This window comes from Paenalcaligenes hominis, from assembly GCF_041359055.1.
Classification (GTDB): Bacteria; Pseudomonadota; Gammaproteobacteria; order Burkholderiales; family Burkholderiaceae_B; genus Paenalcaligenes; species Paenalcaligenes hominis_A.
Genome location: NZ_JBGJKZ010000006.1, coordinates 57,672 through 115,342 on the forward strand (window position 1 = coordinate 57,672; position 57,671 = coordinate 115,342).

Genomic DNA, 57,671 nt, shown 5'->3' on the forward strand with positions numbered 1-57,671 from the left:
TATTTGGCGCATCGGCTTTTATTTAGAACAAGCACAGCAACCTCAAGGGCGTTAACTCTACGCATAAACAGCAATAGCCATTCCCCCTAAAGCTTTAGATAATAAATATATACTTTACAAGCATGTATTTTTTCTAAGGCTTTTATGATTACTGAAGCATATTGCACAAAGCTAGATCAAAGTGATGAGCTGGCTCCCTTGCGTAACCTATTCGCATTACCTCCTAATACGATTTATCTTGATGGCAACTCGCTTGGCGCGCAGCCTCGTGCCGCGCTGGAACAAGCCCAGCATATTATTCGTCACGAATGGGGCCATGATCTTATCCAAAGCTGGAATAAAGCCGGTTGGTTTAACCGCCCTTTAAGCATTGGAAACGAGCTGGCCCCGTTAATTGGTGCCAAGCCCAACGAAGTGGCGGTTACAGACTCCACCTCGGTAAATTTATTTAAAGCCGCTGCCGCAGCTTTACATCACCAACGCTCACAAGATGTCAGCGCACAGCGTCGTGTTATTGTCACCGAACGCAGTAACTTCCCAACAGATATTTACATACTCGAAGGCTTAAAGCATTTCCTGAATGATGGTTACGAGCTACGTTTGGTAGATCATCCCGATCAACTCAACACTGCTATTGACCAAAACGTAGCTTTGGTTTTGTTAACGCACGTTAACTACCGAACCGGTTATATGCTTGATATGGCTAGCATCACTGCTCACGCACATCAACAGGGTGCCCTTATTATCTGGGACCTCTGTCATTCTGTTGGGGCGGTGCCGGTTGACTTACATGCTGCTAATGCAGATTTTGCTGTGGGTTGTACGTATAAATATTTGAACGGTGGCCCAGGGGCTCCCGCTTTTATTTGGGTGCCTGAAAAACACCAAGCCCATTTTACCCAGCCCTTAACAGGTTGGTGGGCACATCAGTCACCCTTTGAAATGCAAACCCGTTTTCAGGGGGCTGGCGATATTCGTGCGGCCTTATGCGGTACTCAACCCATTATTTCCTTATCCTTAGTCTCTGCAGGCCTAGCGATATTTAAGCAAACCACTATGGAAAAAATCCGTGCTAAATCGCTTGCTCTTACCGATCTCTTTATTCAGCTTATCGAAGAGCAATGCCCTGCACACCCACTGCAGTTGGAAACCCCACGCGCTCATGCCCAGCGAGGCAGCCAAGTCAGTATTGCACACCCTCATGGTTATGCCGTCATCCAAGCACTAATAGAACGGGGGGTGATTGGCGATTACCGCGAACCGCATATTATGCGTTTTGGGTTTACTCCTCTTTATACGTCGTTTTCTGATGTATGGCGTGCGGTGGCGACTCTAAAAGACATACTGGATCATCAACGTTACGACACATCCTTAGAAAAAAATGCAGTGACCTAAATCCAGGAGTCTAATTATGAGCCAAACGCTTTGGGATATTTCCCCCCCTATTAGTCACCACAGCCCTGTTTTCCCCGGTGACACCCCTTATAGCCAGCAATGGACATGGACTTTAAACGAGCAATGCCCAGTCAATGTCAGCAGCCTTAGTATGTCACCCCATGTAGGTGCTCATGCCGATGCGCCTCTGCACTATGCAGCCAACCAAGCCAGCGCAGGGGAAATGGGGCTTGAACCTTTTCTAGGGCCGTGCCGAGTCATTCATGTATTGGGTTGTACAGACTTAATTCGCCCCCAAGACATCGAACATGCCCTCTTTGATATACCCCCGCGGGTTCTTGTCCGTACTTATGCAACCGCTCCGCCCATGCATTGGCAAGACCAGTTCGCTGCTTATGCCCCCGAGACCATTGATCTGTTGCATGCCTCGGGTGTGCAGTTAATTGGCATTGATACGCCTAGCATTGACCCCGCAACCAGCAAACAACTTGAAAGCCATCAGCGTATTTTGCATTACGATATGCGCGTACTTGAAAACCTGGTCTTAACCGAGGTTGATGCTGGTGACTACGAGCTAATTGCTCTTCCATTGAAGCTAATTGAAGCCGACGCCAGCCCTGTACGTGCCATTTTGCGTAGTCTTTAATCTTTTACCGAGTTGTATTTATGAGTTCCACACCTAAAAAACCAGAAGATATCGTCCATGCTGAAGGCGCTCAGCTCGATTTTTCCAAGGACATGACTTACGGCAGTTATTTGCATCTGGATGAAATCCTCACTGCACAACATCCTTTGTCCCCTAACCATAATGAGATGCTGTTTATTATTCAGCATCAGACCAGTGAGCTCTGGATGAAGCTCATGCTGCATGAAATGCAAGCTGCGGTAGAGCACTTACGCCAAGACGAGCTGCCCACGGTATTCAAAATGCTAGCCCGTGTTAGTCGTATTATGGAACAGTTGGTGCATGCGTGGACGGTATTAGCAACAATGACTCCCCCCGAGTACAGCGCGCTACGTCCCTATCTCGCCCGCTCTAGTGGCTTTCAAAGCTATCAGTACCGACAAATTGAATTTATGTTGGGAAATAAAAACGCAGCCATGCTTAAACCACATGCCCACCGCGCCGATCTTTATGAAACGGTAAAGCACGTTTATGAAAGCCCGTCTTTATATGACGAAACGTTGCGTTATATGCAGCGCCAAGGTCTAACTATTCCCGCTGACTACTTAGAACGTGATTGGACACAACCCTATCAGGCTAATGCCGCAGTCCAAGCCGCCTGGTTAGTGGCTTATAAAGACCCTCAAAAATACTGGGATATCTACCAAATGGGTGAAAAGCTCACCGATATTGAAGACGCGTTTCGTCAATGGCGTTTCCGTCACCTGACTACGGTAGAACGTATTATTGGTTTTAAACGTGGCACTGGCGGCACCTCTGGTGTGGACTACCTAAGCAAAATGCTGGATGTGGTCTTATTCCCCGAGCTTTGGAGCCTGCGTACCGAGCTCTAATTTTTTAGGCAGAGACAAACTATGACGCATAAAATTACGCCCATTAACCCCCCACAGCTTTACAACTCAATCTCGTTCGGCTTTTCACATGCTGTAGTGCAAAACGGGGGCCAGACCCTACACTTAGCAGGCCAAGTGGCATGGGATGCTCACTACGAGCTACAAGGGGGCGACTCTATCTTGGGGCAGGCACCGTATGTTTTGGCAAATCTTAAAGCCGTACTTGCTGAAGTAGGAGCTACGCCAGCCCATATCGTGCGCTTGCGTACCTATTTGGTGAACCATACCACCGAAGATGTCATAAAACTAAGCGCATTGCTTAACGATTTCTACGAGGGCCACACCCCTGCAGCCAATACCTTGCTAGGGGTTAGTCAATTAGCGTTGCCTGACTTTCGTATTGAAATAGAAGCAACAGCAGTACTGCCCGAGCGTTAAGATTTTTGCTCTAAGGTCGTCCATAAGGTGGGGGCCTTATTGCTTGCGCTTAAAGCATCTAAATAGCGCTGGTGTTCCTGTATATCGTGCTCGTCAGCATAAATGACGGGCAGCGCGCTAGCATCGAAGCTTAGGTGTTCGGTATCGCTGGTCTGATTTTCATTGCTACTGCCAAAGCTCATAAGTAGGCTTTCTTGGCCGCGAGTCATGGCTAACCAGACATCGGCCAGCAGCTCCGAGTCAAGTAAGGCTCCGTGCAGTACGCGGTGCTCGTTAGAAATGCCGTATCGATCACATAACGCATCTAAGTTATTACGCTTTCCCGGGTGTATCTCTCGAGCATGCACCAATGAATCCGTAATCTTACCGCAGTAATCGGTAAACGGTTTGTAGCCAAATCGGACGAACTCCGCATTCAGAAACTTGGTATCAAAGGGCGCATTATGAATAATCACCTCGGCCCCAGATACGTATTCAATAATTTGATCGATAACCTCTTCCACAGGGGGGTAATCGGCTAAGAACTGAGTCGTTAAACCATGCACTGCTAACGCCTCGGGGTCAGAGTCGCGGCCTGGGTTCACATATAAATGCAAATGACTACCAGTTAACTGGCGATTAGCGATTTCTACCCCTGCAATTTCCACCAAACGATGACCATCATCAGGATCTAAACCGGTGGTTTCTGTATCTAAAACAATTTGTCGCATAATTAATCTGTGGATGCTTGAGAAGGTAAATGACGCGGTTTAGCTTTTGCGGCGATAAGGGTGTAGGCGGCGGGCACCACGAACAAGGTTAAAAGCGTACCAAAACTTAACCCACCAACCAATACCCAACCAATTTGCTGCCTACTTTCCGAGCCTGCTCCAGTTGAAAGAGCCAGTGGAACTACGCCCAACACCATGGCACCAGTAGTCATTAAAATAGGACGCAATCGCATTTCGCACGCTCGAACCACAGCATGGTAAAGACTCATGCCCTGATCACGTAACTGAGTCGAAAACTCAACAATTAAAATGCCGTGTTTGGTAATTAAGCCAACCAAGGTGACTAAGCCAATTTGACTGTAAATGGACAAGGTACCGCCACTAAGCCACAAAGCAAATAATGCTCCTGTCATAGACAAAGGCACGGACAACATAATAATAAAGGGATTGCGCCAACTCTCAAACTGAGCCGCTAAAACCAAATAAATAAAAACCAACGCCATCACGAAAATAAAGTACATGCTGCCTGACGAGTCACGAAACTCGCGGGACTGACCATCTAAGTCTGTTTGAACCGTTGGCGGTAGAGTCTCTGCAGCCACCTGCTGCATATGATCCAAGACCTCACCCAGGGCATAACCCGGCGCAACTGCGGCTTGAACAATAACAGCGCGTAAACGATTAAAGTGGTTCAAAGATTGTGGTGAAACGCTTTCATGTACGCTTAAAAATGCCCCTAGTGGCACCATTTCCCCAGAGTCACTACGTACATAAATGTCTAAAATATCGTCAGGGCGTGAACGGAACGGTTTATCGACCTGCACAATAACATCGTATTGCTCTCCTTCGTCCTCATAACGAGTGACTTGACGGCCCCCTAATAATGACTCCAGTGTGCGCCCAACCGTACTGACATCTAAACCTAAATCGGCCATTTTGTCACGATCCATTTCCACACGCAGTTCGGGCGTATTTAAACGCAAATCCGTATCAATATTTTGTAAACCAGGATAGTTACGTAATTGTTGTGTAAACGTATCTACCACCTGAGCTAATTCCGCATAGGGCATTTGGCTCATAATGACAAACTCAACGGGTTTAGAGGTAGCCCGTTGCCCAAAGGACGGCGGGTTAGTTGGAAAGGCACGTACCCCTGGTAAAGCAGAAAACTGAGGCTGTAAAGCACGGGCAATGTCTTGCTGACTGCGCTCACGCTCCTCCCAGGGCTTTAAACGCAAAATAGCAAATGAATCCGTTACGGTAGGAAAACCAATTACAGCTTGGTAACCTTCGACCTCGGGAAGCTCAGCATACATGTGCTCAATTTGCTTGACGCTTTGCAAGGTGTAATCCAAAGTGGCACCCTCGGGAGCATTCACAATCCCAAAAATCACGCCTCGGTCTTCGACGGGGGCAAGCTCGCTTTTGATAATACTAAAGAAAAAACCGCTGCCTACCGCTACCCCTAAACCAAGTATCAGCACTAGACTGCGATAACGCAACGCCCCCAACAGCGCACGTCTATAGGCTAAGGTTAATCCATTTAGCCACCCTTCAATGAGCAAATACATACGTCCAGGCCGGTGTTGGGGTCGTAGTAGTACCGCACACATCATGGGGGTTAAGGTCAACGCTATAAAACCAGATACAAAAACCGCACCAGCTAGCGTTAAGGCAAACTCGATAAATAAACGCCCTGTACGTCCGGTGGCAAAAGCTAAAGGTGCAAACACGGCGACCAAGGTTAAGGTCATAGCAATAACCGCACCACCGATTTCTTGAATACCTAAGAAAGAGGCTTGGACACGACCCATGCCATTTTCTATGTGCCTAAAGACGTTTTCTAGCACCACAATGGCATCGTCCACGACCAAACCAATAGCCAACACCATCGCCAATAAGGTCAGTGTATTAATAGAGAAACCAAACGCATACATAATGCCCAAGCCACCAATTAAGGACACAGGTATGGTGACAATAGGGATCAAGCTGGCACGCATATTGCGTAAAAAAAACAAAATAACCAAGGTCACTAATAAGGTGGCCTCGATAATGGTTTTGTACACCGCATCAATGGATTTTTGGATAAAGATTGAGCTGTCATACGAAATGCTTAACGTCATGCCGCCCGGTAAGTTTTGGTTGATTTGCTCTACCTCGGCCCGTACTGCTTTGGATAAATTTAAGGGATTAGCTGTCGACTGTTTGGTAACCCCAATCGTTAAGCTATCGCCCCCGTTAAAACGGGCCAATACACGTTCCTCGGCTGCAGCAATCCCGATGGATGCCATATCCCCCAGTCGTACAGGAAAGCCATTACGGTGCGTCACAATCACATTTTGAAATTGCTCTACCGTTTGTAGATCGGTAGAGGACACCACTGAAAACTCGCGCAGATGCGACTCAATACGCCCCGCAGGAATTAAAACGTTTTGTTTACGTAATGCCTCTTCGATGTCTTGGACGGTTAAACCTAAACCAGCAAGCCGAGCCCGATCTATATTGATACGCATTGCAGGCAGTCGTTCACCAAAAACGCGTATCTCGGCTGCACCAGGTAAAACGGACAATCGCGTTTTAATGTAGCGGTTAATGTAATCCGAGGCATCAATGGGTGATAACTGCCCCATGTTGACGCCCACATAGATGATAGGAGTGGAATCGGCCTCTACTTTGTTAATAACAGGTTCGTCCACCTCGTCAGGCAAAAAGCGTCGAGCACGTGATACTTTATCGCGCACATCTGCAGCAGCCGCGTCAGGATTACGACTTAAATTAAATTTAATATTAATTAAACTACGTTCGGATCGACTGCGTGATGTCATCACATCGACCCCTTCAATGCCAGACAGCTGGTCTTCAAGGGGTTTGGTGACTTGGGACTCGATCACCTCGGGTGAAGCGCCCTTGTAGCTAGTAATAACAGAAACCACGGGCTCATCAATCGCGGGGTACTCACGCACGCTTAGGCGTTCATAGGAGATCAAGCCCACCAACACAATTAACAGCGAAAGTACGGTGGCAAATACCGGCCGACGTATACAAAAATTGGAAATACGCATAGTCGTCCTTTAGGGCTGAGCAGTCATGGTGTCATACTGCACCAATGTACCCGTCTGTACTTTTTGTAACCCGGAGGTCAACACCACATCCGTAGGTACTAAGCCTTGAACTTGAACCCAGCCATCTTTACGTGTGCCCACCGTTACCTCTACACGTTGTACCGCATCACCCTCTTGTAACCGATACACATATTGCGCCTGCCCCGAAGGAGACAAAGCAGTTTCTGGCACCATTAACGCTTCCTCTTCGGCTAGGTCAATGGTTAGCCGAGCAAACTGACCAGGACGCATTTTTAACTCGGGGTTTGGCACATGTGCTCGTAATACCACGGCACGGCCTTGCTCATCTATCATGGGACTAATGGCGTTGACTTGCCCCAAGAACTCGGTATCGGGCTGTGCGTCCAAGCGTAAATGGATAGGTGTGCCAACTTGAATTTGAGAAAGATACAGCTCGGGAACTCGAAAATCCACCTGCAGTTCCTCGATAGAGGCCAGAGCCACAATTTCTGTTCCCATATTGACGTAATCACCCACCGATACATGGCGTAAACCCAACACTCCGTCAAAAGGGGCTACGATTTGGCTTTTTTCAATTTTAGTTTTAATGATGTTGGCCTGCGCTAAAGCCACACTGCGTTCGCTGGTGGACTCATCCAAGGCCTGAGCGCTGATAAAGCCTTCGCGACTTAATTGCTGAGCGCGACGCGCGCGACTTTGAGCCAACTGTAAATTGGCTTGGGCCTGCTGGAGCTCGGCCTGTAGTAAGTCCGTATCTAGCTGTACCAGCAGGGTTCCCTTTTGAGCAGGACTGCCTTCTTCGAACCGAATTTGTGCTATGCGGCCAGAGGTTTCAGCACGTAATACCACGGCATTTTTTGCTAACAACGAACCCACTGCAGTCACCTGTTGGGCTAAGCGCTGTGCACGTACGGGAGCGACCTCGACTTGAACGCGCTCGGGTTGGTCAGAAGCGGCTGCCTGTGCCGCTGGTGCAGCAGGCTGTACTAAGTCTGCGGCCAAATAACGGGCCCCCCAATAAATAAGCCCCAGCCCTACCCCCAAGACAATAAGCACCCACCACAGCCACTTCTTTTTCATACATTCCCCATTATTCTATTATTTGCTCTACGCCTAAGTTTGCAAGCTGATCTGCACGTTCATTCCCTGCATCGCCCGCATGACCTTTAACCCAATGCCATTGTAATTGGTGTTGCTGACTCAGTTGATCTAATTGCTGCCAGAGATCTGCATTTTTTACTGGCTGCTTAGAAGCTGTACGCCATTGACGCTGCTTCCACCCATGAATCCATTCTTTCATGCCTTTTTGCACATAGACTGAATCGGTATATACATGAACCACGCAAGGCTGCTTTAACAAAGCTAAGGCTTCGATAACAGCAGTTAGTTCCATTCTATTATTGGTAGTATTTGGCTCGCCACCATAAATTTCCTTGCGGTGTTTTCCGTAGACTAGCAATGCCCCCCAGCCACCTACGCCCGGGTTGCCCTTGCACGCCCCGTCAGTCCAAATTGAAACTTCTTTCATGTGGTTTTACTTGTGTTGATTTTGATTGATTCATTTGAGGCTTAGTGGCTGCCACGTTAGGACGCATCATACCGCGGCGAGTTTTAGACCAATCCAAACCCACCATGGTTATTTGACTGACACGCTTTTTTGCTTTGAAAACATATAAGCCACCTAGCACCGGCCACATTCTAGCACCCCATTTTTCCATAAAGTACCAACGCCGTATCCATTTGCGTTGCTGACACAAAGGACCGTAGCCGCCGAATACTTGATCGGTAATCTCAAAAGACAGTAGCTCAAGCCAGTCTGCAATACGCCACGGCGACAAATGCAGTGAGGGCTGAATAGGTAAACGCTGCTCTAGACCGGGCAAGCGGTCCGCCAAGCTCCAGATGCTCCAGGGGTTAAAACCACTAATAACCACCGTTCCCTCGGGCACTAAAACCCGTTCAACTTCGCGTAATACCTGATGAGGATCACTTGATGTTTCTAGCGTATGAGGTAAAACTAGGAGGTCTAGACTTTCGTTAGCAAATGGCAGGTGTTCTGCGGCGCACATCACCATGGCATAAGTCGTAGGTTTTTGGGGTTCATGTTGAGTACTGGACCACTTGTGTAGAATGCGATTATGACGCATGAAATCCCATTCTGGTAGACCTATTTGCACGGCATGGTATCCAAACACCTGACGCAGCAGGCGGCTCATATAACGCTGCTCCCAGGAACGCACGTACCGGCCTGACTCAGTCCATAACCATTGGTTTAAGCTAGCCAGTTCTTCGTGTTCAATCACCTTTTTTACTCCTTGCCATGACCAATCGATTTTCCCAAGCCTCTGCTTTGCAGCTTAAAGCCATCCCCGCGTTTAATGATAACTATATTTGGTTACTCCACAACAACCAATACGCTGTAGTAGTCGACCCCGGCGATGCCCAACCTGTGCTTGCTTATCTGCAACAACACTCACTACATTTAACAGCATTACTGATTACCCACCATCATCATGATCATGTGGGTGGTATTACAGAGCTTGTACAGCATTATCCCCAAATTCATGTGTTTGGGCCTGCCAATGAAAATATTCCTCAGCGCACCCAGGCTGTACACGACCAAGAGCGCATTATGCTGCCAGAGCTAAACACAGAACTCCAGATACTTGAAGTTCCAGGGCACACCAAAGGTCATGTGGCTTATTTTGGGTATAGCGATGCTCACGAACCGTTTTTATTTTGCGGTGACACCCTTTTTTCAGGCGGCTGTGGTCGACTTTTCGAAGGCACAGCTGCGCAGATGATGGACTCGTTAAACAAAATTACAGCATTACCCCCCCAGACCTTGGTATGCTGTGCTCACGAATATACTCTATCCAACTTAGACTGGGCCCTACAGGTAGAACCAGATAATCCAGATCTACAGGCGTATTACTCGCAGGCCGCAACACAACGTGCCAACAATCAACCCACTTTACCCAGCTCTATTGGCTTAGAATTACGTATTAATCCCTTTTTACGCACTCACATTCCAGCGGTACAATTAAGCGCATCTCAATACAGTTCTCGTCGTGCATCAAACGATACGGAGGTATTTGCGCAACTACGAGAATGGAAAAATAACGCTTAAAACCATGAATTTACTACGAATTTTACTAGTAAGCTTGTTGGCGGTATTAGCTGGCTGTGCCACTAACAACCAACAGGCCGGGTCCACAGCAGGCCCTCAAATTGCTGCCGAGACATCCCGCACTATAGATTTAACCCATCCCCCTAAAGACATGTGGGATCGTATCCGTCGTGGCTATGCCATTCCTAACTTGCGCACGGACCTGGTCGATTACTGGACGAACTATTACGCTAACAATGCTCGTTCCGTTACTGTCATGAGCGAGCGCGCTAGCAAATACCTCTATCATATCGTGGACGAACTAGAGCGCCGCGGCATGCCCACCGAGCTCGCCCTGCTGCCTTTTGTGGAAAGTGCTTACAACCCAGAGGCTTATTCTAAAGCCCATGCATCGGGATTATGGCAATTTGTACCTGGTACAGCCAAAGACTTTAACCTAGAACAAAACTGGTGGTTAGATCAACGTCGCGACCCAGTAGCATCCACCAATGCAGCCCTTGACTACTTAGAGTATTTATACGAATTACAAGGCGACTGGTACTTGGCATTGGCTTCATATAACTGGGGCCAAGGCTCAGTCTTGCGTGCCATCGATAAAAATGAAAAAAAGGGGCTAGGCACCGACTATTTGGCTCTACATATGCCAGATGAAACACGCAACTATGTACCTAAACTACAAGCAATTAAAAATATTATCACCAATCCACAACACTACAACATTGCTTTACCCTTAGTACAAAATGAGCCGTACTTCACTGCTATTGCGCATTCACAACAAATCGACCTAGAAGTTGCGGCCGAGCTCGCTGAGATGTCTTTGGACGATTTCCGTTTTCTTAATCCCGCTTACAAGCGTAGCACCACGCCCACTACCAACGTCACGCTGTTGTTACCTGCCAATAAAGCCGATATTTTTCAAGAAAACATCAAACGTTATCAGGGTCGACTCAGCAAATGGGATGTTTATAACCCTAAACCGGGTGAAACCTACGCCAACATCGCTAAACGGTACGGCATGACACTAAGCCAATTGCGTTCCATTAACGGCATTAGCGCTAAACAATCCAAAGCTAAGGCCACTCAAATCTTGTTAGTGGCGGCCCAAGACGCTATTCAAGCCGATCCGCTAGGCACCCAGATTGCAGCACTAAATGAAACAGCCGCTCTACCTGCTATCACCCCCCCAGCTGCTGAACGCTCACGTGCCAAAACCCAAGCTAATACAGCCGCTACCCGAAGCCACACGGTGAAAAAAGGCGAAACTCTCTATGGAATTGCACGCCGTTACAACACAACGGTTTCTACACTACAACAGCTAAATAATCTAAAATCGAGCCGTCTTGCCCCTGGGGCGCGCCTGCGCTTGCCTGGCCCTACGCGTGGCTAATTAACGATTTACGAGTATAAAAAGGAATTCTTAATATGGCTTTTCTAAGCGGTAAACGCATATTGATTACCGGCGTTATTTCAAATCGATCCATTGCCTACGGTATCGCCCAAGCCTGTAAAGCGCAAGGCGCAGAAATAGCGCTTACCTATGTAGGCGAGCGTTTTAAAGAGCGTGTCACTGGCTTAGCAGCTGAACTAGGCTCAGATATTGTCATTCCCCTAGATGTAGCAGAGGATCAGCAAATCAACGAGGCCATCACTACGTTGCAAACGCACTGGGATAGCCTAGACGGTTTGGTCCATGCAATTGGTTTTGCACCACGCGAAGCCATTGCTGGCGATTTTCTTGATGGTTTATCACGCGAAGCTTTTGCTATTGCTCATGATATTTCTGCCTATAGCTTCCCTGCTTTGGCTAAGGCTGCGCTACCTATGCTAAAGGGCCGCTCTAGCTCTGTACTTACTTTGACTTATCTAGGTGCAGAAAAAGCCGTTCCCAACTACAACACCATGGGTGTTGCCAAAGCCGCTCTAGAGGCTTCAGTACGCTACCTGGCCGTATCATTGGGTGCCCACGGCATTCGTGCCAATGGCATTTCCGCTGGCCCTATCAAAACCTTGGCAGCAAGCGGCATCAAAGACTTTGGTCACATTTTAAAATTTGTAGAGCAAAACGCACCTTTGCGTCGTAACGTCACCATCGAAGACGTAGGTAATACCGCTGCTTTCTTATTATCTGATTTAGCCTCTGGTATTACAGGTGAAATTACGCACGTTGATGCTGGGTTTAATTGCATTACACCAGGCATGTACGAGTAACTTTGTACGTACACCATTCCATTTTAAAACAGAGCTCATGATGAGCTCTGTTTTTTAATTCTGACAAGGTGGAAAAAGAGTTGGCTGGTCGTGCTCTTGCCAAGGCGGATACTTATGCATAATTTGTGCAAAACGCTTGGAACTCAGAAACCGTTGTAACCACTGCCAAAGATGAGGCCAGTCTTGAGCCTTGAACCAATCCAGATCGGTATGTGCAAACTGACGCACAAAAGGTGCCAAAGCTAAATCTGCCATGCTCAAAGTAGAACCTAGCAAAAAATCGTGTTGAGCTAAACGATGCTCTAAGTCCATTAAGTGCTGTGCGCCCTTTTGTCTATGCAATGCTGCAAAAGCATCAGCACTTAACCCATTGTGCTCTTCGGTATAACGTGGTGGGTATTTGTAGCGATCTAAATGGGTTTTGAAAGAGCCGTCATTGGCCTCGATAAGCCCAACTAACTCTACACGATTACTAGGTAAAAGCTGCTCGGGATCGGATTGCTCTAGAGCCCAGTACATAATATCTATGCTTTGCTCAATCACAGTGTGCTCTGACACCATCAAAACCGGTACCGTACCTTTGGGAGAAATCTCTAGCAAATGAGCCGGTTTGTTACGCAACACAACTTCGCGCAACTGCACCTGTAGGCCTGCTTCAGCAATAGCCAACCGTGCCCGCATTGCATAAGGACACCGTCTAAACGAATAGAGAATAGGTAAGGATTCAATAGTCATACCTATTAGTGTAACGCATCTGTTTAGACTTATTTGACATCCTCTCGCTTAAAGCCGGAGGACTCCTACGGCGCTCTCAAATTATCTTTAGGACGCCGGACTGGGTCATTAAAAAAGCCAGTCTCGTTGGAGCTGGCTTTTAAAGTGGAAACACAAACAACTAACACGCCATTGGTTGGTCTTTGGTTTCTTTTTGTTTTTGAGCTTGCCGAGACTGCTCGGCTAATTCGGCTTTACGCTGACGCTTTTGTTTTTTCATGGCTTCCATAGGCGCGCCCACGTGTCGCTCATCGCGCGCTTGGGCTAATTGCATTTGCTTTTGGCGTTCGCGTAAGCTTTGCAATTTTTCAGGGCCCCAGGAACCATGACAATACGGACAGCTAACACCCTCTTCGTACTGTGGTGTAGCACGCTCTTCGGCGTTAAGAGGCATACGACAAGCACGACAAAACTGGTAATCGCCACGCTCTAGACCATGACCCACAGAAACGCGCTCATCAAACACAAAGCACTCGCCTATCCAGGTGCTTTGCTCGGCCGGGATTTCCTCTAGGTAACGCAAAATGCCGCCCTGAAGATGGTAGACCTGATCAAAACCTTGCGAACGCATATATGCCGTGGATTTCTCGCAACGAATACCGCCTGTGCAAAACATAGCCACACGCGGATTGCCATGCAATACACCACCTGGCTTACGTTGCTCGGCCACCCACTCAGGAAGCTGAGAAAAGCTATCTGTTTTGGGATTAATGGCGTTTTTAAACGTTCCGATCCCAACCTCGTAGTCGTTACGGGTATCAATGAGCACCACATCAGGCTGAGTGATTAAATCATTCCAGTTTTCAGGTGCTACGTACTCGCCCACCATTTCAGCTGTTTTTAAATCGGGCACACCTAAGGTTACGATTTCTTTTTTAAGCTTAATTTTTAATCGATAAAAAGCAAGAACATCCGTCCAAGCCTCTTTGTGGACGAGGTTGGCCAAACGAACGTCTGAACGCAAATAATCTAAAAGCTCACGTACGCCTTTTTCTGGCCCTGCTATGGTGCCGTTGATACCTTCACGTGCTAAAAGCAGCGTGCCGATAATGTCGCGCTGTTCACAAAAGTCGATTAAAGGTTGCTGTAAAGATTCGTAATCGTCCAACTCTACAAAATGGTAGAGGGCGGCAACAAGATATTTAGCCATGCTTCACTTTTTTTAAAAACAAATTGCTTAGTAAGCAAATGGGGATAAACCCATTATCTTACTCCTTAGAGCTTTAGAATACTCCTTTTCTGCATTAAATCCTTTGCGCTCACGCAAAATAACTCATCGTCCTTCCTTGACTGCTACTATTTATGTTGTGTTTTCACCTCTGCACGCTACCATAAGACATGGACTCATTAACTCAAGCCGTTTTAGGAGCCAGTATTAGTGGTGCTATGCTCGGTCGCTTTCATGGTAGAAAAGCGGTTATAGCTGGCGCTGTATTGGCTACATTGCCCGACCTCGATGTGTTTATTCGCTACGCTGACCCCATCAGCTCTATGACCTACCATCGAGGCTTCTCTCATTCTCTTATTGTGTTGACTGCGTTTAGCTTGCTATTAGCAGCGCTTTGGCGTGGCGTTAAGCCAGATAAAAGATATGGGTTTTTATGGTTATGGAGCGCGCTCTGGTTGACTCTTGTCACGCACCCACTGCTTGATGCTTTTACTTCTTTCGGTACACAGCTGTGGTGGCCCTTGACCCCAACGCCTGCCTCGTGGTCAAGCATTTTTATTATTGATCCCCTCTATACCCTACCCCTGACTTTAGGTGCATTTGCAGCCTTGCTGTTTGGCGTGGGCGCACGAACCCAACGCTGGTTAAACTGGGGCCTTATTCTTAGTTCGCTGTATTTAGCCTGGACAGTAGGGGCTAAGCACTGGGCTGAATATCGCGCTTTAGCACAACTACAAACACAGGGCGCACCCACGGCGGAACATTGGAGTGCGGCTATGCCATTTAATAGTCTGTTATGGCGAGTATTAACGCGAGACGAGCACCAACATTGTGAAATGGTAATTAGTCTTTTAGATCGTGCTCCAAGCGAGTTTGTGTGCGTAGAACATAATCATTATCTAACCCAAGCCCTGCCTAAGTCTGATCACATTGAACGTTTACGTTGGTTTACTGGCGATTGGGTACGTTTTGACCCTGTGGATGATTTATTGGTGGTTACAGATATTCGTTTGGGCGCAGCCATGGGGCTCAGCAGCTTTCGTTTTGTGGTTGCAGAACAAAACCTAAATGATGAGTGGACATTGGTTAGCCCTTACCGTTGGCCTGGCAACTCGGGTTGGCATTTGCTGCAGCCTGTGATGAAACGTATTTACCAATCAAATCCGCCTTTAGCCCTACAAGACTGGTTAAATCAGGCTCAAATGGGAGCAGCTCGTTAAATAGGTGATCGTGCCCTTATTACAAAATAGAGCGTTTGGTTTTACTTATGCTCATCATTAAAAAATACAATGAGAAAATATATTCCAATAGCTAAAATTTAATTATATAGTTAATGCTATACCTCATCAGCGACTTCAAAGGAGAGCAATTATGTCTAAATGTCCATTCAGTCATTTAACCACCGCCGGCGGTGCCCCCGTTCCCAACAACCAAGATAGTCTTACCGCTGGGCCACGTGGGCCACTATTGGCACAAGATTTATGGTTGAATGAAAAACTAGCAAATTTTGTTCGCGAAGTCATTCCTGAGCGCCGTATGCACGCCAAAGGATCTGGAGCCTTTGGTACATTTACAGTAACCCATGACATCACCGCCTACACTCGCGCGTCTATTTTTAGCAAAGTTGGGAAAAAAACCCCTATGTTTGCTCGGTTTTCTACCGTAGCCGGCGAACGTGGTGCTGCCGATGCTGAGCGTGATATTCGTGGTTTTGCGCTAAAGTTTTATACCGACGAGGGTAACTGGGATATGGTGGGCAACAACACCCCCGTTTTTTTTATGCGTGACCCGCTTAAATTTCCAGACCTAAATAAAGCCGTAAAACGTGATCCGCGCACTAATATGCGTTCCGCCACCAATAACTGGGACTTCTGGACGCTGCTACCTGAGTCTATGCATCAACTTACCATTTTAATGAGCGATCGCGGTATTCCTGCCTCGTATCGCCACATGCATGGATTTGGCTCCCACACCTATAGCTTTATTAACGCCAATCAGGAGCGTTTCTGGGTCAAGTTTCACTTCCGCACCCAACAAGGCATTAAAAACCAAACCGATACCGAGGCCGCAGCGACTGTAGCCACAGATAGAGAAAGCTTCCAACGTGATCTGTATGACAGCATCGAGCAAGGCAACTGTCCTAAATGGACCTTGTATGTACAAATCATGCCTGAACATGAAGCCAAGACAGTACCTTATCATCCGTTTGATCTGACCAAAGTCTGGCCTAAAGGCGACTACCCATTAATTGAAGTCGGCGAGTTCGAGTTAAACCGTAATCCAGATAATTATTTTGCTCAGGTCGAGCAAGCTGCGTTTGCTCCAAGCAACCTTGTCCCAGGCATTAGTTTCTCGCCTGACCGTATGCTACAAGCGCGTTTATTTAACTACGCTGATGCACAGCGTTATCGTTTAGGGGTTAATCACTCTCTGATTCCCGTAAACCAAGCCCAATGCCCTGTATTTAGTAATCACCGTGATGGTCAAATGCGTGTAGACGATAATTTCGGCAGTCGACCTCATTACGAGCCCAATAGTTTTGGTCAATGGCAGCAGCAGCCCCATTTTGCTGAACCAGCCCAAAATCTAGAGGGGGCCGCCGACCATTGGGACTTCCGTCAAGACGATGATGATTACTTCAGCCAGCCTCGTGCTCTTTTTCACCTGATGACGCCCGAACAACAACAGGTCCTTTTTACTAATACGGCGAACGCAATGGGAGACGCATTAGATTTTATTAAATACCGTCATATCCGTAACTGTTATTTGTGTGATCCCGCTTATGGTGAAGGCGTAGCAGCCGCACTAGGCATGACGGTTGCGGAGGCTCAACAAGCCCGCGCAAATGACCCCGCCTTAGGTCAGCCCGGTTTGTTATAAAAGCTAATGGTGCGGCCTACGCCGCACCGTTGCTCAACCCCCACTATTTAACTGAGCGACGACGTTTTGTCGCTTTTTTCTTTGCTGGCTGCCAAGCGCTACATAAACCCAATGCGCAAGCAATAGTAGCAAAGCGCGTCTGTATCGCCTCAGAAGCATTGTTTAAATCGTGTAACTCTGCAATTTCAGCTACCGCATTCCAAATAAGCTGACGTTGTTGCGCAGAGGGAACCAGCTTAGGAATGGCTTCTATGGCCTCCTCTGGATATTGCTGCATCACACTCCACTGTTCACGCAAAGTGGCTTTTAACTTATCCAAACTAGGCAACTGGCACCCCTGTACCTGCTCCTGACTTAAACGTTTTAATAAGTTAAAAGCGCGTTCATCCACAAAACTGCTTTTATCTGCCATATAAATCAAGATGCGTGCCAAGGCGGCAGCGCTACCCCCTTGATTAATCTGCAAATAACTGACTTGTTTGCGTAAAGCTTTCAACTCGTTTTGTAGTGCCACATCACGATCAAGCAAATACTGTGATGGCATGTGGCTATTGTCCAAGCCGAGCAAGGCGCGTAGCCATGGTGCGCCGTAAATCTGTTGAAAAGCCACCTCAATACTTTGGTCGCGTATATCTCTGTATGTATCCCAGCCACGAACCATGCTCTCACTAAACCAATGCTCAATATCACTAAAGAGATTAGGGGCGAGTATAGGTTGGCGCTGTGCTTTGGCTTGGGCAGCGAGTGGCATAACCGCTAAAGCCACTGGGTTTAAGCTAGACCAAAAATAACGGCTTGCACGTTTGGGGTGCAAAAGTCGCAACGCTTGAGCAGACCACGCTGTAGAAACCTGCCTAACCAAAGGCGAAACAGCCAAATCATAGACATGCTGATTCACTTGCGATACTCGCTCTACCACCTCAAAGGCTTCCTCATCCTCGCGACCGTCATCAAAAGCACGTAAATCATCAAAACTACGAGGCTCAAATCGAATGGTATGACGCCCTTCCACAAGCTCAACAAAAGGCATGTCTGGCTGTAAATCCTCGATACATGCTTCATACAGGCCTGGCGGTAACAACTCAATTAAGTCCAGCACATTAAATAAAGTGCTGTGCTCTCGGTTTGCAACATTAGCCGACACAAAAATGCCCAAATGGCCTGTGCTTTGATGGATGTTATAAACAATCACCTGCTCATGCAGACGTAAGTCTTCTTCGTCTTTGTATAAGTCCAGAACCCAATTGAGCGCTTGAGCCGGAGGGGTAATGTTATCGCCCGCTGACGCAAAGACCACAATAGGACTGCGTATGTTTCTTGGATTAATTAATCCTTCTGTAGTGGGGTCTGGTAACTCAGCTCTGGAAAGACGATTGCCCACAAAAAGGTTTTGTACAATCCAATCCATTTCTTGGCGAGTCATATAAAAAGGCGCAGACCACCATCGATCAAAGTCTAAATAACGCTCGGCCTCGGTATCGATTTGCGAAAAAAGACGGTAGGGCTTAGCCCAAAATGTATTAGCTGGGTTTAGGTTTTCAAAATTATCAATTAAATAAGCCCCATCAAATACACCCTGCCCCAAATCACTAGCTAAAGAGCTAAGCCAAGAGCCTCCTAGCATACCGCCGGTGTAACGCATCGGATTTTGTCCACCAGTACGTCCTGCCCAATAAGACAAAGGCGAGCCCGCCAACATAATAGGACCAACCAACTCGGGCGCAGCACTGGCTAACATAAATAATGCCCAGCCCCCCTGACAATTACCCACCACAAAAGGTTTACCGCACGTGGCGGGAGGGTGACGTTGTGCTACCACCTCTAAAAAATACTTTTCTGCTTTAAGCACATCAGCAATAGATTGCTTGGGCTCGGGATACGGGGCAAAGGTCACAAAATAACACGCATGCCCTTTCTCTAAAGCTAGCCCCACCTCGGAATGGACTTTAGAACCTGCTACACCAGGGCCATGACCTGCACGCGGGTCAATAACAACAAAAGGTCGCTTAGTGGGGTCAGTAGGACTGTGTTCGGGCGCGCAAATACGCAATAAACCATAATTAACAGGTTGAGGTAACTCAAGCCCATCCGCAATCAGCTCATGCTCAAACACCAACACGGGGGGACTGCCTTCGCTTGTGTGCTGAATATACTGATCGCTCGCTTGGCGCATTACATCTAAATACAGCCATGAACGTTGCTGCACATCCAGCATGTAATCTAAAGCCTGACGGCCTAATTCGGTCCACATGTGCTACTCCTTGAAAAGAAGATGACGCAAAAAAAAGACGGAATAGGCGATGAGCTTCTAGCTAGGCAACGATTAAATTTGAGCTAAAGCTCTGCCTGTACGCGTTGATATTGCACTGCAACATATACTATAGCAGCAGTTGCTTAATTGTGCGTAAAAGCACAACCCAGTGATTGATTTACTGTATCATTAGCTGCATTTGAGCCACGGCTCTCTTCCGTATCATATATGTGTATTTTCTATGAACGCCTCTCTTAATTCCCGAGACTTACTTGGCTTGGGTTTCATGACCTTTGCGCTTTTTCTAGGCGCAGGCAATATCATCTTTCCTCCCCTAGTCGGGCAACTAGCTGGTAACACTATTTGGTTTGCGGCCTTGGGCTTTTTGCTAACAGGGGTAGGACTGCCTTTATTGGCCGTAATCGCCTTGGCGCGTATAGGCGGTGGTCTAAATGCCGTCACCCAGCCTATTGGCAAGGTGGCAGGTACTATTTTTGGCACATTGATTTATCTAACTATCGGTCCACTCTTTGCTACCCCTCGCACCGCGACGGTGTCTTATTCAATTGGCTTTGTGCCTTTTGTTGGAGAAAGTGAACTGGCTTTAGCCATTTACAGCGCCGTGTTTTTTCTTATTGTGATGCTGATTGCCTTGTATCCAGGGCGTCTGTTAGATACGGTAGGCAAGCTTATCACCCCATTTTTAATTGTGGGACTTAGCGCATTAGCGCTTGCAGCCATTTTTTGGCCTAGTGGCAGTATTGGTTTGCCTTCCGGCCCCTATATAGAACATGCGTTTGCAGAAGGCTTTACTCAAGGCTACCAAACAATGGACGCCTTAGCAGCGTTGGTGTTTGGCATTGTTATTATTCAAGCAATCAATGACAAAGGCATTACCGAAACACGACTAGTAACGCGCTACACCATTATTGCCGGGCTAATTGCATCCATAGGCTTAGCGTTGGTGTATGTATCATTAATATGGCTTGGAGCCAGCAGCGGCAATTTAGCTCCGGACGCCCCCACTGGCGCGCCCATTCTTAATGCCTTTGTGACCCATAGCTTTGGGGCAATGGGCAATATACTGTTGGCATTAATCATTGTATTAGCCTGCTTAACCACCGCCATTGGGTTAATTTCAGCCTGCGGCCTGTACTTTAGCCAATTACTGAATATTTCCTATACTAAAACCGTGGTGGGGTTAAGTGTAGTTAGCATGCTGATCGCTAATCAAGGACTCAGCCAATTGATTGCTATTGCGGTACCCGTTTTGTTAACCCTGTACCCCATTGCTATTGCTTTGGTGCTGTTGTGCCTGGCTATGTCATGCTGGCGTCATCCGCCTAGCGTCTTTATTCCTACACTAACCGTAGCGGCCATGTTTGGCTTGATGGACGGATTACGGGCTGCAGGTATAGGTGACTTTTTACCCCTCTGGCTTCAGGCCTTGCCAGGAGCGCAATTAGGTTTGGGGTGGGTGCTGCCTGTATTAATCACCTTATGTTTAAGTGCCGGTGCTAATCGACTTTGCTCATCTAAAACCTAATCCCTATTTTTCACTCCCTAAGTAAACAGCTACCTACCTACTTAGGGGGTGAATTAGTATCAAATCTCACGACCTACTCGATAAACCCAACCTCTTTAATAATACGTTGATAAACAGCCTCTTTCCGTGAGTTATAGCGTATTTTATTTTCCTCAAACACGTTACGCCCTAAACTGTCTATAGAGACAATTAATGGACCAAACTCCTCGACCTCACAGACCCATAAAGTCTCAGGCATACCTAAGTCAGTCCATTGGGCATCTAAAATCCTTTTAACTTTGGTCGCAGCAAAAACAGCATTGCCGGCTGGGTAAACTAAATGCAAAGCCTTATGTTCTTTACAAGCCTCTTGAGTCTGACTGCCCATGCCCCCCTTTCCAATCACTAGCTTCACACCAGTCTGAGCAATAAACTCCTTCTCAAACTTCTCCATACGCATACTTGTGGTTGGACCAATGGAGATCATCTCATAACTTGAATCTTCTTTTTGACGCACAATAGGTCCAGCATGCAAAATTGCACCGCCCTCAAGATCAACTGGAAGTTCTCTACCCTGCTCTATTAGTCTGCGATGCGCCACATCACGGCAAGTTACTAATATGCCTGTTAAATAAACAATATCCCCCACGTTCAAAGAACTAATATCCTCATCTCGAACAGGAGTAGTCAATATATGTTTTTTCATAGAATAGCTCCTTGATGAGAAGGAAGAGTGTGATTTAGATCACGATCAAAAACAATTTTGCCTCTACGGTGTGACCAGCAGCCAGTATTCAATGCAACACCTATAGTAGAAGGATGACGTGCTGAATTTTCAATATTTACCCCCATAACAGTTTTACTGCCCGATAAACCCTGAGGACCGATTCCCAGCTCATTAATACCCTCCTCAAGTAAACGCTCTAAGCGAGAGGCTCTTTTATTTGGGTTATGGCTACCAACAGGTCTCATTAACGCTTTTTTTGACAACAAAGCAGCCGTTTCAACTGAGGTTGCTACCCCTATACCAACTAGTAAAGGCGGACAAGCATTCAGCCCATAACTTGTCATTCGATCCAACACAAAGCGAACAACACCTTCATAACCCTCACCTGGCATTAAAACAGTGGCTTGACCTGGGAGAGTACAACCACCTCCAGCCATATAGGTGTAAATTTCACACTGATCACTCCCTTCTTTAATTTCCCAAAAAATAGAAGGCGTTCCCTCACCTACATTTAAACCCGTGTTGTACTCATCAAATGTCTCTACTGAGTTATGTCGTAAAGGAGTGTCTTTAGTAGCCTGAACAACAGCTTGTTTTAATATTTTTTCTATTTGTCCTATTAAGGGGAAATTTTCACCACAGCTGACAAAAAACTGCATTACCCCCGTATCCTGACAACTAGGACGTTTTAGCTCCTCTGCTAAATCCTGATTTCTCTCCATAGTGGCATAAATCACCTTCGCTAGTGGGTACTCCTCTTGGGCCTGCAAGTCGGATAATTTAGCAGTTACATCATCTGGTAACTTATAACTCACTAAAGAAATAAACCGACTCATTTTATCTTTCATAACATTAACTTGTTCTTCTTTACTCATCTATCTATCCTCTTATTAGTAAGCAATTAAGGAAAAAAAGGAAATAACAATGGCAAAAGAACCAAAGACACCACTACCGCTAAAAGAATCAATGGCACACCAACTTTTACATAATCCATAAACCGATAATTACCAATGCTATAAATCATAGTATTTGCAGGCATACCTACTGGGGTTGCATAGGCTAGTGATCCACCTATAACTGTTGCCATCAATACGGCTTTGGGATCAGCATTTAATTGCTCAGCTATAGCTAAACAGATTGGCACTAAAAGAGCGGTAGTTGCTGTATTTGACATAAAGTTGGTCAGGACAACCGCAACAATAAAAACAACTAGTAAAACAATAAATGGAGATGGGTTTGTGCCCATTAAACCCATCATTGCACTGGCAATAGTTTGCCCAGCTCCAGACTGATGTAGAGCTACAGCTAAAGATAAAGACCCCACAAACAGCATGATGGTTTTCATATCTATTGCCCGCATTGCCGAGCTTTCGCTAATAACTCGACTGACGATCAAAATTAAAGCTCCAACCCAAGCACTTACGTACAAAGGAACACCAAGCTGTTTTTCAAAGACCATGGCTAAGATAGTTAAAACCAGAACGCCAAAAGCCATATTTTGCTTCCATCGCGGAGCATCAGGATTGTCTTGGGTTTGATCAAAGAAATTTGTTGTTGAAGAATCTTGAGACTCAATAGAGGCTGGTAATAATTTTTGCCCAAAAAATATAAAATAAAGTATTCCTACAATTAAAATAGGGACACCAATCTTTGCAAACTCAAAAAAGCCAAAAGATAATCCTTCAGACTGTAAGCCAGCTTGCGCAATTAAATTACCAGGGGCACCAATTAAACTAAGATTGCCTCCCATAGCTGCTGCAATAACTAAAGGAAGTAAGAGTCTTTTTCTACAAAATCCAGTTTTTTGCGCTATTCCCATCACAACTGGAATTAAAACTGCAGCAGTTCCTGTATTTGACAAAAAACCAGACATCACTCCTGTTATCGCCATCAAAGCCACTATTAGCTGTTTTTCCGTTTTTGCAAAACGGGTAACCTGCCCCCCGATTCTCCGCGCCATGCCGGTTTCAAAAATAGCTGCGCCTATGATGAACATAGCCATAAAAAGCAGTACGTTCGGATCAACAAAGCCAGAAAAAGCTTCTTTAGCCGAAAGCACTCCCGTCAGGGTTAAACCTACACTCAACAGCATTGCTGTTACTGCTAGTGGAATAATTTCAGAAACAAAGAAAACCACAGCAAAGAGCATAAAAAAAATAGTGATAGATGCATCACTCATTCTCATCTCCTCATTATCGTTATTGAGGAGATAATCATATTAAGCCGTTCGTTTTTATAATTGCTTTTTAGGCACAGCCCTGTGCTAATTATGTAAAAGACTTAGTATTTTTTCTTAACCATATTTTTTCTAGGTATGGGTGGTGCATGTCTTTATGTTTATAAAGAAGGATTTCAGTCCGCATTTGCAAAGCTTTGTGTCCTATAACCTGGATACTCTGGTTTTTTAAATCATTTTTAATTACAGAATAGGGTAACCACGCTATACCTACACCTTGTTTAACCATTTCCAGAATGGTGTCGTATGTATCAGCCTCAAACACACTTTTAAAAAATCGCAAATAATCGAGTTTCTGCAGATGCTGAACAAGCACGGCTCGCAACGAAAGAGCCTGACTAAAGCTGAGCCAAGGAATTAACTCATTTCGTCTTTCTTCAAAATCATATAGGGGCTTCCCATTCGCTCTCACAGCGCTAACAGGAAGCACACGCTCTATGCCTACCACAATGGAATCGAATGACTGCTCATCCATTAATAAATCAGTGAGTGGTGTGTTATATGCAATTAATAAATCAGACTCTTTTGAAATTAATTTATACATTGAGCCCTCTGCACCACTAGTAGAAATATGAGCATGGAAAAAGCCCAGCTCATCAACTATAGTTTTGTACCATTGAGGAAAAAACAAACTCGCCAACGCTCTACCTGTAGTAATCCGTAAAGTATACTCAGATGGTTGATAGCTATCATTAAGCTGAATTTTAACGGAATTAAGACGCTCAACTACCTGTAATGCAGCCTCTAAAAACACCATCCCCGCCTGAGTCAATTCAATTGGTTGACTTCGTATCACAAGAGGCGTACCTACCCATTCCTCTAGGGCCTTGATTCGCCGACCAAAAGCAGGATGTGTAACATAACGATTTTGAGCTGCACTACTAAAACTTCGTATTTTTGCTAATGCAATAAAATCCTCTAACCATTCCAACCTCACACGCTCACCTCTTAGCTTTTTAAACTAACCTAACTGTGTAGATATTGATTACACAGAAAGCTAGTAAACACTCTTCGCTTGCTTCACTTAAAAACACTTCTAGTAAAAGCCTAGTTTGAACGACACTTGATGAAAATTACGTGTATTCAAACACTTAAATCCACGTAAAAATCAGGGCAGAGCTTTCCATTAAATAGTGCTCTCTTAACCTTCTCTTTGTTCACTATCTAAAAACAACACCGAGAAATAAAGCTTAACCGTGCCAAAAAGATTTGAAATAATTACAACTATAACCGATTCGTTTTTTAGAAAAATTAATAGACATGACATTCGGTAGTTGTTAGTCAAGATAGAAAAGAATTCAACTAAATATAACCATAAGACTAATAAAAAAAGCCCGCCTAAAAATAGGCGGGCTTTTAAAATCTTTGGCGGACAGAGAGGGATTCGAACCCTCGGTACGCGTAAACGTACACACGCTTTCCAGGCGTGCACCTTCAACCACTCGGTCACCTGTCCTTTTGCATTCGGCAAAGAATAGTATTATAAGTCTTCTAACTTAAAAAGCAAGGGCTATTTGTTTTGTAAAGACATCATGCGCTCTACATAGCGCGCAATAGCATCCACTTCTAAGTTCGCTCTAGAGCCATTTTGCAAGTATTTTAATGTAGTAACCTCAACAGTATGTGGGATTAAGTTAATGCTAATTTCACAGCCATGCTCAAGATCCACCACCTCGTTAACGGTCAAGCTAACGCCATTTACCGTTACACTGCCTTTGTAGGCCAAATATTTAGCCAACTCAACGGGGGCAATAATACGTAATTCATAAGATTCGCCCACCGGTGCCATACGCGACACCTGACCCACACCGTCAACATGGCCCAGCACCATATGACCATCTAAGGTATCGCCAAGCCGCATGGCATGTTCTAAGTTTACTGCTCCGACCTGATCCAAGCCTACTGTGCGATTCAAACTTTCTCGGGAAATTTCAATGCTGAATGCGTGCGACTCTAATTCAACCACAGTCATGCAAGCGCCTTGAATAGCAATAGAGTCACCTAACTTACAGCGCTGCAAGTCAAAATCGGGCGCTTCAATACGTAAACGCAAACCAGCTTCGTCATTTTCTGTTATTAAGGGCTGCACGTGGGTAATTTGCCCTACGGCACTAACAATTCCTGTAAACATGTACTACTCCTCAATCTGTATTTGCGTGTAAAGCTGCTGCCAATGCTGTGCATGACGCATTTGTATACGTACATCTGCCCCGATAAGCTGGGTTTCAACCATTTCCATACGCGTTGCCTGCGCTAAGTCGGGCAACGCATCTATTTGCATTAAAGGACGCCCCGGCCCTAGTACCACGGGTGCTAGGTAGCTGAGCACAGCATCAACTAAACCAGCTTGCCACAATGCGCCATTGAGCTGGGCACCGGCCTCGGTATGCACTTCGTTGATTTGCTGTGCACCTAACCAGCGCATTAATTGCATTAAATCCACTTGCCCGTCTGAGTTTGCGGGCAAAGTAATTAGCTGGGCATTTTTATCCGCAAGCTGGGCAGCAAGCTGAGCATCTGAGCGCGTTGTAAACACCCAAACGGGGTCACCATTAAAAAGCGCCAAATCAGGCGAAATACGTAATTGACTATCTACTACCGCCCGAATAGGTTGGCGCGGTGTATCAATATCACGCACGTTTAGCAACGGATTATCGGCTAAGCACGTGCCTATGCCCGTCAATACCAAGCAACTACGTGCCCGAAAACGTTGACCATCGTGACGTGCTTCAGGGCCTGTAATCCATTTCGACTGCCCTGAGGCCAAAGCGGTTTGTCCATCTAATGATGAAGCGGTTTTTAACCATAACCACGGCGTGCCACGCACCATACGAGCGACAAAACCAATATTTAGCTCAAAAGCAGCTGCTTGCTCTACACCAACTACCACCTCTATGCCGGCTTGCTTTAAGGCGGCAATGCCTTTGCCAGCTACTTGAGGGTTGGGATCTGCCATCGCAATGACTACAGTCTTAGGTCGGGCTTGAATAAGCGCCTGCACACATGGTGGTGTGCGACCATAATGAGAACAAGGCTCTAGTGTCACATAGACGGTAGCATGCTCTAAGTGAGTGTATCCGGCCTGCTGGGCAGCCTGCAAAGCCATAACCTCAGCATGCGCACCACCCGCTTGTTGAGTAGCCCCCGTTGCAATCACGGTGTTATCGACCACAATAACGCACCCTACCCGAGGATTAGGGCTGGTTATAAATAACGCTGTACGCGCAGCCTCTAAGGCTTTTTGCATAAAAAACGAATGCATCACGCTTTTTTGCTATCGCCGTCTTGCATGGCATCAATGGCTTCCACAAACTCGCGGATGTCGTTAAAACTTTTGTACACCGAAGCAAAGCGAACGTAGGCGACTTGATCTAGTTTTTTTAATTGTTCCATAACTAGCTCGCCGACCTGTTCAGTAGTGACCTCGCGCTCGCCACTGATAAGCAAACCTTCGGTAATACGCGCCACCGCTGCATCGACTTCGGGAGTGGGCACTGAACGTTTGCGTAGCGCTAAATCCATGCTGGCACGCAAGCGATTCACATCAAACTCCATGCGACTCCCGCTGCGCTTAACAACGGCTGGCATCATCAGATCTGCCCGTTCGTAGGTGGTAAACCGACGCTCGCATTTTGCGCAACGACGACGACGCCTAATAGCGCCTCCGTCCTCTGATACGCGTGAGTCTACAACTTGAGTGTCTTCATAACTACAGAACGGACATTTCATAAGCACTGCGCCCCGCTAAGGGCGTAAAAATTAACGGTACACGGGCAAACGTGAAGTTAATTCGTGTACACGGCTACGTACATTTGCCAGATTTTCTTCGTCGTTAGGGTTATCTAAGACATCGGCAATAAGATGGGCCGTTAATACACAATCTTCTTCGGTAAAACCACGCGTAGTCACAGCTGGCGTTCCTAAACGCACACCACTGGTCACAAAAGGTGACTCGGGATCGTTAGGAATGGAGTTTTTGTTAACTGTAATGTGGGCTTTGCCTAGGGCTTCTTCGGCCTGTTTACCAGTAAGACCTTTGGAGCGTAAATCGACCAACATCAGATGACTTTGAGTGCCGCTTGAAACAATACGCAAACCACGCTCTACCAATGTGCGTGACAAAGCAGCAGCATTTTTAATGATTTGGGCTGCGTAGTCCTTGAAGCTAGGCTCTAGGGCTTCTTTGAAAGCAACCGCTTTACCTGCAATGACGTGCATTAAGGGGCCACCCTGAATGCCAGGGAAAATAGCAGAGTTGATGATTTTCTCGTGCTCGGCTTTCATCATAATGACGCCACCACGTGGACCACGTAATGATTTATGTGTGGTGGAGGTAACGAAGTCGGCATGCGGTACAGGGTTGGGGTACTGACCACCGGCAACTAAGCCTGCGTAGTGAGCAATATCCACCATAAATAACGCATTGTTTTCCTTGGCAATGCGGGCAATGCGCTCGAAATCAATGTGTAACGAGTATGCAGAAGCACCAGCTACGATAAGCTTTGGTTTGTGCTCTTTAGCTAGGGCTTCGAGCTGATCGTAATTTAACACCTCGTTTTCATCAAGGCCGTAGGAGATGAAATTGTACAATTTACCGGAGGCGTTAACCGGTGAACCATGAGTTAGGTGGCCCCCCTCGGCTAGGCTCATGCCTAGAACGGTATCGCCGGGCTTGAGTACAGCCATATACACGCCCTGATTTGCCTGAGAGCCTGAGTTAGGTTGTACGTTGGCGGCCTCAGCACCAAAAATCTGTTTGAGACGATCAATGGCAAGCTGCTCTACGATATCTACGAACTCACAGCCACCATAATAACGGCGACCTGGATAGCCTTCTGCGTATTTATTTGTCAGTTGAGAGCCTTGGGCTTGCATGACGGCAGGGCTGGTGTAGTTTTCAGAAGCGATAAGTTCGATATGCTGCTCTTGGCGCACGTCTTCTTTTTGCATAGCTGCCCAAACTTCGGGGTCAGCAATATCGAGAGTATGAGAACGATCAAACATGAAAGATCCTAACTAAAAAGAGGGCATTAAAGTCAGCATTTTACCGCTTTAGCAGGTTTTAAGCTGAAAAAAAACATATGTGCAAAAAAAAACCTAAAAAACCCGATTTTAACTACAGTTAACCGCTATTTCTTTCATCTACATAAATGAGTTTTATTTAAGCGGCACCTAATCGAGGGTTTAATGTATAAGTGCCTGTAAGACTGGCCTGAGCCAGTATGTGCGGCGTAATCGCCTGTAGTACCTGCGCACCCGTGAATTTGCCCTCTAGGGGCACACGATCTATATCAAGCGCATACACAGTAAAACGATAATGATGAATAAGCGAGTCATTCCAGGGCGGGCATGGCCCATCGTAACCGAAGTAATCCCCATTCATATCGCGGTCATGCGCAAACCACTGCGTATAGTCGTTTAGGCCTTGACGCGTACCATCTAAAGAAAGGGGGCCCGATTTACCCCGAGGGGTGATGCCCTGAGCATAGCTGCCTTCAGCAATTTCCCGAATATTGGGCGCAACGTCTACTAGCACCCAATGGTAAAAGTCGGTGCGGGGCAAGTCGGAAGGTACCTCGCGGTCGGGCTGATTCACATCATCCGGCTGCGTAGGTACATCGGAATCCACACATAAAATCACGAAGGATTGCGTTTGCTCGGGAGCTTGGCTCCAGACCAAGTGTGGATTGATGTTCTCTGCCAGAGCCACCTTATTCTGAGCATCGTATTTTCCAAATGCGTAGCGCACAGGAATAACGGCCTGATCGGAAAAAGAATCACTATGCAGTTTCATCACTTGCTCCTTTAGTAAAGTCGTTAGTTCAAGGTTACACGAGCAAAGCGACGTTTACCAACCTGAACCACATAAGTACCCGCGGCAAGCTCAAGGGCACGGTCCTCGATGCGTGTACCATCAACGCGAACGCCACCTTGGGTGATATTACGCTGTGCTTCACTACCTGAAGCGGCTAAACCTGCTTCGCGTAATACATTAATAATGCCTAAGGGAGCGCCCGTTAAGGTGACCTCGGGGATGTCGTCGGGAATTTCGCCGTGTTTAAAGCGAGCCTCAAAGCGTTGTAAGGCTTCCTCGGCATCACGCTGGCTATGAAAACGCGCTACGATTTCTTGAGCCAAAGCCACTTTGGTGTCACGCGGGTTTTGGCCGGCCGCAATGGCGTCTTTAAAGCCTTGAATTTCAGCCAGGCTACGGAAAGATAAAAGTTCGAAGTATGACCACATCAAAGTGTCTGAAATGGACATGATTTTGCCAAACATGGAGTCAGCACTTTCTGTAACGCCAATATAATTGCCTTTGGATTTAGACATTTTCTCGACGCCATCTAAACCCACTAGTAAAGGCATGGTCAAAATACACTGTGGCTCTTGGTCGTATTCTTTTTGGAGCTCACGACCTACAAGCAAGTTAAATTTTTGATCTGTACCGCCTAGCTCTAAATCTGCTTTTAACTGCACCGAATCGTATCCTTGAAGTAAAGGATACAAGAACTCATGCACAGAAATGGGCGTATTAGAGGTAAAGCGTTTGGTGAAGTCGTCGCGCTCCATCATGCGTGCCACGGTATAACGTGATGCGAGCTGAATTAAACCCCGTGAACCCAACTGGTCTAGCCATACAGAGTTATAAAGCACCTCGGTCTTGGACTGATCCAAAATCAAACTTGCCTGATCACAATACGTTTGGGCATTGGCTTTGACTTGCTCGGGTGTCAATGGCGGGCGCGTTGTGTTGCGACCGCTTGGATCACCAATAGTAGAAGTGAAGTCACCAATCAAAAAAACAACTTGATGACCTAAGTCTTGGAGCTGGCGCATTTTGTTTAACACAACGGTATGGCCCAAATGGATATCGGGTGCCGTCGGGTCTAAGCCTAATTTAATGCGCAAAGGCTGGCCTGTAGCATGGCTACGTGCGAGTTTACGAGCAAACTCAGACTCCACGAGTAGCTCGTCGCAGCCACGCTTAACGATGGCTAAATCGGCTTCTACTGCAGGAGTAATGGGAGCGTCTTGTACTGACATAAGTAGACCTGATTAAAACTTTTCTTAAAAGGGTCGAAAAACCGGCGTAAATAAGCTAGGATAACGCTTGGGCCCAAAAACTGCACACTCGTGCGCCTCTGGCTCAACACGCATCTTATCGAAAACGTTCTCGCAGAACTTGAGCTCTGCGCAGAAGCGTTTTTTCTCATTTTTGGCTTATCCGTTTAGATTGTAAACCGTTCTGTGTATTCCTACACATAAAGGTCAATCTAGACCCAACATCGTACAAGGTTTTGGTCACATGCTTAATAAAGGGAACAACGGCACTTCTACCGCTCCCCAGCACACCAGCCCAAAGAAAAGTCAGATTGTAACAAAGACTCTACTCGTTCTTGCTTTTGGTTTATTCGCAGGCGCAGCAGCAATTGCTGTTGTTGAGCCTACCGAAGAACCCACTATCTTTCAGGCCACTCAAGCTCTAGAGCTACCAGCCGGGGTCACTCCACTGGGCCTAAAGAACACTGAGCCTTATATTCAAGAAACTCGCATTCGTCGTGGTGATACCCTCGCGGCTTTACTACAACGGTTACAGATTACTGCTCCAGGCCTACAAGCATTTCTTACACATGATAAAAATGCTCGTTCTATTTACAAGCTCTACCCTGGACGTAGCCTTCAAGTAGCCCTAACGGATGACAATGACTTATTGTGGCTGCGCTATCATCACACCCCCACTAACAATGACAAAGGTCAAGCCCTTTCAAAATGGCTTGAAGTGCGCCCAGACGGCCAAGGTAGCTATGTGGCTACAGAGCAGTCCATGGCTACTTCTACCCATATTCAAATGGCTGAGGGCACGATTAACTCCTCATTGTTTGGTGCCACTGACGCGGCAAACATCCCAGACTCCATTGCGTTACAAATACCAGAAATCCTTAGCTCCAAAATGGATTTCATGAAAGACATACGCAAAGGCGATCGCTTCCGATTGGTGTACGAAACACACAGCTACAACGGCCAACGCGTCGGTGCCGGGAAAATCTTAGCCTTAGAGTTTGAAAATCAAGGTAAAACACATGATGCACTCTGGTTCAGCCCAGATGGTGTGTCAGGTTCATACTACGATTTTAATGGTCAAAGCTCCCAAGGTACATTTTTGCGTAACGCTTTAAAATTTACCCGCATCAGCTCCACCTTTGGTGGGCGTCGTCACCCCATTCACGGTAGTTGGCGTAACCACAATGGTGTGGATTATGCAGCACCTACTGGCACACCTATTCATGCTACCGGAGACGGGGTAGTTACCTTTATTGGCAATCAAAATGGTTACGGTAAAACCATTGTGCTTGAGCATCATAGTGGTTTCAGCACGTTGTATGCCCACCAAAGCAAGTTCGCATCAGGCTTAAAACGTGGCGACACCGTATCCCAAGGCCAATTAATTGGTTACGTAGGGTCAACAGGTTGGGCCACTGGGCCACATTTGCATTACGAGTTTCGCATCAAAAACAAGCCCGTCGATCCGCTCTCGGTAGAGCTGCCCGTCGCGCGTGTACTCGATGCAAAACAGCAAGCCGCTTTTGATGCTATTGCCATTCAGTACCGCACTCAATTGGCTTTACTCAAAGGGCTAAATGAGCCTCTAGTTGCGGCGTTAGATAACTAATGCTAACCCTAGTTAAAACATGCTGTATATCGGCCTAATGTCCGGTACCAGTACCGATGGTGTGGATGCGGCCTTGTGCCGCATCTCTGCTACGAATTCGGTAAAGGTACTAGCACATACCGCATTAGAAATGCCTCCCGCATTACGTGCCGAGCTCTTAGCTTTGAATACAGCCGGTCACGATGAGCTTCATCGGGCAGCCTTAGCTGCCCAAGAGCTCGTTCGTCTGTATGCCATGAGTTGCACAGAACTATTACAAAAAAGCGGAATATCAGCGCACGCTATTCACGCTATTGGTGCTCATGGTCAAACAGTGCGCCATGCTCCCGAATTAGGCTACAGCTGGCAGCTGAATGCCCCTGCGCTCTTGGCAGAGTTAACTGGCATAGATGTAATTGCTGATTTTCGCAGTCGGGATTTAGCCGCAGGCGGTCAAGGTGCGCCCTTAGTTCCTTTGTTTCATCAAGCCGTCTTTAGCACTGAGCAGCCGCGTGTAGTACTAAACCTAGGCGGCATAGCTAACGTGAGTATTTTACGCCCTGGCAAACCTGCTATCGGTTTTGATACAGGGCCGGCTAATGCTTTGATGGACGAGTGGATTTACGCTCATTTAGGTCAACGCTATGATGCCTCGGGCCAATGGGCGGCCTCAGAACAAGCTCACTCTGGCTTACTGGAACGCTTATTAAGTGAAAGCTGGCTTCAACAAGCCCCACCTAAATCCACAGGACGTGATTTATTTAATGCGGCTTGGTTAGCACAACACCTTGCTTATTACCCTGATATTAAACCTGCTGCCGTACAAGCCACATTAGCATTATTTACCGCTCGTAGTATTGCGTACGCTATTCGGGACTACGCAGCCGACTGTGTTGAGCTTATTGTGTGTGGTGGTGGCGCATACAACAGCCACTTAATTGAGTTAATTGCCCAGGAAATAAAAAAACCCGTCTACATCAGTGACGGGTTTGGAATCGGTGCCCAAGAGGTCGAAGCCGCTGCGTTTGCTTGGCTGGCTTATGCGTATCAACATGATATACCTGCCAGCCACCCAGCGGTGACTGGGGCTACTCATGGCCGACTGCTTGGGGCCTGGTATAAGGCGTAATTACACCGTAAACGAGGAACCACAACCGCATGTGGTGCTGGCGTTTGGATTGCGGATCACAAACTGAGCGCCTTCTAAGTCGTCTTTAAAGTCGATTTCTGCACCGACTAGATACTGAAAGCTCATGGGATCAACTAATAACTGAACCCCACCTTTTTCAATAACAGTATCGTCCTCGTCAGTCACATCATCAAAGGTAAAGCCGTACTGGAAGCCTGAACAACCACCGCCTTGTACAAAAACGCGTAGTTTTAAATCGGGGTTGCCTTCCTCGAGTAATAACTCGCGCACTTTTTCAACAGCGGGATCAGTGAAGCTCAAAGGAGATGGCGGAGCCTGTAGATCAACCGTTTCAGTTAGGGTATTCATAAGAAACTCCTACAACGAATAAATAGGTAACTCTAGTAGTTTAAGCCTTAATCATCTGCTGTCGCAGCAGAAGCAGGCACTAGATCAATTTTGTGGGTGGCACGCAACTGCTTGCCTTGGTAGATATGTAAAGTGACCGCGTCAATGCGTAAACCATCGGGTACATCTAACAAACCGGTAGCGCGTAAAAACTGGTCAAACTCGATGTCGGTGGTGGTGCTGTCTTCGCCAGCCGTAGTTAGCACTATGTTAACTGAATCTCCGTCTTGATGCCCGTGAGCCGTAAATTGTATGTGCCCATTAAAGCGGGGTAAGGCTGAAGAACGCTGTAAAAGAAGTTTATACCGTAATGTATGGGTCTGAGGCTCTAGGTCTAGACCACGTACTTGCACTGTCCCTGTACCCGATAAAGGTAGAAGATGTTCGTAAAAAGCCAACTGCTCTTGGAGGTATCCTAACTCGTTCTGCTTTTGTATAAGACGCTCTTGCAAAGCGTCTTGAGTGGCTTGCTCTAGGGTAAGTTGAGTTTGGAGGCTTTGGTTTTGCAACTGCATTTGTTGTAGTTGCTCTTGGGCATTAAGCCACTGCTTATGAGCCTGCCCAAGTGTCTCTAAACGCTGTTGCTGCCAGTACCATGCAGAACCTGCCCCTACGAGCAGAGCTAAAAGCACGGCGACCAGCAGCCAAACCCAACGAGATGTTGGTGTAGAGGTAGGTGTTTTCATCTTTATTTGACTAAATAAATAAAAACCAGTTCCCTCTTTTTTACGCATTTACACAAATTAAGGCAGGATAGCTACTTGTTCTAAGCCTGTTTGCTCGGGCAAACCAAACATTAAATTCATATTTTGTACAGCCTGCCCTGAAGCCCCCTTAACGAGGTTGTCTTGAGCCGCCATAATGATGAGCTGATCGCCATGGCGCTGAATAGCAATACGAATTTTGTTGGAAGCGCGTACAGAGCGAGTTTCAGGGATGACGCCAGCTGGTAACACATCCACAAAGTACTCATTGGCATAAAACTGCTCGTAAAGAGCCTGAAAGTCTGTATCCATGCCTTGGGGAGTAATGCGCACATACAGCGTGGAGAACATACCACGAATCATAGGCACTAAATGCGGCACAAAAGTGAGATCAATGTCTTGACCGTGATTTAGTAGTTTCAGCTGCGCAGCGATCTCGGGGTGATGGCGATGCCCCCCTACCCCATACGCTTTAAAGTTATCGCTGGCCTCGGAGAATAAACTACCAACAGCGGCTTTGCGGCCCGCACCCGAAACCCCAGATTTACAGTCAGCCACCACTCGAGCCTCGACCAAGGGGGTATCGTGCCCCCATAACGGTGCAGTACCCAATAAAACAGTAACAGGATAACAGCCGGGATTGCCTACGACCTGAGCCTGAGCAATTTTCTTGCGGTTGATTTCAACCAAACCGTACACCGATTTTTCTAAAATATCTGGGCAAGCATGAGGCATTTTGTACCATTTTTCGAACACACTAGTATCCTGCAAACGGAAGTCTGCTGCTAAATCGATAACCTTGACGCCTTTGTCTAATAAGGCTTGGGCTTCGTTCATAGCCACGCCATGAGGCGTAGCGAAAAAAACCACGTCGCATTGATCAAGCTGTGCCTCGTCGGGCGTTTGAAAAACCGCATCCACATGACCACGCAAGCTAGGGAACATATCGGCTACCGGCATACCGGATTCCTGCCTTGAGGTAACCGCCACGACTTGCGCCTGTGGGTGTTGAGCGAGTAATCGCAGTAATTCCACACCGGTATAACCAGTTGCACCCACAATACCGACTCGGATGGGTTTGGCATGTGCTGACGTAGACATAAGGCCCCTTTATGTGTAGCAAAAAAACAAAATAAGAATCTACTTATAATAAATGAAATACAGTTTTTTTGGGGATTTAGGGCAGCTTTATTCATACAAACAAAAAACCCCAGCCAAAGCTGGGGTTTCTTGGGGCACCACAAGGGTGAAGCGAAACAATTAGCGTTTGCTGAACTGTTTGCGACGACGCGCTTTGTGGAAACCTACTTTCTTACGCTCGACCTCACGTGCATCACGTGTCACTAAGCCGGCTTGTTTGAGCGCGGATTTTAGTGTTTCGTCGAAGTCGATTAGAGCACGAGTGATACCATGACGCACTGCACCGGCTTGGCCGCTTTCGCCGCCGCCATGTACGTTCACTTTGATATCAAATGACTCGAGGTGCTCGGTGAGAGCCAAAGGCTGACGCACAATCATGCGACCAGTTTCGCGAGCGAAGTATTCGTCTACAGGCTTGCCATTTACAACAATAGCGCCCGTACCTTTTTTGATAAATACACGAGCCACCGAAGATTTGCGGCGGCCGGTACCGTAATTCCAATTACCGATCATGACCTGTCCTTAGATATCCAGTGGTTTAGGCTGTTGAGCGGAGTGCGGATGCTCTTCGCCAGCGTAAACCTTGAGTTTCTTAGCCATGGCGTAACCCAATGGGCCTTTAGGGAGCATCCCTTTGACGGCTTTTTCTAGAGCACGACCAGGGAAACGCTGCTGCATGGTTTCGAAGTTGGTCTCTTTAATGCCACCTACATACCCAGTATGACGGTAGTATTTTTTGTCTTGGAGTTTGTTGCCTGTAACGCGGATATCGGCTGCGTTAATAACAACAATGTAATCGCCAGTGTCAACGTGCGGAGTGTATTCAGGTTTGTGTTTACCACGTAGGCGGCGTGCAACTTCGCTGGCCACACGACCTAGGACTTTGTCCTTGGCATCAATCACAAACCACTCACGACGGACTTCATGCGGCTTGGCCACAAAGGTCTTCATGATAGGTTCCTAAAATAAAAAGGCTATACGCCATTAAATAAAAATTAATCTATAAGCCAAGGCGTTATTTTTCGCCCGTACTAATAACAAATAGACTAACCGTAAGATTCTACCACAAAAGCACTTTTTGCAAACAAAAAAGCCCCCAATGCCAAGCAAAGAGGGCTTTTATGCGACAAATAAAGCTATTTACCGCGGTTTGCTAATGCAATACCTAGGTAGTTGTCGTAGGAGCCTTCGGCCACACGGAACCAAGGCACGAGCTCATCACGGAATGCCATGTAATTGTCGTGAATACGCTTGAAGCGCTCGTCTTTCTCGCAGAACTCTTTGTATAGTTCATTAGAGGTTTTGAAAGACGCATCCATTACATCGCGTGGGAACGCTTTAAGCACAGCACCGCTTGCGATTAAGCGACGTAAAGCACCTGGGCTTTGGGAGTCGTAAATAGCAAGCATGTTGTCAGATGCTGCACGGGCAGCTGTAGCCACCATCTTTTGGTACGTAGCAGGAAGCTCGTTAAAAGCATCTTGGTTGACGTATAAAGAGACCTGAGCCGAGCCTTCCCACCAACCGGGATAGTAGTAGTACTTGGCGACTTTTTGGAGCCCGAGCTTTTCGTCATCCACAGGGCCAACGAACTCAACGGCATCCAGCGTGCCTTTTTCTAGAGAGGGGTAAATATCGCCCGGAGGAACCTGTTGAGGTACTACACCCATGCGCGCTAAAACTTCGCCCGCAAAGCCCGCAGTACGCATCTTGAGACCTTTAAGGTCATCGACTGAGTTAATTTCCTTGCGATACCAACCACCCATTTGAGTACCTGTGTTACCAAAGGGGAAGTTAATGATATTGCGTGTAGCAAAGAGTTCACGCATGAGCTTCATGCCATCGCCCTCGTACATCCAGGCATTCATCTGGCGTGAGTTTAAGCCAAACGGAACGGCAGTATCAAAGCTAAAGGAAGGGTCTTTTCCGTAGAAGTAATAAGAAGCGGTTTGACCCATTTCTACAGTACGGTTTTCTACGGCATCCATGACCTCGAAACCAGGCACAATTTCGCCAACGGGATATAAACGCACGTTGAAGTTGCCGTCAGAAATTTCGTTAAGCATGCTAACGAAAAGCTCTGCGGTAGAAAAGAGCGCTGGCAATGACGGGCCATACGTGGACGTCATTTTCCAATTTAGCTTGGGCAGGCTTTCAGCAATTGCTGGCGCTGCAACCACTGCAGAACCAGCCACAGCAGTCAAGCCGGCCTTTTTCAAAAATGAACGACGCTGCATCGCGTGGAACCTCCATGACGTTCAATTAAAAAGATGACCAAAATATACTGGTCGCAACAATATCATACACTGCGTATATGGAGCTTGTTATTAGGAATAGCCAGAGTACAAGACTCGTTTTTAGAAGCAAGAGCTAACTACCGGCTACAGCCATGTTTTCTATTAGGATAGAACCAGTACGTTTACCGCCACGGATCACCTGGTCTGCCCCAACTGCTGCCATGTGTTGGAACATTTGCGCTAAATTGCCTGCAATGGTGATTTCCTCTACGGCGTGTTGAATTTCCCCGTTTTCTACCCAAAACCCAAAAGCACCGCGCGAGTAATCGCCAGTTACGTAGTTGATGCCTTGACCAATTAGTTCGGTAACGTATAAACCAGTACCTAGCTTTTTTAGCATTTGCGTCAGGTCGTCGGTAGGCGCAGTTAGCTGCGAGCGTAAAGTCAGGTTGTGAGCGCCGCCGGCATTGCCGGTGGTGCGCATCCCGAGCTTACGTGCCGTATAAGTAGATAAAAAATATCCGCCTAACACCCCTTGGTCTACGATGATGCGATCCGAGGTTTTCACCCCTTCAGCATCAAAGGGAGCACTACCTAACCCCCCTAGAATATGCGGATTTTCTACTATTTGGATATGCGGCGCAAATACGGATTGACCTAATTGATCCAGTAAAAAAGACGTTTTTCTATACAGCGCCCCACCACTAGCAGCACGCACAAAAGACCCCAATAAGCCAGCGGCAAGTGTGGCATCAAACAGCACTGGATACTGCCCCGTTTTAATTCGTTTGGCATGCAGACGCGCTAAGGTTTTCTGAGCAGCGATCTGCCCTATTTCCTCTGGACTTGTTAATAGGCGTGGCTTTCGGGCAACAGAGTACCAGTAGTCACGCTGCATCTGATGCCCTTCCCCCGCAATAGGGCTAGCTGAAATGCTGTAACGGCTGTAAGGATAGCCACCCAAAAAGCCTCGGCTGTTTGCCAGTACAAAATGACCCACATTCGTATCTAATGCAGCGCCATCGCTATTGGTGATGAGAGGACTGTAGTCCAAAGCAGCCCGCTCAGCACGTAGGGCTAAGCGAGCAGCGTGTTGTGCATCAACGGTCCAAGGACTATATAGCGTCAGATCGGGGTAATGCAGCGCTAGATCTTCAGTATCTGGCAACCCTGCCATGGCGTCTTCGGCAGTGTAACGAGCAATATGCCAAGCGGCCGCTACCGTGTCTTGAAGAGCTGTAGGTGAAAAATCTGAGGTAGAGGCCGAGCCTCGTTTATTGCCCGCAAAAACCGTTACACTTAAAGAACGATCACGAGTCTGCTCTATGGTTTCCACGTCTTGCTGTCGTACAGCTACCGATAAGCCCTGATTTTCTGCAATTTCTACGGCAGCATCTGACGCACCTAACTGTTTGGCGTGTTTTAATACATCATCAACCAACTGACAAAATCGTGATTGGTTTTCCGATATGGGCAAAGAAGAAATAGAAGACTGACTCATGGATACTCTTTAAAATGAAGCGAACTACACCGCTGATACTCTATTTATTATGACCGAAAACTACTTAGAACCCGATGAAAATGGCTATTACGGCCCTAGCAAATCACAAGTAAAGCGTGATATGCATGCCTTACAGGATCTAGGCAAGCAATTGGTTGAGCTTTCTAATGAAAAACTGAACAAGCTCAACCTAAACGATAACCTGTTAACCGCAATCAAAGAAGCTCAACGTATTACCGCACGTGAAGGCAAACGTCGTCAACTCCAATATGTGGGCAAGCTCATGCGCTTTGAAGACGCAGAAGCTATTCGTCATCAGCTAGACATCTGGGAAAATGGCTCCAAGGAACAAGCCAAAGCCATGCATAGGCTCGAGGCTTTGCGAGATGTGCTGATGCGTGATGATGCAGCATTAACCTTGTTTTTCGAGGAATTTAATCCCGCTGACCCTCAGGCTTTTCGTAGCCTCGTGCGCAGCGCTCGCAAAGAAAAACAACAAAACGAGCAGCTGGCCGAAGGCAAAGAACCAAGCCGCAAGCAATATCGCCAACTTTTTCAAGCCATTAAATCTATTGTGGAGCAATCAGATCGGTCATGAGCACAGAATTAGAATGCATTGAAATTTCAACCTCACCTCAGCCTCAGTTTGCTGTGATTTGGTTACATGGTTTAGGCGCAGATGGTAATGATTTCGCCCCTATTGTTCCTGAGCTAGGTGTGGATGATATCCCTATTCGCTTTATTTTCCCTCACGCCCCCGTCATACCTATTACGATTAACAATGGTATGGCCATGCGGGCATGGTATGACATTTACGTCATGGATTTAGTGCGTCACGAGGATGAAAAAGGGCTACGTGACTCTCAGCTCTTGGTGCAAGCCTTAATTGCCCGAGAAAATGCGCGTGGTATCCCCACTGAGCGTATTGTCTTAGCAGGTTTTTCTCAGGGTAGCGCCATGACCCTGCAAACGGGGTTACGCCTAGAAGAGCAGCTAGCCGGCATGGTGTGCTTATCTGGGTATTTACCCATTGCCAGTAAAACGGCCACAGAGCGTCACCCTGCTAATGCCACCACTCCTATTTTTATGGCTCATGGCACCCAAGACCCTGTTGTTCCTATACAGCGTGCGCAGGAGTCCAGCGCCTTATTAAGCGAGCTTGGTTATGAAGTCGACTGGCATACTTACCCCATGCCGCATTCTGTGCATCCCGACGAGGTTGCCGCCATTGGTGCTTTTTTGAAAAAAGTGTTTGCGCAGTAATATTGCCTTAGCAGCAAGGGCTACGGCTCTTGTTGCTGCAAATCTAACCAAACCCGACGTAGGCTTGGGTCGTATTTATCTATGTCGTCCTTAAAGCCTAGATGTTTTAACAACCCCAGCATGGCATAGTTGGTAGCCAACACATAACCATCTATATAACTTAAACCTTGATGTTTGGCAGCCTGAATCAAGGCTCGCATCAACTGCATGCCCAAACCATGACGCTGCCAATCGTCAGCCACCACTAACGCGTACTCGGCCCCTACTCCGTCCCTATTACGTAAATAATGCGCAAAAGCAATTACTTTGTCACCCTCTTCTTTAGAGTGGCTTTGACAAGGAATAGTGGCAACTAAAGCCAGCTCACGGTCATAATCAATGCGCGTGTAGCGGCTTAGCATAGAGGCAGATAACTCTCGCATCATCGATACAAATCGCATGTAACGACTTTCTTCGGACAGGTTACGCACAAACTCCTGTAAAGCCTGCGCGTCCTCGGGACGTATAGGGCGCAACACCCATTTTTGTCCTGAAGTAAGCTGATGGTGTTGAACCAAATAGCGGGGATACGGGTGAATAGCCATATGCGGATAACCACTGTGTTCTGGACGTGTGTGCGTCTCTTGTGCATGTAACTCTATGACCAACTGTGAAGCATATAAGCCACTGGGGCTTAACCAAAGCGGATCCACATGCAGCTCTAACACAGCAGGCAGCTCACTGACTAATTCGGATAAACGCTCTAAAGCTTGTTGCAGCTGAGCGTAAATAGCGCTTCCAGCCACTGTACCAAGGTGTTCTTGCCAAATTGGGGCACGCTCAATTAAGTGACGCGCTAAATACCTATTTAATGGCGGCAAGGCGACGGAAGTGCGACTATTTAAAAACTGCAATTGACCTTGAGCCGCACTGAAAATAAGGTACGGCCCATAGTGTTCATCCGTATAAATATGCACACTGGTAGGAGCTAGAGTAGGTAAAGTTTGCGGCAATGCCTGCGTTTGTATGGGGACTTGAAAATAACTTAATAGCTGCGTGCAGTCGGCCTCGTCTAGATAACGCACTCCTTGCTGCTGCAGCGCTGCAATTAAAGCACGAGCCTCACGTATTTGAGCCGGTCGCCCCAAGGACTCGGCAGGTAGTATTTGCTGGGCTAAGCGTTGATTATGATAATAAGAAGCCAATGTATTAATAGCATCAATGGCTGCGTCCGGTGTGCGCATAGCCGGTATGCCTGCTTGCTCTAGACGGTGACGTAAAGGACGCATCGAAGCCTCGCCCACAAAACAACTCATTAAGGGCTTATAGAGCTTTGTGCTCATAGTCAGAATGGACTCTGCTATTTGACTTAAATCGGCATAAGGGTCTGGGGCAATTAACACCAAAATACCGTCCACCTGCTCGTCTATAGCTAAGCTTTCTATGACTTGCTCTATGTACTCAGCCGTCCATGGCGCATAACGAGCAATAGGGTTCTGCACACGATCGGTAGGCAATGCCATGCGCTCTAAGGTATGCCGAGTTTTGGTGCTAAGAGTAGCCAGCTCGACAATAGTACCGTGGCGCATAATATCGATTGCCAGTTGCGCTACCCCATCACCATTCGACACAATAGCAATACGCGAGCCCTTAACGCGACGCTTTAAACTTAATACCTTTAGGGCAGCATATAGCTGGGTCAAGTACCGTACTCGGATCGCCCCCACCCGACGCATTAATGCACTGAACACCTCCTCACGGGCGCGCAATGTAGGGCCCTCATTCACGCCACCTGCCTTTAACACAATAATGGGCTTGGCTGCGGAGGCCGCATAAATAGCACTAGCAAAACGTCGCGCTGCAGGATGACTATGCAAATACAGAACAATACTATCGGTTTGTGCGTCGACTGCTAGATAGTCTAATACGGCAGCCAAATCAAGATCGACTTCTTCGCCAAGATCCACCACGGTTGAAAAACCCACTTGGGCATTTTCATTCCAGTCTAATAAAGCTGTTGCAATCGTGCGTGACTGGGAGACCACAGCAATTTTGCCAGCTTGAGGCGCTAAAGGATGAATGCTAGCGTTTAAACTCACACCCGGGCGCATTAAACCAAATGAGCGTGGCCCTAGAACCAAACAGTGATGCTCCTGAGCCCATGTGGCTAGCCACGCAATAAGATCAGAATCATAAGCCTGACTGGACGGATGCGTCAGCAAACTCAAAGCTCGGGGACGTAAAGCCGTTAGGTGTTGCAGCACCTCTGTCAGTTGGCTAGCAGGTACACAAACCACCGCTAAATCCAATCTGCTCTCGCCCCACTCCCATGTCGGCCACGCTTTATTTGGCTCATACACCACAGAATGTAACTCTACCGCCTTGTCAAACTGAAAATGACATCGGGCATCAGGGCTAACAACCGTAACAACGGACTGGGGTTCAAATAAAGCAGCTAAACGATGGCGTATTATCATCTTGGCAACCTCAAGGTTATTTTTTTTTTCAGTTTGTTCTGCGCAATTACGTTCAGTCTATTAAAATAAAGGAAATTTGTCCGCTGTAGCGGGCATTCTCCTCTTTTGATTGCTATGAGTTTATGACTACTACTATTCGTACCCGTTTTGCTCCGTCACCAACCGGTTATTTACATTTAGGTGGGGCGCGTACCGCATTGTTTTCATGGGCGTTTGCACGTCATCACAACGGTGTATTCGTGCTGCGTATTGAGGACACTGACCTAGAGCGCTCTACCCCCCAAGCTGTACAAGCCATTTTAGAGGGCATGGATTGGCTAGGGATGCAGGCTGATGAGGGTCCGTTTTATCAAATGCAGCGTAATGCACGTCATAAAGAAGTCATAGCACAACTACTAGAGTCTGGTCATGCCTATTACTGCTACAGCACCCCAGACGAAGTCGAAGCCATGCGCGAAAAAGCACGCGCGTTGGGGTTAAAGCCTCGCTACGATGGTACATGGCGTCCCCAAGAAGGCAAAACTCTACCAGCCATTCCTGCCGATCGCTCCCCAGTAGTGCGCTTCAAAAGCCCACAAACTGGCGTAACAAGCTGGGATGATCTGGTTAAAGGGCGTATTAGTATTGCTAACGACGAGCTGGACGATCTAATTATTGCTCGCGCCGATGGCACCCCTACCTATAACTTCTGTGTGGTAGTAGACGACTGGGATATGGCTATCACTCACGTCATTCGCGGTGACGATCACGTGAACAATACCCCCCGTCAGATTGTGATCCTCGAAGCGCTAGGGGCCACCGTACCTGTGTATGGCCACGTGCCTATGATCCTTGGCCCCGATGGGGAAAAGCTTTCTAAGCGTCATGGTGCGGTCAGTATTTTGGATTACGATGTCCAAGGCTATTTACCTGAAGCCATGCTGAATTATCTGGCTCGTCTTGGTTGGAGCCACGGTGATGACGAAATCTTTTCTGTGGAACAGTTTGTGGAATGGTTTGACACCAAAAACCTCAGTCGTTCTGCCTCACAATGGGACCCTAAAAAATTAAACTGGGTCAATGCGCATTACATTAAACAACGTGACAATGCCGACCTTGCCGCTTTAGTAGCACCCCGTATTGAAAAGTTGGGGGGCAATCCAAACGCTACAGATCTTAGTGCCGTTATGGAATTACTAAAAGGCAGAGCTGAAACACTTAACGATCTAGCCCAAGGGGCCATGGTATTTTGTGGTGCTTTCCAGCCTGCATCGGCCGAGCTACAAGCCGAAGTTCTTACGGAAAATGCCCTGGTTTTACTTAATGATTTTGCTGGGCGAGCAGCACAACTTAACGACTGGAGCACAACGGCCCTAAGCGCTGCAATCAAAGAAACGCTTGGTGCGCACAATGCCAAAATGCCGCAACTAGGCATTCCTTTACGCGTAGCTGTAACCGGCCAAAAACAAACCCCTGCTATTGATGCAGTACTGGCCCTACTAGGTAAAGAAACCGTTCTGAGCCGTTTAGCGCAACACGCCTAGCCAAATACATCTATACGCTTCGGGCCAAGCCCGAAGCGCCTCTAAGCATCACGCACCCTATTAAAACGGCAAACGATACCCAGGAGAAGTCCGAGTCGTATTGTGTTGCACCCCATCAGAACCCTGTAAGCGTAGCTTGTCTGTACTACTGTGTGACACGCTATAGCGGTTTTCGTAAATTGGGTCCTCTATGTCTACGGGAGAGCCATTGGACTCAAGGGTTTTTAAAATCAATTGATCACCATCACGCCACCAACACCCGTTTTCACTTAGCCCTTGTGAAGGTTGTCTAGGGCGTTTTATCTGCTCGGTATACAGCATTCGGCCATCGGCTTGTAAGGTAAACAAGGTGCGTAGCTCACCAGCCACCCCCTTTTCTTGGCGTTTGCTAAGCCAATTGCCCACCAAGGGGTCGTCGGCTGAAACCGGCTCACAAACGGTTTTTTTGGGGGCTTCTGGTGCTGCAGGAGGGGGAGGAAAGGAGGTACACGCAGCCAAGCCACCACCTAAAACCATCACCCCGATCATTCGCCAAAAATGAAACGGCTTCATACAGCATGTCCTCGTAAAATGTAGTAAGTACCAGCGATTTTACCCCAGCTTTTCATCGCACTATGCAGTCAATCTAAAACAAAGGTAACTGTAATTGATTTTTAATTTCTTTCAACACCACGATGGTGCGTGTTTGTCTAACGCCGGGTAAGTTAAAGAAAAAACGGTGCATAAAATCGTCATAACTTTCTGGGCTAGACACCACAATTTTTAATAAAAAATCGGCATCACCGGTTACCGCATAACAAGCCATAATTTCAGGGGTTTCACGCACTGCTTGAATGAAATTATCCACCATAGTAGCCGAGTGCCGGTCTAAACTAATTTGCGCAAACATACAGCTTTGCAAACCGACTTTATTGCGATCCACTACCGCATGATAGCCCGTAATTACTTTCTGTTCCTCTAGGGCCTTAATACGCCGCCATACCGGTGCTACCGATAAGCCGACTTGTTCAGACACCTGTTGGGCAGAGGCGCGCCCTTCTTTTTGCAGATGATCTAATATTTTTAAATTAATTATGTCCATATTTATCCCATATTGAAATGTTTATTTCGTTTATAGGGGAATTTACGCAATAACAAAGCAAAGAAAAACCCCGGGTTTCTACTTATGATGGTAAGTATCATCGTGGAGGTTTTATCATGCGTAATAATTTAAATTTAGACTATCAACTTAACGACAATATCAGCGCTGAGTCAGGCCGTATTTTTCTTACTGGAACTCAGGCTTTATTACGCATGCTATTAAGCCAAGCTCGTCGCGATCAAGCGGCTGGCTTAAATACAGCCGGTTTTATTTCGGGTTACCGCGGCTCTCCACTTGGCGGTGTGGACTCTACTATGTGGCGTCATGCCAAAGAGCTCGAACAAGCGCGCATCCGTTTTCAACCGGCTATTAATGAAGACCTTGCTGCCACCATGATGATGGGTACTCAGCAGTTAGACACCCACCCCAATAAAGAGGTCGATGGCGTATTCGGCATGTGGTATGGCAAAGGCCCAGGTGTAGACCGGGCCTGTGATGCTCTACACCATGGGCATGCTGCTGGCGCAAGTCATAAAGGCGGCGTGTTGGTGGTGGTTGGTGATGACCATGTGGGCGTTTCCTCATCCATCCCCCATAGCAGTGAACATGCTTTGCGCCATTTGCGTATGCCTATTATTCACCCTAGCTCTGTTGAAGAATACGAATATTTTGGGCTATGGGGCTGGGCATTATCACGCTACTCAGGAGCATGGGTAGGCTTTAAAGCTATTACAGAAACAGTGGAAAGCGGCAGAGCTTTTACTATTCTTGATGTACCGCAGTTCGATTTAGCCTATACACCCTCTGTGCATGCCCGCAGTTACGATGCCAAGCCCTTTCTGACGCCCCATATTGAGAACAACATAGAAAGCCGCTTGGTGGCCGTGCACGAATTTGCGCGCACCTATCCATTAGACAAGCTGATTGATGCCGCCCCTCAAGCCAAAATAGGTATTGTCACTACGGGAAAAAGCACCGTAGATACGCTGGAAGCCATAGAAAACCTACAGAAAAAACAGGGATTGCCTGCAATACGTCATTACAAGCTAGGGCTGATATGGCCTATTGAAACCGAAGGTTTTCTTGCCTTTGCGCGCGACTTAGACTATGTGTTGGTCATCGAGGAAAAAGACGATTTTGTCGAAGCCCAAATCAAAACTATTTTGTTCGATGCCGGTTTAAATACCCGAGTACAAGGCAAGAAAAACAGCCAACAACATGATCTTATTTCGCGTTACGGTCAATTGAGCCCATCCGCAATCGAACAAGCCCTGCTCAATTGGCTTGGTGAGCTTAATCTATTACCGAGCGCTCCCTCCGCGCCTTCCTGTACGTTACCTACCGTAAAAGCCTTAGATAGTTTTGGCTTAACCCGTCGTCCCTATTTCTGTTCTGGCTGCCCACACAATAGCTCCACTAAGGTTCCTGAAGGTAGCAAAGCGCTCGCTGGTGTAGGCTGCCACTACATGGCCTCATGGATGGATCGTGATACACAAGGCCTAACTCAAATGGGCGGCGAAGGCACCGATTGGGTCGGGGCCTCTGCATTTATGAACCAAGCCCATATTTTCCAAAATATGGGAGAAGGCACCTACTTCCACTCGGGTTATCTTGCTATACGTCAAGCTGTGGCGGCACGCGCCAATATTACCTATAAGATCTTATTTAATGATGCTGTCGCCATGACCGGGGGGCAACCGGTTGATGGTCCTATATCGGTACCGCGTATTTGCCAACAAGTCCTCGGCGAGGGCGTGAAAAAAGTGGTCATAACAACGGATGAACCTGAGCGTTACAAAGGGGTTAGCTTGCCCTCTGGTATTGACGTATTACACCGCCGCGAACTGGATCGAGTGCAACGTGAATTACGCGATATACCTGGCGTTACGGTTTTAATTCACGATCAAACCTGTGCTGCGGAAAAGCGTCGTCGCCGCAAGAAAAACGACTTCCCTAACCCGCAGCGTCGCATTTTCATCAACCCAGAAGTTTGCGAAGGCTGTGGCGACTGCGGTGTGCAGTCGAACTGTTTGTCCATTGTGCCACTTGAGACGGAATTAGGCCGTAAGCGTGCCATTGATCAATCCAGCTGTAATAAAGACTTTAGTTGCGTCGAAGGTTTCTGCCCTAGTTTTGTCTCTGTGTTGGGTGCCGAGCCTAAAAAAGCCGCTGGTCTAGATAGTGCTACATTACAAAAACACTTTGGCGCAGCCCTACACAACACAGTACGTACTCAAGGGGCACCCACCGCCTGTAATTTAATTGTGGCAGGCATTGGGGGCACAGGAGTTATTACAATTGGCGCAATCGTAGCCATGGCAGCGCATTTGGAGAACCGAGGTTCGTCGGTATTAGATATGACAGGGCTGGCCCAAAAAGGGGGTACTGTAATTAGTCATGTTCGACTTTCTGCTGATCACCAAAGTGCCGGTACGGTGCGTATTGATACACACCAAGCGGATGTTGCCATTCTTTGTGATAGTGTGGCAGCCAGTAATGCAGCAGCGGCTCAATGCATTGCCCCCCAGAAAACGCAGGTTTTTATTAATGAATACCTTGCCCCCACCTCTGAATTCACTCGTCAGCCAGATGTCAAATTACCGCGTACAGCATTAGTGGAGCAGTTGGTCACCACCAGTGGACAACAAAACAGCCACCATGTCGATGCACACTATCTTGCCGAGCAACTATTCGGTGATAGTATTTTATCCAATATGATGATGCTGGGTATGGCATGGCAACAAGGTGCTATCCCTATTAGTTTGACAGCATTACAGCGCGCTATTGAATTAAATGGGGTGGCGGTAGCGGCAAACCAGCTCGCTTTTGATGCCGGTCGCGTCTGGATAGCAGCACCCGAAAAAATCACTGCGTTGATCGCTCAACATCAACGCCCTACTACTAAGCGCCCCCAAAGCCTACAGGCAGCGCTAGATCTGTATGTGCCGCGCTTAACCGCTTATCAAAATACAGCGTATGCGAATCAATTCACCCAAGCTATTCAAAAACTGAGTCAAGCAGAACAACGTATACAGCCGGGTTCTGAACAGCTCAGCTTAGAAGCCGCTCACAGCTTGTACAAACTCATGGCGTACAAAGATGAATACGAGGTAGCACGCCTTTACAGCGAACCCGCGTTTATGGAGCAGCTGCAACAGCAGTTTGAGGCAGGCTTTGATGTGAACTTCCATATGGCCCCCCCTTGGATTAGTCGCTTAGGAAGTAATGGTCGCCCATTAAAGCGCCAGCTAGGTGGATGGATGCTTAAATTTATGCCGCGCTTAGCTCAAGCCAAAGCACTTCGTGGTACGGCCTTTGATCTATTTGGCTACCAAGCAGAGCGTAAAATGGAGCGCGAGTTACGCGATCAGTTCATGCAACACCTGCGTTTTTTAAGTACGCATTTAACCGCAGAGCAATTTGATTTGGCTTTACAGTATGTGCAAATTCCACAGCGTATCCGTGGCTTTGGCCCAGTCAAACACACTGCTGTTGAACAAGCGCGCAAAGAGCAAGCGCAATTAATTGCGCAGGGCTTAGCGCTTAAATAAAGCCCAAGGCTTTGCAGCATGCAAGGCATAGGTTAGACTTTTAGGCATGGGCGCTAGGCCCATGCCTTTATTGTTTGCTTAACTAAGGATATGAATTATGGCTCTTACTGCCACCCAGCCTGCTCAACCCATTCACACTGAACCTAATCCTGCCGGTAATTGGCCTTACCCCTACGACAACACAGACGAACAATAGTCCACCAGTAGCCGCTCTATGTTTACTGATATTTTGTCTTTTATTTTACAAGTCGGCCTGTCGTTACTAGGTGCTGCTTTTTTGTTTAGAGCATGGTTATTTTTTATTCGCATGCCACCTTTTAACCCGTACTCTCAGGCCATTTTTCGTGTTACTGATTGGGCTGTTTTACCCATTCATAAATTTGTGAAAAATAGTCGTCACATCGATAGCTCAAGCTTAATTGCCGCATGGCTCTGCGCTTTTCTCTCATTGATTGGGGGCTGGCTGCTCTTGGCTAATGTGGGACTACCGCTTGAGCTTTTACCCAAGCTAGCTCTGGCTGCGGTACTTACTGTTATTAAATGGGCTCTCAATATCACCTTATGGCTCATTTTGATCCAGGTGATCTTGTCATGGGTTAACCCAAGCGCGCCCGCTATGCCCTTGTTGGTGGCATTAACACGTCCTATTATGGAACCCATCCGGAAGCGCTTACCCAACACCGGACCTATAGATTTTTCACCGCTATTAGTATTGCTGTTAATCCAAGTATTAAATATGGTGGTGCAGCGCCTTAATTTTGCACTGATTGCTATGTAGAAAAAATCTGTACTCAAACCCTAAGTACCTTAAAACACTAAAGCCCTTGGTATTGTGATACATACCAAGGGCTTTAGTGTTTATGACTAAGAATTAAAGCGGTGTTACGCGGGTGGGACCATTGCCGCTTAATACTCGTACCCGTTGACCTGCTGTAAACATGACATCAGCTTCTTGGGCAATAGCACGTGTTTCGCCATTATCCATTTGCACTGTGATCTCTAGCCCCTGCTTTTTATCGGTCTGATTTTCTACAGCATTGCCTGCTAGACCGCCTAATATAACGCCGCCTATGGTGGCAAGTACATTGCCTCGGCCTCCGCCAATGGTGCTACCCGCCACACCACCCAAAGCCGCCCCAGAAGCAGCACCAAAGCCAGAGGCTTTGTCTGACTGAATAGTGACATACCGTACAGACTGTACCGTACCTAAACGCACAATCTGTTCATTTTGTGCTTGACCATAGCTATACACTGAACTAGATGCCGACTGACCAGCGCACCCAGCAATAAATACGGCTGAGGCAACCGCAACACTTGTTAAGACCAGTCTAAATGCGTTGAATTGAGTAAGTGTTTTCATAATGACTCCGTTAATACCTCAGCCTACACCACTATTAAATGGTTTTATTTACACCATAATGGGTTGCTAGCAGCTGCTGAATATCCTGTTTTGTGGGGGCGTGAGTTTGTGTGCCCTGATACGCAATTTTAATCCCACCCATCACACTTCCTAAACATGCTGACTCGTAAATTGACCAACCTTGTGTAAGGCCGTGTAACAACCCTGCACGATGCGCGTCACCACAACCCGTTGGATCAACCACCTCGGCTGCGGGCAAGGCAGCAATACTATGGGCTTGACCTTGTGTATACAGGGTAGACCCTTTTTCACCCTCGGTCACAATTAATGCCTGCACTCGAGCTGCCAGTGTTGAAAGGTCGGATCCGATGCGTTGGCTAATTACACTGGCCTCGTAATCATTTGAGGTCAGAATAGAACACATGTCAATCATGCGCTCTAAGTCTTCTTTCTCAAATAAAGGCATGGCTTGGCCTAAATCGAAAATAAAAGGAATACCTTGTGCATGCAAACGCTCGGCATGAGCAAACATGGCTTCTTTGGCATCTGGGGCCACGATCCCATACACCGCTTCCATGCCCGTAATGTCATTATCCGCAGATTTAATCATGGCACCGGGGTGAAAAGAGGTGACTTGATTACTTTCAAGGTCGGTGGTGATAAAGCACTGAGCCGATAAATAGTCATCTAGTACTTTGACGGCACTGATGTCAATGCCCAGATCATTAAAGCGCTGAATGTAGTCAGCCCCATCGCTGCCTAAGGTCACCACAGGCACGGCATGGCTGCCAAGCAAATTAAGGTTATAAGCAATATTACCTGCACACCCCCCATAAAATTTATTTAAGGAAGGCGTAAAAAATGACACGCTTAAAGAACGCTCTTTATCGATCAGAATGTGGTCTTTGAAATTGCCCTCAAAGACAGCAATATAGTCAAAGGCAACAGAACCACAGACTAAAATACGTTTAGACATGAAAATACCTTTTTAGGGATAATATTTTTCTACGGTAAAACCGTTGATTTTTTTATTGGGTAATAATACCGGCAAACGAATAGTCAGCTGAGCACCGGGATCAAAAGGACGCTGACGCTGACTAGGTGCTAAATACTGCTGAGGCTCAATAGGCAAAGTCGCTAAGGTTGCTGCCGCGGCATCCGTAAAGCTAACCACTAACGTCGGCCACTCTTGGGGCCAAGCCAAAGTATTTTTAAGCTGCAGCTGCAATAAATACGCGTACTGACCTTTTTGCTCAAAATTGGGCTGCTGTTGTAATGACGACTGCCTAATTTCTATTGCGTCTACAGCTCGCATATAAGGAATAGTGCAACCAAAACCATCACACAATAGTTGCAGTACAGGGCGTGTAAAGCTGACTGTGTTAGCTATTTGCGCACGGTACACGTACAGCAACTGCAATACCATCAAGCCAGCTAATAACCAGACAAGCAAGGTCCATAAAGGACTAGACCAACTAGACGTTGAATCAGCGCCCTCTTCAACATGTAAGGCTCGACGTGGCTCCGCAGAAAAATGCGGCACTGCGGTCTCCGTCTCATTGTGCCAACGAGGTTCAGCGCGCTCGTCTCGGTTTAAATAAACACGTATATCTTCATCTGACTCGGCCGCACTTTGTATAGGCTGGGAGCTACGAATTGCAGCTGCTGTTTGAGCTCGTGTTTTTACCTGTGGCCGCATTGGTTCGGGGCTAACAATGGGCTGGTTTATAAAGTGTGACTGAGGTTCAGTGTCTTCACTGGCGGCAGAAATAGAAAATGCGGCTGTTTTTGCAGAACCAGAAGCTGGACTAGGTGACGGTTGCAGCGCAATAGGCTCTGCTTGCCTAGGCACAGAGGGCGTTGTATGAGCTTTAACCACAGCATGTTCATACGCATCAAAAATTTGCGCACAACGAGGGCAGCGCAGCAAACCCTTGCGCTGCTGCAATTGCTCTAAGGTCACATCAAATTGATGTTCACATTGAGGGCACTGGGTGGTTAGCTCAATCATCACTCTTACCTAGGAGGGGTCTAGTTGGTTTTGTGGGCCACCAAACAAATCCAACCTTCGCGGTCACGCCAAGGCTGTAGGCTTAGATAGTCTTTATATGCTTCACGCATCTCATCGATTTGCCATTCAAAAATACCAGCTAGAACCAAGTGCCCGCCGGTTTTTACCCGTGCAGCCAACATGGGAGCAAGCATTTTCAATGGATTAGAAAGAATATTAGCCACCACCACATCGTACTGGCCTTCACCCAACTGGTCAGGTAATAAGGCGTTGACTGTGACGTTATTGTTTGTGGCATTGGAGCGCGTTGATAGGACGGCCTGCTCATCCACATCTACCGCATCGGTGCGCTCTGAGCCCAGTTTCTGCGCAGCAATAGCTAAAATACCTGAACCGCAACCGTAATCCAGCACGGTTTGCCCTGCCTGCAAGTGCTCTGCCAGCCACTCTAGACATAAATGGGTGGTAGGATGGCTGCCCGTACCAAACGCTAAACCCGGGTCAAGTTGAATACATACTTTATTTTGATCGTGGGCTTGAAGGGTGAGCTCATCCTCGGCATGCCAGCTAGGCACAATGAGTATTTTTTCACCCACCTGAATAGGGCCAAACTGAGACTGAGTTAAACGTACCCAATCGTTATCGGGTACTTCGCGTACAAACCAATCTGCATCCTCTAGACTAATGATTTGCTGATCGCGTAAGTCTTGAACTAATTGCTCGGGTTGTAAGTGTTCGGGCAATAATGCCACCACACGGTTACGATCCCATGCTAAGACCTCGGGCTCTAGACCTGGCTCACCATACAAAGGACGCTCTTGGTCGGTGTTTTCGTTTGCATCTTCGACTGACACCGACAATACGCCTAAATCCAATAACACATCGGATAAATGCTCAGCTTGTTGCTCAGCACATAAAAATACAATTTCACGCATAGTGATTTCCAAAAAATAAAAGCAGAGGTCACCCCCTGCTTTTTATTTTACCGTGACTTAACGCTTAAGGGCGTTTTGCAAGTTTTTCTTCCAAATAGTGGATACTAAACCCGCCCTCTTGGAACACAGGGTCTTGCATTAGCTCTCGATGCAGCAAGATATTGGTATTAATACCCTCGACCACCATTTCTGACAAGGCAATATCCATACGCGCAATGGCTTGTTCACGCGTAGTACCGTAGGTAATGAGCTTGCCGATCATGGAGTCGTAGTTAGGAGGCACCACATAGCCCGCAAATACGTGTGAATCCATACGTACACCTGGACCGCCGGGTGTGTGCCATTTTGACACAAGCCCTGGGCTAGGAATAAATTTATACGGATCTTCGGCGTTGATACGACACTCTATAGAATGACCACGGAACTCGATGTCTTTTTGACGCAACGTGAATTTTTCACCAGCGGCAACTAAGATTTGCTGTTGAATTAAGTCGATGCCTGTAACCATTTCGGTAATGGTGTGCTCAACCTGAATACGCGTGTTCATTTCAATGAAATAAAACTCGCCGTTTTCATACAAGAACTCAAAGGTACCAGCACCGCGGTATTTCAGTTTGCGACACGCCTCTACACAGCGCTCGCCAATGCGATCGAGCTGCTTGCGAGGAATGCCAGGTGCAGGGGCCTCCTCGATGACTTTTTGGTGACGACGTTGCATAGAGCAATCGCGCTCACCTAGCCATACGGCATGACGATCGCCATCGGCTAGAACTTGAATTTCAATGTGACGTGGGTTTTGGAGGTATTTTTCCATGTAGAGGTCTGGGTTGCCAAAAGCAACCTCGGCCTCGGCACGCGTCATGGCAACTGCGTTTAGCAATGCGCCTTCGGCATACACCACACGCATACCTCGACCGCCACCACCCCCAGATGCCTTAACAATAACGGGATAGCCGATATCGCGCGCGATTTGAAGAATTTCTTCGGGGTCATCGGGCAGTGCACCAGCTGAACCCGGTACTACAGGTACGCCAGCTTCGATCATGGTTTTTTTAGCGGTCACTTTGTCGCCCATGAGACGAATCGTCTCGGCGCGAGGCCCGATAAATACAAAACCACTTTTCTCAACACGATCTGCAAAATCAGCATTTTCCGCCAAAAACCCGTAGCCAGGGTGAATGGCTTCGGCATCAGTGACTTCGGCGGCTGCGATAATTGCAGGCATATTTAAGTAGCTTTCACGGGGGTTAGCAGGACCAATACAGACGGACTCGTCAGCCAAGCGCACGTATTTGGCGTCGCGATCTGCCTCGGAATGCACAACTACGGTTTTAATACCCATTTCGCGACAAGCGCGCTGGATGCGTAGGGCGATTTCTCCCCGGTTAGCGATAAGGATCTTTTCAAACATGAAATTAGCCAATCACAAACAAGGGCTGACCGTATTCGACGGGAGCACCATTTTCAACAAAAATTTCTTTGATGACGCCCGCTTTATCTGCTTCGATTTCGTTTAGCAGCTTCATCGCTTCGATAATACATAGCGCGTCGCCCTCGGCAACGCTTTGACCTACCTCTACAAATGGAGCCGCGCCTGGGTTAGGTGCACGGTAGAACGTACCTACCATTGGTGCAGTTACCACATGACCATTCGGCACTGCGGGAGCTTCCTCTGCTGCGGGCACAGCAGCCGCTACAGGAGCAGCAGCGGCAGGAGCAGCACCAACGGGAGCTGCGGCATATACCATTTGTTGAGGTGCAGCAGGCGCCGACTTAACAATTCTGACCTTGCCATCTCCCTCTGTGACTTCGAGTTCAGAAATATCAGACTCTGCAACGAGGTCAATTAAGGTTTTAAGTTTTCTCAGATCCATGCATGTTTCCTGCCACACCACTACCGTTTTTAAATAAATACGGACTTGGGTGTTGTTAAAATTGGATAAAAATTAAGCAGCGACGGCGTAACGTAATGCTACTTCATAGCCGTAAGCGCCTAGCCCTACTACCACCCCTTGCGCAATATCAGACAAATACGAATGATGGCGGAAAGGTTCTCGACGATGCACATTGGAAATATGTACTTCGATAAAGGGGATAGCGACGCCCGCGAGCGCATCACGGATAGCAACACTGGTATGAGTGTAGGCACCGGCATTGATGATGATGTAGTCGACCTGTTGCTGAGCAGCAGCGTGAATTTTATCCACAAGCTGCCCTTCAGAATTGCTTTGAAAGATATCGCATTTCACATCAAGCTTGGTGGCAAGTTGCACCAAATGCTGATTCACATCATTCAGTGTTTGTGCACCATAAATATGGGGCTCGCGCTTGCCAAGCAAGTTCAAATTAGGGCCATGTATAACCAGAATGTTACGTGCCATTGCTAAATAAAATTATGATTCTAGATCGCCTTTTTACGCCAAAACGCCCTGTTTGTCCATAAAAACAAGGCGCTTAGCAAGAAAATAAGGCATAAACACGCCTAGTTTAATCGAAAATAGACTCAGTTGCTGCTGCCTGCACTTAATTTTTCAACTTGGTTAAAATTTGATCAAGTTGTGCAGAATCGATTTGCCCCAATACCTGCTGGGCTACCGAGCCATCGGCATTCAAAACTAGGGTAAATGGAATGCCTCCTGCTTTATTTCCCAAAGTTTTCATTATTTGGACACCACGGTGGCCAGTAACATAAATAGCATAGTTAACCGGTACTTTTTCTAAAAATCGTTTTACATTACGTTGGGTGTCTATGGCTAGGCCTACAAACTGCACGTCGGGATGCGCCTGACTTAATGCCTCGAGCTCGGGCATTTCCTTGACACAAGGCGGGCACCACGTTGCCCAAAAATTAAGCACTAAGGCTTTGCCTTGGTAGGACTCTAGACTGATAGACTGCCCGGTTAAATCATCCGCCTCTATCGCAAATACCTTGGACTCTGCCCACGCCAAGCCGCCCCAGCACATAAGCCCAAGCCAACTCGCGAACAGGATTTGACGCAATTTCATTCTTTCCTCTTTGTGCAATAACTCTTTAATTTAGTAGCCTACCATGCGCAAATGGTTCCTTTTTTACAGCACAAAAGCAAATCTTGTCTAAAATGAGTGCAACTGGAGGATTTATGCACATTCATATCTTAGGTATTTGTGGAACATTTATGGGCGGGCTTGCTTTAATTGCCCGCGCAGCAGGTCATACCGTCACAGGGTGTGATGCCGGCGTCTACCCCCCTATGAGCACGCAGCTTGAAGAACAGGGTATTGAGCTCATCGAGGGCTATGGGGTTGAGCAACTTGAACTAAAACCCGACCTGTTTGTGGTGGGCAATGTAGTAAGCCGTGGCAACCCATTAATGGAAGCCATTTTAGAGCAAGGTTTAGCTTATACATCGGGCCCGCAATGGTTGGGCGACACCATTTTACGCTCACAGCATGTGCTTGCTGTAGCGGGTACGCATGGCAAAACCTCCACAAGCTCCATGCTGGCATGGATACTGGAGTACAACCAGCATCACCCTAATTTTTTAATTGGGGGCGTAGCACCTGACCTCGGCGTATCGGCACGCTTTGATGCAAAACAGTCTTTATTTGTCATTGAGGCCGATGAGTACGACACGGCTTTTTTTGATAAACGTTCAAAATTTGTGCATTACCGTCCACGTACTGCTATTTTGAACAATCT

55 protein-coding genes and 1 tRNA gene (2 of these 56 cut by a window edge) are annotated in these 57,671 nt (G+C 47.2%); 19 read left to right on the top strand and 37 right to left on the bottom strand.

Going from position 1 to position 57,671, the window contains the following annotated elements; genetic code table 11:
* The 5 genes from ACBP46_RS12475 to ACBP46_RS12495 all read left to right on the top strand — a co-directional run.
* Positions 1-55, top strand: partial view of a Na/Pi cotransporter family protein gene (locus tag ACBP46_RS12475; RefSeq protein WP_371017045.1) — the final stretch only. 1,529 nt of this gene lie to the left of the window's left edge; 55 of the gene's 1,584 nt are visible here — the last part of the coding sequence; its start codon lies off the left edge, out of view; it ends in the stop codon at positions 53-55.
* Positions 56-144: 89 nt separating this feature from the next.
* The gene (kynU, locus tag ACBP46_RS12480) at positions 145-1,395 is read left to right on the top strand and encodes a kynureninase (RefSeq protein ID WP_371017046.1); all 1,251 of its coding nucleotides are present in this window, start codon (positions 145-147) and stop codon (positions 1,393-1,395) included.
* Between the two features lie 16 nt (positions 1,396-1,411).
* A complete protein-coding gene (gene kynB, locus ACBP46_RS12485; protein ID WP_371017047.1) occupies positions 1,412-2,041 on the top strand; it encodes an arylformamidase in 630 nt (209 codons plus the stop codon).
* 20 nt (positions 2,042-2,061) lie between these two features.
* Positions 2,062-2,913, top strand: coding sequence for a tryptophan 2,3-dioxygenase (gene kynA, locus ACBP46_RS12490; protein ID WP_371017048.1), 852 nt, complete (start codon positions 2,062-2,064; stop codon positions 2,911-2,913).
* 21 nt (positions 2,914-2,934) lie between these two features.
* Positions 2,935-3,351, top strand: coding sequence for a RidA family protein (locus ACBP46_RS12495; RefSeq protein WP_371017049.1), 417 nt, complete (start codon positions 2,935-2,937; stop codon positions 3,349-3,351).
* On the opposite strand, the gene dnaQ is transcribed toward ACBP46_RS12495, so the two are convergent.
* From dnaQ to ACBP46_RS12520, 5 genes are read right to left on the bottom strand one after another with little or no spacing between them, the layout of a single operon-like run.
* Positions 3,348-4,061: a DNA polymerase III subunit epsilon gene (gene dnaQ / locus ACBP46_RS12500; RefSeq protein ID WP_371017050.1), complete on the bottom strand. Its 714-nt coding sequence runs from the start codon at positions 4,059-4,061 to the stop codon at positions 3,348-3,350. The genes ACBP46_RS12495 and dnaQ overlap by 4 nt on opposite strands.
* A gap of 2 nt (positions 4,062-4,063) precedes the next feature.
* Positions 4,064-7,123, bottom strand: coding sequence for an efflux RND transporter permease subunit (locus ACBP46_RS12505; RefSeq protein WP_371017051.1), 3,060 nt, complete (start codon positions 7,121-7,123; stop codon positions 4,064-4,066).
* A gap of 9 nt (positions 7,124-7,132) precedes the next feature.
* Positions 7,133-8,224 carry an efflux RND transporter periplasmic adaptor subunit gene (locus ACBP46_RS12510; protein WP_371017052.1) on the bottom strand — a complete coding sequence of 364 codons (1,092 nt, stop codon included), beginning with the start codon at positions 8,222-8,224 and terminating at the stop codon, positions 7,133-7,135.
* A 10-nt stretch (positions 8,225-8,234) separates the two neighbouring features.
* Positions 8,235-8,672, bottom strand: a complete 438-nt coding sequence (rnhA, locus tag ACBP46_RS12515; RefSeq protein ID WP_371017053.1) for a ribonuclease HI — start codon at positions 8,670-8,672, stop codon at positions 8,235-8,237.
* On the bottom strand, positions 8,647-9,447 hold the full coding sequence (locus tag ACBP46_RS12520) for a class I SAM-dependent methyltransferase (RefSeq protein WP_371017054.1): 801 nt from the start codon (positions 9,445-9,447) through the stop codon (positions 8,647-8,649). Before ACBP46_RS12520 ends, rnhA begins: the two co-directional genes overlap by 26 nt.
* A 17-nt stretch (positions 9,448-9,464) precedes the next feature.
* Here ACBP46_RS12520 and gloB point away from each other — a divergent pair, with 17 nt between their 5' ends.
* The 3 genes from gloB to fabI are packed head-to-tail and all read left to right on the top strand — an operon-like array spanning position 9,465 to position 12,482.
* Complete coding sequence (gloB, locus tag ACBP46_RS12525) at positions 9,465-10,274, top strand: hydroxyacylglutathione hydrolase (RefSeq protein WP_371017055.1); 810 nt, start codon at positions 9,465-9,467, stop codon at positions 10,272-10,274.
* A 4-nt stretch (positions 10,275-10,278) separates the two neighbouring features.
* Positions 10,279-11,661 carry a transglycosylase SLT domain-containing protein gene (locus ACBP46_RS12530; protein WP_371017056.1) on the top strand — a complete coding sequence of 461 codons (1,383 nt, stop codon included), beginning with the start codon at positions 10,279-10,281 and terminating at the stop codon, positions 11,659-11,661.
* Between the two features lie 35 nt (positions 11,662-11,696).
* On the top strand, positions 11,697-12,482 hold the full coding sequence (gene fabI / locus ACBP46_RS12535) for an enoyl-ACP reductase FabI (protein WP_371017057.1): 786 nt from the start codon (positions 11,697-11,699) through the stop codon (positions 12,480-12,482).
* 54 nt (positions 12,483-12,536) lie between these two features.
* Here the strand turns inward: fabI and ACBP46_RS12540 are convergent, their stop codons facing one another.
* Positions 12,537-13,217 carry a glutathione S-transferase gene (locus ACBP46_RS12540; RefSeq protein WP_371017058.1) on the bottom strand — a complete coding sequence of 227 codons (681 nt, stop codon included), beginning with the start codon at positions 13,215-13,217 and terminating at the stop codon, positions 12,537-12,539.
* A 160-nt stretch (positions 13,218-13,377) separates the two neighbouring features.
* Entirely contained in the window at positions 13,378-14,406 is a 1,029-nt protein-coding gene (gene trhO / locus ACBP46_RS12545; RefSeq protein WP_371017059.1) for an oxygen-dependent tRNA uridine(34) hydroxylase TrhO, read from the bottom strand.
* Between the two features lie 188 nt (positions 14,407-14,594).
* Here trhO and ACBP46_RS12550 point away from each other — a divergent pair, with 188 nt between their 5' ends.
* On the top strand, positions 14,595-15,644 hold the full coding sequence (locus ACBP46_RS12550) for a metal-dependent hydrolase (RefSeq protein WP_371017060.1): 1,050 nt from the start codon (positions 14,595-14,597) through the stop codon (positions 15,642-15,644).
* A 151-nt stretch (positions 15,645-15,795) separates the two neighbouring features.
* Entirely contained in the window at positions 15,796-17,304 is a 1,509-nt protein-coding gene (locus ACBP46_RS12555; RefSeq protein WP_371017061.1) for a catalase, read from the top strand.
* A 43-nt stretch (positions 17,305-17,347) separates the two neighbouring features.
* Here the strand turns inward: ACBP46_RS12555 and ACBP46_RS12560 are convergent, their stop codons facing one another.
* The gene (locus ACBP46_RS12560; protein WP_371017062.1) at positions 17,348-19,555 is read right to left on the bottom strand and encodes a DUF3141 domain-containing protein; all 2,208 of its coding nucleotides are present in this window, start codon (positions 19,553-19,555) and stop codon (positions 17,348-17,350) included.
* A 241-nt stretch (positions 19,556-19,796) separates the two neighbouring features.
* Here ACBP46_RS12560 and brnQ point away from each other — a divergent pair, with 241 nt between their 5' ends.
* Positions 19,797-21,101, top strand: a complete 1,305-nt coding sequence (gene brnQ, locus ACBP46_RS12565) for a branched-chain amino acid transport system II carrier protein (RefSeq protein WP_371017063.1) — start codon at positions 19,797-19,799, stop codon at positions 21,099-21,101.
* 73 nt (positions 21,102-21,174) lie between these two features.
* On the opposite strand, the gene ttdB is transcribed toward brnQ, so the two are convergent.
* The 11 genes from ttdB to tyrS all read right to left on the bottom strand — a co-directional run bounded on the left by ttdB (position 21,175) and on the right by tyrS (position 31,087).
* Positions 21,175-21,786, bottom strand: coding sequence for a L(+)-tartrate dehydratase subunit beta (ttdB, locus tag ACBP46_RS12570; protein WP_371017064.1), 612 nt, complete (start codon positions 21,784-21,786; stop codon positions 21,175-21,177).
* A complete protein-coding gene (ttdA, locus tag ACBP46_RS12575; protein WP_371017065.1) occupies positions 21,783-22,682 on the bottom strand; it encodes a L(+)-tartrate dehydratase subunit alpha in 900 nt (299 codons plus the stop codon). The genes ttdB and ttdA overlap by 4 nt, the downstream gene beginning before the upstream one ends.
* Before the next feature lie 26 nt (positions 22,683-22,708).
* Positions 22,709-23,986, bottom strand: a complete 1,278-nt coding sequence (locus ACBP46_RS12580; protein ID WP_371017066.1) for an SLC13 family permease — start codon at positions 23,984-23,986, stop codon at positions 22,709-22,711.
* 88 nt (positions 23,987-24,074) lie between these two features.
* Positions 24,075-24,980: a LysR family transcriptional regulator gene (locus tag ACBP46_RS12585; protein WP_371017067.1), complete on the bottom strand. Its 906-nt coding sequence runs from the start codon at positions 24,978-24,980 to the stop codon at positions 24,075-24,077.
* A gap of 429 nt (positions 24,981-25,409) precedes the next feature.
* Positions 25,410-25,499: transfer RNA gene (locus tag ACBP46_RS12590), tRNA-Ser, on the bottom strand.
* A 54-nt stretch (positions 25,500-25,553) separates the two neighbouring features.
* A complete protein-coding gene (locus ACBP46_RS12595; RefSeq protein WP_371017068.1) occupies positions 25,554-26,174 on the bottom strand; it encodes a riboflavin synthase in 621 nt (206 codons plus the stop codon).
* 3 nt (positions 26,175-26,177) lie between these two features.
* Entirely contained in the window at positions 26,178-27,305 is a 1,128-nt protein-coding gene (gene ribD / locus ACBP46_RS12600; RefSeq protein WP_371017176.1) for a bifunctional diaminohydroxyphosphoribosylaminopyrimidine deaminase/5-amino-6-(5-phosphoribosylamino)uracil reductase RibD, read from the bottom strand.
* Entirely contained in the window at positions 27,305-27,772 is a 468-nt protein-coding gene (gene nrdR / locus ACBP46_RS12605) for a transcriptional regulator NrdR (RefSeq protein WP_371017069.1), read from the bottom strand. Before nrdR ends, ribD begins: the two co-directional genes overlap by 1 nt.
* Before the next feature lie 30 nt (positions 27,773-27,802).
* A complete protein-coding gene (gene glyA / locus ACBP46_RS12610; protein WP_371017070.1) occupies positions 27,803-29,047 on the bottom strand; it encodes a serine hydroxymethyltransferase in 1,245 nt (414 codons plus the stop codon).
* A 157-nt stretch (positions 29,048-29,204) separates the two neighbouring features.
* Positions 29,205-29,837: a YbhB/YbcL family Raf kinase inhibitor-like protein gene (locus ACBP46_RS12615; RefSeq protein ID WP_371017071.1), complete on the bottom strand. Its 633-nt coding sequence runs from the start codon at positions 29,835-29,837 to the stop codon at positions 29,205-29,207.
* A 23-nt stretch (positions 29,838-29,860) separates the two neighbouring features.
* On the bottom strand, positions 29,861-31,087 hold the full coding sequence (gene tyrS / locus ACBP46_RS12620) for a tyrosine--tRNA ligase (RefSeq protein WP_371017072.1): 1,227 nt from the start codon (positions 31,085-31,087) through the stop codon (positions 29,861-29,863).
* 262 nt (positions 31,088-31,349) lie between these two features.
* Here tyrS and ACBP46_RS12625 point away from each other — a divergent pair, with 262 nt between their 5' ends.
* Positions 31,350-32,714, top strand: a complete 1,365-nt coding sequence (locus tag ACBP46_RS12625; protein WP_371017073.1) for a peptidoglycan DD-metalloendopeptidase family protein — start codon at positions 31,350-31,352, stop codon at positions 32,712-32,714.
* A gap of 19 nt (positions 32,715-32,733) precedes the next feature.
* Entirely contained in the window at positions 32,734-33,822 is a 1,089-nt protein-coding gene (locus ACBP46_RS12630; protein WP_371017074.1) for an anhydro-N-acetylmuramic acid kinase, read from the top strand.
* Here ACBP46_RS12630 and erpA read toward each other — a convergent pair whose 3' ends face one another.
* The 7 genes from erpA to pmbA form a co-directional block, all read right to left on the bottom strand.
* Complete coding sequence (erpA, locus tag ACBP46_RS12635; RefSeq protein ID WP_371017075.1) at positions 33,823-34,191, bottom strand: iron-sulfur cluster insertion protein ErpA; 369 nt, start codon at positions 34,189-34,191, stop codon at positions 33,823-33,825.
* A 47-nt stretch (positions 34,192-34,238) separates the two neighbouring features.
* Positions 34,239-34,916, bottom strand: coding sequence for a DUF6776 family protein (locus ACBP46_RS12640; RefSeq protein ID WP_371017076.1), 678 nt, complete (start codon positions 34,914-34,916; stop codon positions 34,239-34,241).
* Positions 34,917-34,973: 57 nt separating this feature from the next.
* A complete protein-coding gene (argC, locus tag ACBP46_RS12645) occupies positions 34,974-36,035 on the bottom strand; it encodes an N-acetyl-gamma-glutamyl-phosphate reductase (RefSeq protein ID WP_371017077.1) in 1,062 nt (353 codons plus the stop codon).
* A 159-nt stretch (positions 36,036-36,194) separates the two neighbouring features.
* The gene (gene rpsI / locus ACBP46_RS12650; RefSeq protein ID WP_371017078.1) at positions 36,195-36,587 is read right to left on the bottom strand and encodes a 30S ribosomal protein S9; all 393 of its coding nucleotides are present in this window, start codon (positions 36,585-36,587) and stop codon (positions 36,195-36,197) included.
* A 9-nt stretch (positions 36,588-36,596) separates the two neighbouring features.
* Positions 36,597-37,025, bottom strand: a complete 429-nt coding sequence (rplM, locus tag ACBP46_RS12655; protein ID WP_371017079.1) for a 50S ribosomal protein L13 — start codon at positions 37,023-37,025, stop codon at positions 36,597-36,599.
* A 185-nt stretch (positions 37,026-37,210) separates the two neighbouring features.
* Positions 37,211-38,311 carry a TRAP transporter substrate-binding protein gene (locus tag ACBP46_RS12660; protein WP_371017080.1) on the bottom strand — a complete coding sequence of 367 codons (1,101 nt, stop codon included), beginning with the start codon at positions 38,309-38,311 and terminating at the stop codon, positions 37,211-37,213.
* A 133-nt stretch (positions 38,312-38,444) separates the two neighbouring features.
* Positions 38,445-39,812 (bottom strand): metalloprotease PmbA, encoded by a 1,368-nt coding sequence (gene pmbA / locus ACBP46_RS12665; protein ID WP_371017081.1) that lies wholly within the window; start codon positions 39,810-39,812, stop codon positions 38,445-38,447.
* Positions 39,813-39,861: 49 nt separating this feature from the next.
* Between pmbA and yjgA the strand changes: the two genes are divergently transcribed.
* Positions 39,862-40,410, top strand: coding sequence for a ribosome biogenesis factor YjgA (yjgA, locus tag ACBP46_RS12670; RefSeq protein ID WP_371017082.1), 549 nt, complete (start codon positions 39,862-39,864; stop codon positions 40,408-40,410).
* Positions 40,407-41,075, top strand: coding sequence for an alpha/beta hydrolase (locus ACBP46_RS12675; protein WP_371017083.1), 669 nt, complete (start codon positions 40,407-40,409; stop codon positions 41,073-41,075). The genes yjgA and ACBP46_RS12675 overlap by 4 nt, the downstream gene beginning before the upstream one ends.
* A gap of 20 nt (positions 41,076-41,095) precedes the next feature.
* Here the strand turns inward: ACBP46_RS12675 and ACBP46_RS12680 are convergent, their stop codons facing one another.
* Positions 41,096-43,531: a bifunctional acetate--CoA ligase family protein/GNAT family N-acetyltransferase gene (locus ACBP46_RS12680; RefSeq protein WP_371017084.1), complete on the bottom strand. Its 2,436-nt coding sequence runs from the start codon at positions 43,529-43,531 to the stop codon at positions 41,096-41,098.
* A gap of 122 nt (positions 43,532-43,653) precedes the next feature.
* Here ACBP46_RS12680 and gltX point away from each other — a divergent pair, with 122 nt between their 5' ends.
* On the top strand, positions 43,654-45,054 hold the full coding sequence (gltX, locus tag ACBP46_RS12685) for a glutamate--tRNA ligase (protein ID WP_371017085.1): 1,401 nt from the start codon (positions 43,654-43,656) through the stop codon (positions 45,052-45,054).
* 60 nt (positions 45,055-45,114) lie between these two features.
* On the opposite strand, the gene ACBP46_RS12690 is transcribed toward gltX, so the two are convergent.
* Positions 45,115-45,606, bottom strand: coding sequence for a hypothetical protein (locus ACBP46_RS12690; RefSeq protein ID WP_371017086.1), 492 nt, complete (start codon positions 45,604-45,606; stop codon positions 45,115-45,117).
* Positions 45,607-45,679: 73 nt separating this feature from the next.
* The gene (locus ACBP46_RS12695) at positions 45,680-46,135 is read right to left on the bottom strand and encodes an Lrp/AsnC family transcriptional regulator (RefSeq protein ID WP_371017087.1); all 456 of its coding nucleotides are present in this window, start codon (positions 46,133-46,135) and stop codon (positions 45,680-45,682) included.
* Positions 46,136-46,251: 116 nt separating this feature from the next.
* Between ACBP46_RS12695 and ACBP46_RS12700 the strand changes: the two genes are divergently transcribed.
* Both ACBP46_RS12700 and ACBP46_RS12705 read left to right on the top strand, forming a co-directional pair.
* Positions 46,252-49,686 (top strand): indolepyruvate ferredoxin oxidoreductase family protein, encoded by a 3,435-nt coding sequence (locus tag ACBP46_RS12700; protein WP_371017088.1) that lies wholly within the window; start codon positions 46,252-46,254, stop codon positions 49,684-49,686.
* Positions 49,687-49,900: 214 nt separating this feature from the next.
* Positions 49,901-50,464 carry a YggT family protein gene (locus ACBP46_RS12705; protein ID WP_371017089.1) on the top strand — a complete coding sequence of 188 codons (564 nt, stop codon included), beginning with the start codon at positions 49,901-49,903 and terminating at the stop codon, positions 50,462-50,464.
* Positions 50,465-50,557: 93 nt separating this feature from the next.
* On the opposite strand, the gene ACBP46_RS12710 is transcribed toward ACBP46_RS12705, so the two are convergent.
* From ACBP46_RS12710 to ACBP46_RS12745, 8 genes are all read right to left on the bottom strand, one after another.
* Positions 50,558-51,046 carry a glycine zipper 2TM domain-containing protein gene (locus ACBP46_RS12710; RefSeq protein WP_371017090.1) on the bottom strand — a complete coding sequence of 163 codons (489 nt, stop codon included), beginning with the start codon at positions 51,044-51,046 and terminating at the stop codon, positions 50,558-50,560.
* A gap of 34 nt (positions 51,047-51,080) precedes the next feature.
* Entirely contained in the window at positions 51,081-52,022 is a 942-nt protein-coding gene (locus tag ACBP46_RS12715) for a carbohydrate kinase family protein (protein ID WP_371017091.1), read from the bottom strand.
* A gap of 12 nt (positions 52,023-52,034) precedes the next feature.
* Complete coding sequence (locus ACBP46_RS12720; RefSeq protein ID WP_371017092.1) at positions 52,035-53,057, bottom strand: zinc-ribbon and DUF3426 domain-containing protein; 1,023 nt, start codon at positions 53,055-53,057, stop codon at positions 52,035-52,037.
* Between the two features lie 20 nt (positions 53,058-53,077).
* Entirely contained in the window at positions 53,078-53,992 is a 915-nt protein-coding gene (prmA, locus tag ACBP46_RS12725; protein WP_371017093.1) for a 50S ribosomal protein L11 methyltransferase, read from the bottom strand.
* A gap of 64 nt (positions 53,993-54,056) precedes the next feature.
* Positions 54,057-55,403, bottom strand: coding sequence for an acetyl-CoA carboxylase biotin carboxylase subunit (gene accC / locus ACBP46_RS12730; protein ID WP_371017094.1), 1,347 nt, complete (start codon positions 55,401-55,403; stop codon positions 54,057-54,059).
* A gap of 4 nt (positions 55,404-55,407) precedes the next feature.
* The gene (accB, locus tag ACBP46_RS12735) at positions 55,408-55,866 is read right to left on the bottom strand and encodes an acetyl-CoA carboxylase biotin carboxyl carrier protein (RefSeq protein ID WP_371017095.1); all 459 of its coding nucleotides are present in this window, start codon (positions 55,864-55,866) and stop codon (positions 55,408-55,410) included.
* Between the two features lie 72 nt (positions 55,867-55,938).
* Positions 55,939-56,373: a type II 3-dehydroquinate dehydratase gene (aroQ, locus tag ACBP46_RS12740; protein WP_371017096.1), complete on the bottom strand. Its 435-nt coding sequence runs from the start codon at positions 56,371-56,373 to the stop codon at positions 55,939-55,941.
* A gap of 142 nt (positions 56,374-56,515) precedes the next feature.
* Positions 56,516-56,998 carry a TlpA family protein disulfide reductase gene (locus tag ACBP46_RS12745; protein ID WP_371017097.1) on the bottom strand — a complete coding sequence of 161 codons (483 nt, stop codon included), beginning with the start codon at positions 56,996-56,998 and terminating at the stop codon, positions 56,516-56,518.
* A gap of 113 nt (positions 56,999-57,111) precedes the next feature.
* On the opposite strand from ACBP46_RS12745, the gene mpl reads away from it, so the two are divergent.
* Positions 57,112-57,671 carry the 5' end (the start) of a UDP-N-acetylmuramate:L-alanyl-gamma-D-glutamyl-meso-diaminopimelate ligase gene (mpl, locus tag ACBP46_RS12750; RefSeq protein WP_371017098.1) on the top strand. Its footprint extends 826 nt past the window's final position, so the window shows 560 of its 1,386 coding nt (coding positions 1-560); it begins with the start codon at positions 57,112-57,114; the stop codon falls past the right edge of the window.

Excerpts from the sequence above, each read along its gene's own strand:
- kynU (WP_371017046.1), top strand. The coding sequence starts at position 145 with ATGATTACTGAAGCATATTGCACAAAGCTAGATCAAAGTGATGAGCTG.
- kynB (WP_371017047.1), top strand. The coding sequence starts at position 1,412 with ATGAGCCAAACGCTTTGGGATATTTCCCCCCCTATTAGTCACCACAGC.
- kynA (WP_371017048.1), top strand. The coding sequence starts at position 2,062 with ATGAGTTCCACACCTAAAAAACCAGAAGATATCGTCCATGCTGAAGGC.
- ACBP46_RS12495 (WP_371017049.1), top strand. The coding sequence starts at position 2,935 with ATGACGCATAAAATTACGCCCATTAACCCCCCACAGCTTTACAACTCA.
- dnaQ (WP_371017050.1), bottom strand. The coding sequence starts at position 4,061 with ATGCGACAAATTGTTTTAGATACAGAAACCACCGGTTTAGATCCTGAT.
- ACBP46_RS12505 (WP_371017051.1), bottom strand. The coding sequence starts at position 7,123 with ATGCGTATTTCCAATTTTTGTATACGTCGGCCGGTATTTGCCACCGTA.
- ACBP46_RS12510 (WP_371017052.1), bottom strand. The coding sequence starts at position 8,224 with ATGAAAAAGAAGTGGCTGTGGTGGGTGCTTATTGTCTTGGGGGTAGGG.
- rnhA (WP_371017053.1), bottom strand. The coding sequence starts at position 8,672 with ATGAAAGAAGTTTCAATTTGGACTGACGGGGCGTGCAAGGGCAACCCG.
- gloB (WP_371017055.1), top strand. The coding sequence starts at position 9,465 with ATGACCAATCGATTTTCCCAAGCCTCTGCTTTGCAGCTTAAAGCCATC.
- ACBP46_RS12530 (WP_371017056.1), top strand. The coding sequence starts at position 10,279 with ATGAATTTACTACGAATTTTACTAGTAAGCTTGTTGGCGGTATTAGCT.
- fabI (WP_371017057.1), top strand. The coding sequence starts at position 11,697 with ATGGCTTTTCTAAGCGGTAAACGCATATTGATTACCGGCGTTATTTCA.
- ACBP46_RS12540 (WP_371017058.1), bottom strand. The coding sequence starts at position 13,217 with ATGACTATTGAATCCTTACCTATTCTCTATTCGTTTAGACGGTGTCCT.
- trhO (WP_371017059.1), bottom strand. The coding sequence starts at position 14,406 with ATGGCTAAATATCTTGTTGCCGCCCTCTACCATTTTGTAGAGTTGGAC.
- ACBP46_RS12550 (WP_371017060.1), top strand. The coding sequence starts at position 14,595 with ATGGACTCATTAACTCAAGCCGTTTTAGGAGCCAGTATTAGTGGTGCT.
- ACBP46_RS12555 (WP_371017061.1), top strand. The coding sequence starts at position 15,796 with ATGTCTAAATGTCCATTCAGTCATTTAACCACCGCCGGCGGTGCCCCC.
- ACBP46_RS12560 (WP_371017062.1), bottom strand. The coding sequence starts at position 19,555 with ATGTGGACCGAATTAGGCCGTCAGGCTTTAGATTACATGCTGGATGTG.
- brnQ (WP_371017063.1), top strand. The coding sequence starts at position 19,797 with ATGAACGCCTCTCTTAATTCCCGAGACTTACTTGGCTTGGGTTTCATG.
- ttdB (WP_371017064.1), bottom strand. The coding sequence starts at position 21,786 with ATGAAAAAACATATATTGACTACTCCTGTTCGAGATGAGGATATTAGT.
- ttdA (WP_371017065.1), bottom strand. The coding sequence starts at position 22,682 with ATGAGTAAAGAAGAACAAGTTAATGTTATGAAAGATAAAATGAGTCGG.
- ACBP46_RS12580 (WP_371017066.1), bottom strand. The coding sequence starts at position 23,986 with ATGAGTGATGCATCTATCACTATTTTTTTTATGCTCTTTGCTGTGGTT.
- ACBP46_RS12595 (WP_371017068.1), bottom strand. The coding sequence starts at position 26,174 with ATGTTTACAGGAATTGTTAGTGCCGTAGGGCAAATTACCCACGTGCAG.
- ribD (WP_371017176.1), bottom strand. The coding sequence starts at position 27,305 with ATGCATTCGTTTTTTATGCAAAAAGCCTTAGAGGCTGCGCGTACAGCG.
- nrdR (WP_371017069.1), bottom strand. The coding sequence starts at position 27,772 with ATGAAATGTCCGTTCTGTAGTTATGAAGACACTCAAGTTGTAGACTCA.
- glyA (WP_371017070.1), bottom strand. The coding sequence starts at position 29,047 with ATGTTTGATCGTTCTCATACTCTCGATATTGCTGACCCCGAAGTTTGG.
- ACBP46_RS12615 (WP_371017071.1), bottom strand. The coding sequence starts at position 29,837 with ATGAAACTGCATAGTGATTCTTTTTCCGATCAGGCCGTTATTCCTGTG.
- tyrS (WP_371017072.1), bottom strand. The coding sequence starts at position 31,087 with ATGTCAGTACAAGACGCTCCCATTACTCCTGCAGTAGAAGCCGATTTA.
- ACBP46_RS12625 (WP_371017073.1), top strand. The coding sequence starts at position 31,350 with ATGCTTAATAAAGGGAACAACGGCACTTCTACCGCTCCCCAGCACACC.
- ACBP46_RS12630 (WP_371017074.1), top strand. The coding sequence starts at position 32,734 with ATGCTGTATATCGGCCTAATGTCCGGTACCAGTACCGATGGTGTGGAT.
- erpA (WP_371017075.1), bottom strand. The coding sequence starts at position 34,191 with ATGAATACCCTAACTGAAACGGTTGATCTACAGGCTCCGCCATCTCCT.
- ACBP46_RS12640 (WP_371017076.1), bottom strand. The coding sequence starts at position 34,916 with ATGAAAACACCTACCTCTACACCAACATCTCGTTGGGTTTGGCTGCTG.
- argC (WP_371017077.1), bottom strand. The coding sequence starts at position 36,035 with ATGTCTACGTCAGCACATGCCAAACCCATCCGAGTCGGTATTGTGGGT.
- rpsI (WP_371017078.1), bottom strand. The coding sequence starts at position 36,587 with ATGATCGGTAATTGGAATTACGGTACCGGCCGCCGCAAATCTTCGGTG.
- rplM (WP_371017079.1), bottom strand. The coding sequence starts at position 37,025 with ATGAAGACCTTTGTGGCCAAGCCGCATGAAGTCCGTCGTGAGTGGTTT.
- ACBP46_RS12660 (WP_371017080.1), bottom strand. The coding sequence starts at position 38,311 with ATGCAGCGTCGTTCATTTTTGAAAAAGGCCGGCTTGACTGCTGTGGCT.
- pmbA (WP_371017081.1), bottom strand. The coding sequence starts at position 39,812 with ATGAGTCAGTCTTCTATTTCTTCTTTGCCCATATCGGAAAACCAATCA.
- yjgA (WP_371017082.1), top strand. The coding sequence starts at position 39,862 with ATGACCGAAAACTACTTAGAACCCGATGAAAATGGCTATTACGGCCCT.
- ACBP46_RS12675 (WP_371017083.1), top strand. The coding sequence starts at position 40,407 with ATGAGCACAGAATTAGAATGCATTGAAATTTCAACCTCACCTCAGCCT.
- ACBP46_RS12680 (WP_371017084.1), bottom strand. The coding sequence starts at position 43,531 with ATGATAATACGCCATCGTTTAGCTGCTTTATTTGAACCCCAGTCCGTT.
- gltX (WP_371017085.1), top strand. The coding sequence starts at position 43,654 with ATGACTACTACTATTCGTACCCGTTTTGCTCCGTCACCAACCGGTTAT.
- ACBP46_RS12690 (WP_371017086.1), bottom strand. The coding sequence starts at position 45,606 with ATGAAGCCGTTTCATTTTTGGCGAATGATCGGGGTGATGGTTTTAGGT.
- ACBP46_RS12695 (WP_371017087.1), bottom strand. The coding sequence starts at position 46,135 with ATGGACATAATTAATTTAAAAATATTAGATCATCTGCAAAAAGAAGGG.
- ACBP46_RS12700 (WP_371017088.1), top strand. The coding sequence starts at position 46,252 with ATGCGTAATAATTTAAATTTAGACTATCAACTTAACGACAATATCAGC.
- ACBP46_RS12705 (WP_371017089.1), top strand. The coding sequence starts at position 49,901 with ATGTTTACTGATATTTTGTCTTTTATTTTACAAGTCGGCCTGTCGTTA.
- ACBP46_RS12710 (WP_371017090.1), bottom strand. The coding sequence starts at position 51,046 with ATGAAAACACTTACTCAATTCAACGCATTTAGACTGGTCTTAACAAGT.
- ACBP46_RS12715 (WP_371017091.1), bottom strand. The coding sequence starts at position 52,022 with ATGTCTAAACGTATTTTAGTCTGTGGTTCTGTTGCCTTTGACTATATT.
- ACBP46_RS12720 (WP_371017092.1), bottom strand. The coding sequence starts at position 53,057 with ATGATTGAGCTAACCACCCAGTGCCCTCAATGTGAACATCAATTTGAT.
- prmA (WP_371017093.1), bottom strand. The coding sequence starts at position 53,992 with ATGCGTGAAATTGTATTTTTATGTGCTGAGCAACAAGCTGAGCATTTA.
- accC (WP_371017094.1), bottom strand. The coding sequence starts at position 55,403 with ATGTTTGAAAAGATCCTTATCGCTAACCGGGGAGAAATCGCCCTACGC.
- accB (WP_371017095.1), bottom strand. The coding sequence starts at position 55,866 with ATGGATCTGAGAAAACTTAAAACCTTAATTGACCTCGTTGCAGAGTCT.
- aroQ (WP_371017096.1), bottom strand. The coding sequence starts at position 56,373 with ATGGCACGTAACATTCTGGTTATACATGGCCCTAATTTGAACTTGCTT.
- ACBP46_RS12745 (WP_371017097.1), bottom strand. The coding sequence starts at position 56,998 with ATGAAATTGCGTCAAATCCTGTTCGCGAGTTGGCTTGGGCTTATGTGC.